The sequence below is a fragment of the Paenibacillus sp. PAMC21692 genome (assembly GCF_014303795.1).
GTDB classification, from domain to species: Bacteria; Bacillota; Bacilli; order Paenibacillales; family Paenibacillaceae; genus Pristimantibacillus; species Pristimantibacillus agaridevorans.
In genome coordinates, this window is the sequence record NZ_CP060293.1 from 686,714 (window position 1) to 744,384 (window position 57,671).

Consider the following 57,671-nt stretch of genomic DNA (forward strand, 5'->3'; position numbering starts at 1 on the left):
CTGGGATCGAAATTCGCGGGAGATTTGGACATCGATCAATTCGCCATCAGCGTTAACTCCAAATATCCCGAAGCGATTGTACGGATGTACGAGTATATCAATTCGGACTTCGAGCGAATGATGACGATGGCTTTTGGCCGCAAAGATGTAATCTGGAAAGAAAACGCGGACGGAAAATGGGAAAAAATTACGACCCTTCCGGAAGGAATCAACAACTTCGCGGAATTCCGCCATACCGAATCGCCAGGCATGAAAGGCTTCTATCTACTCAAGGACGAGGATATCGAAAATCAAAACGTTACAGATCCGCGGGACCTTAGAGAGCAAGACAAAAACATATTTTATAAGTCCTATTTGAAAGAAGAAGTCATTCCTAAAGGGATGGATACCATCGAAGCGGAGCAGGAAAAAAATAATATGTTTACGGAAATCGACACCTATATTCAAAATTTCCTTGCTCAGTCCGTACTGAAAGGCGTAGATGACAAGCAATGGGCCGCACATCTCGACAAGCTTGAAAAGCTGAACATTAAACGATATGTGGAGCTATACCAATCGTTCTACGACCGTTCCCAATCGTTCAAATAAGCATGATACAGATAACGTTCCTGTATCGGCACTATTGAACATAGCAAAAAAGGCCCCGCAAACCTTGCCTGGATCCTTGATCCAGGCAAGGTGCGGAAGCCTGACAGCTCTTGAAAACGCTACTGTGGATTCTCGTTGGCTTAACGCTGCCTCTAGCCAGAGACTCTAAACTCTTCATTGAATACGAAACGATGGAGCACCCACTCCGCTACGCCGATCAGGAACGCGATAAACGCCGTTTCGCCCCAAGACAAGTCCCAACTGAAGCCGTAGGACAACACGGCCAGATAGATCGCGGCCAGCACGATATCGCACAAGGCGGCAAAAAAGTTGTTCGTCGTCCGGAGCAGGAATTGATCGCCGATCAAATAGGACACCACTGTTAAACCGGTGGCGGCGAGCGCGGCATTCCAGAATCCGATCTCCGTATAGTACAAGAGGAGCGCGACAACGATGGCTCCGTTGACAAGCCACTTCAATATAAACTTCAACATCCGGGTAAGTCGACCTCCTTAAAACTGCCGGTTACGCTGATTTATCCGCGTATAGGTATAGAATTCCACACCGGGCAGACTTTATTCGGCGACTCGTATCCGAGGAGATTGAACGAAAGCTACTTAATAACGACGTACTCCAAGTTAACCAGCTTCGCGTAGGTCACGATTTGGTCCGTCGTTAGATTTAAGGAAACAACGGTATGGTGTCCGCCGCCATTTTCGATCCAGGCCCTGACCCCGTCCTGGAAGTTTGGCTTCACGGTCCACAACACGCGGGCGACGGGCAGCTTGGGAGCGGGGATCGTCGGCTCGAACGCGGATACCTCGTTGATGAGCAACTTATAATGCGTGCCGAAGTCCGCCATGGAGACAACGACGCCTTCGCCGGCTTTGCCGTCGAATACGAGGCGCGCCGGATCCTCGCGATCGCCGATCCCAAGCGGAGACACGATGATCCTTGGCTGGCTGCTCGCCAGGGTTGGATCGACCTCGAGCATATGGGATTGCAGGATCGCTTCCTGACCGGCCGCCATCTCGTATGTGTAATCCTCCATAAAGCCCGTGTTTTGATTGCGGCTCATGACCTTTAGCAGGCGGTCAAGCGCGGCCGTCTTCCAGTCGCCCTCGCCGGCGAAGCCGTAGCCTTGCGCCATCAGGCGCTGCACCGCAAGACCCGGAAGCTGCTTCATGCCATGCAGATCTTCGAAATTCGTCGTAAAGGCATTGTAACCTTTCTCGTCCAGGAACCGTTTGATAGCGATCTCGTAGCTCGCTTGGATTCTGACGCTGGCTTCCCAGGCTTCCTTGCCGTTCTCGCCGTATTCGAACACGTAAAGCTCGGCGTATTGCGCCATCAGGTCGTCGATCTCCTGCTCGCTGACGGCGTTTACGTATTGCACGAGGTCGCCGATGCCATAGTAGTCCACCGTCCATCCGAATTGGATCTGGGCTTCGACTTTGTCTCCATCCGTTACGCCGACGTTGCGCATATTGTCGCCGAACCGGGCGACTTTAATGTTAAAGCTTTCGTTGTACGCAACTGCTACGTCCATCCAATCGGCAATCTGCTGCTGTACTTCCTGACGCTCCCAGTAGCCGACGACGATTTTATTTTGTTTCTGCAGACGGGCGTTGATGAAGCCGTATTCGCGATCGCCGTGAGCAGCCTGGTTGAGGTTCATAAAGTCCATGTCGATCGTAGCCCAAGGAATGCTTTCGTTGTATTGCGTGGCCAGGTGCAGAAGAGGCTTCTGGAGCAGCTTCGTGCCGCGAATCCACATCTTTGCGGGCGAGAACGTGTGCATCCACGTCATGACGCCGGCCACCTCGTCGCGATAGTTAACTTCCTTCATGATGCTAGTAATCTTATCCGCGCTGACAGCCAAATCCTGCAACACAAGCGGGTATGGCAGCAGGCCGCTGTTATTCAAGGCATCCGTCATCGTCTGCGCGTGCGCCTTCACTTCGGCCAGCGCCTCTTCCCCATACAGATGCTGCGAACCTACGACGAACCAAAATTGTTTATCTGCTGCTGACAACCTGATCATCCTCTTTTCTATATGATATGTGGAATAAGTCCCTTACTTCTGCCCGTAGTAGGCGTCCTTGCCGTGCTTCCGGAGGTAATGCTTATCCAGAATGCCCTGCGGCAGCTCCTTGGCAAAATGGTTCAATTGCCGAGCATACAGATTCATCTTGCACACTTCCTCCAGCACGACGCTGTTCACGACCGCCGACTTCACATCCTTGCCCCAAGTGAACGGCGCATGGCCTTGCAGCAGGACGGCCGGAATCGCCATGACATCCAGCCCGCGCTGCTCGAACGTCTCGATAATGACATGCCCCGTCTCCGCCTCGTATCCCCGGTCAACCTCTTCCTGGTTCAAAAAGCGGGCACAAGGAACCGCGCCATAAAAGGTATCCGCATGCGTCGTGCCCATGACGGGCACATCCAGTCCCGCTTGCGCCCAGATGGTCGCCCAGGTGGAGTGGGTGTGCACGATACCGCCGATAGTCGAGTAATGCTTGTACAGGACGGCATGCGTAGCGGTATCGGAGGATGGCCTTAGTTCGCCTTCGACCACGTTGCCATCGAGATCCACCACCACCATGTCGCTCGGCTTCATCTTCTCGTAGCTCACTCCGCTTGGCTTGATGACGAACAGGCCGCTCTCCCGATCGATCGCGCTCGCATTGCCCCAAGTAAATTTCACGAGACCGTGCTTCGGCAGGTCCAGATTGGCTTGATATACTTCTTCCTTCAACTGCTCCAACAACGTTAGCGCCCCCCGTTCTCTAGCAGATGCTCGACGGCAGCCTGCTCGATGGCCAGCCCTGCCTTGTAGCGTTTGACGAAGGCCCCAAACCCTTCGACATCCTTGGCATCCGGAGCGATCTCCGTTCCTTCGACATCCTTGAACACTTTGCCCTCGAGGAAGTCGGCCAGGCTCTCTCCCGAAGCCTTGCCCGTCAAGTAGGAGGCCAGCAGCGCCATGCCCCATGCCCCGCCTTCTCCGGCCGTGGACATCACCGAAACAGGGACGTTTAGCGCGGCGGCTACGATCCGTTGTCCCACGACCGGCGTTTTAAACAGACCTCCATGGGCCAGAATGCTATCGATCGCGACCTGCTCGTTCTCGGTCAGAATATCCATCCCAAGCTTCAGCGCCCCGAAAGCGCTAAACAGATGCGTCCGCATGAAATTAGCCAGATTGAAATTGCTCTCCGGCGACCGGACGAACAATGGACGGCCTTTCTCGATGCCCGTAATATTTTCGCCGGACAGATAGCCGTAGCTGAGCAGCCCGCCGCCATCCGGGTCGGCCTCGAGCGCCTTGTTCAGCAGCACGCTGAACAACTTGCCGGAATCGATATCGATGCCCATCGCCTCGGAAAATTCGCGAAATAATCCCATCCAGGCGTTGAGATCGCTGGAGCAGTTGTTGGCATGCGCCATGGCGACCGGACTGCCGTCCGGCGTCGTGACCATATCGATCTCCGGATATACCTTGGACAATTCCTTCTCCAGCACGATCATGGCGAATACGGATGTGCCCACGGAGACGTTGCCCGTTCGCTTCTTTACGCTATTGGTCGCCACCATGCCCGTCCCGGCGTCGCCTTCCGGCGGACAAAGCGGAATGCCTGACTGCAGATCGCCCGCAGGGTCCAGCAAAAGCGCCCCCGCTTCCGTAAGCTCGCCGGCCTGCTCGCCGGAGACATACACCTTGGGCAGGAGCTCCTCCAGCTTCCATGCGTAGCCTTTGGACGCAATCCGATCGTCGAATTGACTTACCATCGTTGCGTTGTAATTATGACTGGCATCATCAATAGGGAACATGCCGGAGGCGTCCCCGATGCCGATGGCTTTGTTGCCGGTCAGCAGCCAGTGGATGTAACCCGACAGCGTCGTTATGAAATCAATGCGAGGGACATGCTCCTCCTCGTTTAAAATCGCTTGATATAGGTGCGCGATGCTCCATCGCTCGGGAATATTGAATTGGAATAAGTTCGTGAGCTCCCTGGCCGCCTGCCCCGTCGTTGCGTTGCGCCACGTCCGGAACGGAACTAGCAGCTCGCCCTTGCCGTCGAATGCCAGATAGCCATGCATCATCGCGGAGAAGCCTATGGAACCTGCGGTCCGAAGAGTCACCCCATAATTCCGGTCTACTTCCTGCTTTAATTCGCGGTAAGCGGTCTGGAGACCCTTAAGGATATCCTCCTGGCTGTACGTCCAATAACCGCCCTTTAGCTGATTCTCCCACTCGAAGCTCCCCGATGCGATCGTCTCGAAGCTTTGATCGATCAGTACCGCCTTGATCCGCGTCGACCCCAATTCTATCCCTAGCGATGTTTCGCCCTTGGTTATTGCTTCCTTTAAGTTCACTTGACCCCTGGTCACGTTTATCCTCTCCCCTTCGCGGTTGCAAGTCCAGACGATTGTTAATGCTATAATAGCCGCTCCCGTCTGTCCGACAGATTCCATAATAAACCAGTCGCTTGACATATGGAAGAAGGCGCTTTCCCTAACTGACAGCCTTAGTATATTTTTTGTACGTACATTTGTCAATGAAATTGAATAGTTATACCCACAATGTCCCCGTCACTACCTTTTGTTGCATTTTCATTCTGAAATAATCGTGTTAGAATATGTACGTACAACTTTCCGAACACTAATGAAAGAAGTGGATATCGTGAAGCCCAAGTATCAGATCATTATAGATGATATTAAAAGCAACATCCTGTCGGGGACCTACAAGGCCGGCGAACAAATCCCTACGGAGCTGGCTCTTCAGGAAAGCTACGGGGTCAGCCGGCAGACTGTCAGGAAGGCCATTCTTGAGCTCTCGAACGTGGGGTTTCTGCGGAGCGAGAAAGGCTCCGGCACGTATGTCAGCAGCCAATATCGTTCCAAAACGGGCGGAGTCGCTGCAAAAAAAACGATCGGCGTCATTACGACCTATATCTCCGACTATATCTTCCCTTCCATTATCCGCGGCATCGAGAGCCGTCTGAACGAGGATAACTACTCCCTGCTGCTCGCGAGTACGAACAACGACATCATGCAGGAGAAGAAGGCGCTCGAGATGATGTTGTCCTACGGCGTGGACGGACTCATAATCGAGCCTACACGAAGCAACGTCTACAACCCTAACATTGCGTACTACTTGTCGTTTAAGGAACGGGAGGTTCCTTTTACGATGATTAATGCCTATTACGAAGAGCTGGAGGTTCCATTTTTTTGCCTCGACGATGTGCAGTCCAGCTATCTCGCCACTCGGGAGCTGATCGCCAAGGGCCATACCCGGATCGGGATAATCGCGAAGATGGATGATTTGCAAGGGAAATATCGCATGAAAGGTTACATCAAGGCGCTTGGGGAAGCCAAGCTTCGATTCCACCCCGAGCAGGTGCTGTCCTTCGACACGGAGACGAAGCCGGATCTGTCCGTCAATCTGGAGGAATTCCTGGTCGATAATCGGGAAACATTGACCGCGCTGGTATGCTATAACGACGAGGTGGGTCTGGAAGTGGTGCATGCGTGCCGAAGGCTTGGGATCGGCATTCCGGACGAGCTGTCCATCATAGGCCAGGACAATTCGTATATCGCCAAAAACGCGAATATCAAGCTAACGACGCTGACCCACCCCCAAGAACAGATGGGGCGCGATGCGGCCGATTGGGTCATCAAATATTTGCAGGGCAAACGGGACTTGCCGGCGAGCATCTACTATCAGCCCGAGTTGATCGAGGGCGAGACGGTAAAGGCGATTTAGAGAGCATGGTTCTGGTTGCCAAGGATGCAAATAAGGCACTCGGGTTAGAGTGCCTTATTTATATAGGACAAAAAATTACGTATTAATTTTATTATTTGTACGAGCTCAAATCTTTTCTAATGCATCCGTTTCCACGGCTAACTTATCTTTTAATTGTTCAATCTCGGATTTTGTAATACTAGTAACCAGCGCTAACGTTCTTTCGGACGCCAACCCGGCTTGTTCTGCCGCTTCCTCGTTCCGCCCCAGCCCTTCAAGCGTTTTCGCATAATAGTAATACGAATCCGCATACCTAGGCGATTTGGCCATCACCTTTTCATACATCCTTGCCGCCTCGTCCAACCTGCCCAACATGTAGTAATTCTGCGCCAAGTTATCCGTAATGGTCAGATCATTGTCGTCGTACTCATAGGCTTCCTCATTAAACGCAAGCGCAGACTCCAGATCGCCTTTCAGCAGCTTGAAATACCCCAGGTTTCCGACCACCGTCACCGTTTTATAATCCTGACAGATTTCCTCCAGTAGCCCAATCGCCTCGTCCTGCCTGTTCAGCAGCCAGTACGCGGTCGCCAGATTGGACTTAGCCTGCATGCGAACATCCGTTGAGGTAGCGACCAGCAGGAGCTTCTGCAGCACTTTCTCCGCCTTCTCCTGCTCCCCGACCTTCATAAGCAAAAATGCATATTGAATATGATGCTGAGGGTTGGCGTTTTTCGATTTATACGCCTTCTCCATAAACGCCAGCGCTTTATCCAGGTCCCCCTGCGCATAAACCGCATTGCCCCTCAAAACATACCACGTCGAAAGATTGGCGTAGATCACATAAATCAACAGTCCGGCAATTAACCCGATTCCGAGCAACCAGTGCACCTGAAATCCAATAACAATTACAATGAATACCCCAGCCAGAATAAGCAGTACTTTCACGATTTGCGGCACTGTCCTTCACCTTCTCCCTCAAGTCTAAATCAGCCACAATAAGTATTTCTACATAAGTCATTCTAACTCTTTTCAAAAATAATAAATAATTTATTTATGTGGACGATTCTCCATATAAGTTGTTCTTTTCTCTAATATCCGGATTGTCATCGTTAAATCTATAATAAACACAGGAATGAAAGCGATTCATAAGTACGTTGCAGAGGTGAGGGAATCGGGATGAAACTAAATTTGCTCCCTGTCCGGGCTATTAAGGCAGGAGAAATCCGGAGAGAAAGCTTCCTTAAGTACATGGTAAAGAATAAAGCCCTATACATCATGTTGCTGCCAGGGTTGCTTTATTTATTAATCTTTAAGTACATTCCAATGCTGGGAATCGTGCTTGCCTTCCAAGACTATGACATCTTCGAGGGCATACGGCGGAGCCCATGGGTCGGCTTGCAGTGGTTCGAAGAATTGTTTAAATACGAACGATTTACCAGATTGATCTGGAATACGCTCATTATTAGCTTGTACCAGCTTATCTTCTCGTTTCCGGCACCGATTATACTCGCCTGTCTTTTAAATGAGCTGCGGCTAAGATCATACAAGCGGGTTGTGCAAACGATTCTTTATTTGCCTCATTTCTTGTCCTGGACGATTATATTCGGGTTAACCTATATGCTGTTATCGACAAGAATAGGGCTAGTCAACCAGATTGTCGACTACCTCGGCTATGAGAAGATCCAATTTTTACTTGAACCCGGCTACTTCCGGACGCTAATCGTATCTACAGGCATATGGAAGGACATGGGCTGGAGTTCCATTATATTCCTTGCCGCACTTGCCGGCATCAATCTATCGTTGTATGAAGCGGCCAAGATTGATGGGGCGGGTCGCTGGAAGCAATTTCTTCATGTTACTCTCCCCGGAATCATGCCGGCGATTGTTATCTTGCTGCTGCTGCGGATTGGTAACATCCTTGATCTTGGTTTCGAGCATATCTACGTATTTTTGACCCCCATCACTTACCAGGTAGGCGATGTTCTGGATACCTTCCAGTATAGAGCCGGGGTTGTCGAAGGGCAATACAGCTTTACGACGGCAATCGGAGTATTTAAGTCGGTAATCGGCTTTATATTATTGGTCGTCGCCAACAAAGCCAGCAAAAAAATAACGGGAGAGAGTCTTTATTAAGGCACGGGAGGAGAGCACCATGAAAATCAAACAATCATTAGGAGAAAAAACGTTCGACATCGGCAATATTTTGTTCCTGGCCCTCATGTGCATCATCGTCCTTATCCCGCTGCTTCATATTATTGCAGGTTCATTCAGCTCTACTAACGCACTCATTCATTCGCAGGTCAAGCTATGGCCGGTAGAGTTCAATTTCGATAATTATGGGCAGGTTCTAAATAACTCGTTTTTTTGGAACTCGTTCCGGGTTACGATCTTCATTACCGTCGTAGGCACGATTATTAATCTTCTTCTTACTGTCCTGATGGCGTACCCTTTGTCCAAGTCGGGCCTGCGCGGCCGCAAGATTGTTGTTTTGATTATCGTATTTACGATGATCTTCAGCGCGCCTCTTATTCCGACTTATCTCGTTGTGAAGTCGCTTGGTCTTATCAATACCCTTTGGGCGCTGATTATCCCCTCCGCAATCAGCATGTTTAATGTCATCCTTTGTCTTACCTTCTTCAAGAGCTTGCCTGAGGAGTTGTTCGAAGCGGCTCGCGTAGACGGCATGTCCGAGTATGGTATCTTATTCAAGATCGTGGTCCCGTTGTCGGTTCCCATTCTTGTCACGCTGACGCTTTATTATGCCGTTCACCATTGGAATAGTTACTTCTCGGCGATGATCTACATTACGAAGCCGGATCTGAGACCTTTGCAGCTATACTTATACTCCATGATCGCGCAGGGGAACACCAATGATGTGTCCTCCAACATCATGGAAGAGCTCGATACGTCTCCGGAAGGACTAAAAATGGCGACAATTATTGTCGCGACCGTGCCAATCATGTTTATCTACCCGTTTATACAGAAACATTTCATTAAGGGGACTATGCTTGGTTCGTTAAAAGAGTAAGCTTGATGTCCGCGCCTATGATGCGTTGATATATGAACAAATACATTGTAAAAATGGGAGGTTCGTTTTGGATGCTTAGAAAAAAAATGTTGTTAGGTATTACTGCAGCATTAATGGTAGTTTCAGCTTGTTCTGGCGGGTCAAATGCACCAACGAGTACGAATAAGGGAGAAGCAGGAGGTGCTCAAACGACGGCAAAACCGACGGATTCGGTTAAAGAGGTCGAAAATACCGACCCCGTAAAAATCAAATATTTCGTTTCGGATAATAACTTCGTACTTCCTGATGGTCCGATGTCGGAGCAGAACTATGTCAAATATCTGGAGGAAAAAACAAATACGAAGCTCGATATCGAGCTGATTGCTCACGGAAAATACGAAGAAACCTTGCGACTGAAGTTCGCTTCCGGCGATACTCCGGATTTATTCACGGGATATTCTTTGAATTATGCAGGAGCGCAGGAGCGCGTACTGCCGCTTAATGATTTGATTGATCAATATGGTCCAAACTTGAAGAAGGCTATTCCTCAGGAAACCTGGGATTCCGTTACGATTAAAGGACAAATTATTGCGTTGCCCAATGTGCTGCTGACCTCCAACAATACGGCATTATATGTACGTAAGGATTGGATGGAAACGGTCGGGGCCTCCGTGCCAACTACATCTGATGAGTACCTGGATCTGTTGCGGGCATTTCGCGATAAAGACCCTAACGGAAACAAGCTGAAGGACGAAATTCCTTTCTCTATGAGGGAAAAGTTCACTTGGTGGGCACCCATCAAAGGGATGTGGGGCTTGGCAGGGAATTACGTGGAACACGAAGGCCAGATTATTCCGTCTGTTATTCATCCCAATATGAAGCAGGTTCTTGCTTACCTGAAACAAATGTATGATGAGAAGCTGGTAGATCCTGAATTTTTGAACAATACGGGCCCTGTACAGGAGAAAAAAATTCTATCCGATCTGGTAGGTTCCTTTAATCATGAAACCTTATCGGCAAGCAATTGGAATTTCAAGCTTACAACGTCACTAAAAGACACGAAGCACGAGCTCATTACCATTCCGACACCGCGAGGTACCGACTATGAGGGTGCTCTAGGGGGGAATCTGGCCCCTAGCAGCCGTTATTGGTTTATTATGAAGACTGCGCAAAATCCGGAAGCGATCATTAAGATGTTCGATTGGCTCGCTACGCAAGATGGAGCCGTTTTCGCGCAATTCGGTCTTGAGGGCGACACCTATGTAAAAGAAGGCGACAAAATTATTTATGATACCGCCAAAAACAAAGAGAAAAAGCTGGATCTGCGAGCCGCATTACTCCGCGGGGTTGGCGCAGGGTTAGATCCGGAAGCCTTGCTGGTGCGCAATGAGGAAGAAACAAGATTGTATCAATTCTCGAAGGATGCCATCGCTTTATCCAAACAAGAAGGGGTGGCCGACGTCATGACAGGGCTTCAAGATCCTAAAATCCTGTCGCGATTCCCGGATCTGAAACCGGATACGGGCGCCTTGTTCCAAGAAGCGGCCGCCAAAATCATTTTGGGCGATGTATCGATCGATTACTTTGATACCTTCGTAAAAGAGTACCGCGAGCAAGGCGGGGATGACCTTATTAAGGAGCTTACAGAGAGCTATAACGAACTACATGGCAAATAACATGAAGTAAGCGCAGGTGCCGGCATGTACGATTACCGCTACATATCGGCGCCTGTTTCTTATAACTTTTATAATCGAAAGGGGAATCATTAATGAAAAGAAGTAAGCGCTTTATCGTATCCAGGCTGATGTTGTTTATTTCTTGTATCTGTTTGTTGTCTCCCGTTCTTGGCCCTAATCAAGCCGAGGCTTTTTTCGGGGAAAAATTCGAGCCGGCGGATGGGAAGATCCTGTCCTCGGCTGGTCAACGGCCTTATAATATTGCTCCCATGATGATGACGGCTGATCCCGACCGCAAGCCTGCAATCGTAACCATGTATGATCCATTGCTGAATACGAATTTATCGGCTCCCGTTCTGGAAGCCCCCGCCCTTTATCCTGGCGCCTATCTTCAATTCGGTCAGTCTCTAGGAAGTGAAGACTCGGAATTAGACGTCATCAATGCCGGTACGGTAGACGAGAAAATCCATGCGCTTGCCAGAAGGTACAAGGAGGTTCCGGCTAATCTCTTTATCCGCATCGGGACGGAATTTAACTGCCGGAATTTTACGGCCGCCAAATATGTAGCCGCTTACCAAAGAATCTGGCATATTTTCGAGGATGAAGGGGTCACGAATGTAGCCTGGGTATGGACCGCTTGCGGACGGCCTATGTGGTCGGAAATCTCCGCCTTTTATCCTGGCGATCAGTATGTGGATTGGTTCGGATACGATCATTGGACCAAAAATAAAATTACGATTGAACCAAGACCTTCGTACGTTTCCGCCGCTGTCAGCCGCAGCAAACCTATTATGTTAGGAGAAACGGGCGCCAATTATATGGAAAGCAATAGCGAAAATTGGGCGGATCTTGGACTTAAATTTTTTAACGAGCTGAAGGCATCCGGCGTCAAAGCATACAATTATATTAATTTTGATTGGGAGACGAAGTACGGTGTAGGAACAACCTGGGGTAAGGGCATGTATACGGAAGATCCCGCCTGGATCTCTATATACAATACAGAGATGGAAGACAGTATCTACATTCACCGTGATTCATCCTATTATCAGCCTATCGCCTTGAACATGCAGATCGCGGCAAGAATTCCTAACCTGGACTACAGTGCAACCGGGCTGCCTTGGAGCAAGTCGGCGGATGAGTACAGCATGCTCACAGGGTACGATTACACCATTGCCACGCCCGGAACTATGATCTATAGCGACAGCAGTCCGACCAGCAAAGCCTATTGGCTGCAAAGCTCGACTGGAGAGCTGTCCATCGATATCACCGTTCCGACAGGATCGTCCGGCTACATTCAATTGGATGCTTCCGACCCGAACTTTGGTCATGACATCTTTGTCGGAACCCGCCAAGTATACAATGAGATCACTCAAACCAATAGGGTAAAGTTCAAATATGAAGCTTCGGATATTGTTAGCGGCAAGGTGACTGTCACGATAAGCAAACCAGGTTCAACAGATATTAGATTACGTGCCCTTACCGTACAGATGATTTCACCTTCAGCCCCGACTGCGCCTTCCAATGTAAGGATTGCAAAACAAACGGAAAATACCCTGAAGCTAGCCTGGTCGGCAGTGCCTGGAGCAGAAGCGTATGCCATCTACCGCGATGGACAGATTATTGGCTACAGCAAGACAACCACCTTCAACGATAATTCGGATTCTAATTACGCAGGGATTGATTCCGTTTATTTCGTAACGGCGTTCGATGATCGCCAAGGGGAAAGCAATATGTCCGCGCTTGTCATCTCTGAGCGGATTCAACAGACGGTTAGCCCTGCTGCCGATTCTTATGTGGATGGCGAGCCTTCGAAGATTAACGTAAATTACGGGAATCGAACGGAAATGATTGTAAAGAACGGTACGGGCGACAGCTTTGATCGGATGTCCTTCTTAAAATTTAATCTTGCAGACGTTGATTTGTCCACGATCGGCAGCGCCAAGTTGAAGGTGTATGTGAATTCAACAACGGCTGAGGATGTGTTGACCGTCTATGAGACAAGCGACGATTGGGTTGAAACGGACCTTACATGGAATAATCAGCCTGCTCTAGGCAGTGCAATCTCCAATGTCAGCGTTGCTGCAGCGGGTCAATATTATGAGTGGGATGTCACTTCATATGTTAACGCCCAGATTGCTGGAGATCGGATTCTTAGCGTTGCTCTTTCGTATGAGGCCATTCCATCGAGTTATGCAAGTCTCTCCAGCCGGGAAGGGGCGAATCCGCCGGAGCTTATTCTAAGCACGCGCGAATATTTGCTGGACGAAAGCTTCGATAATGGATCGACTGGCATAGCGCCGTCATCTTGGGATGTGACAACTGCCGGCGGTACGGTTACCGTTGACAATTCCCCAGGCGGGACGAATAAAAGTCTGAAGCTGCTTGACAACAGCTCCGCCGCCGCAGTGTCCGCCGCAACAAACTTTACGGCATACGCCGGAGATGTAACTTATGAATTTGATATGCTAAGCGCACAGACAAACGGGAGCCTGGGCATAAGCGGAAGAAGCCTGGCGGGGACCAATGCATTTACGTTAGCCTTTAGTCCCAGCGGCAATATCTATACCTTTGATGGAGCCAATCAATACCCTGTTGAAACCTACGCGGTCAACACCTGGTACCACGTTAAGATCGTTGCAAGAACATCCGCGAATACATTTGATCTCTATATCAATGGCGAATTGAAGGCAAGCAACCTTCAATTCCGAAACTCCGCCTCAAGCTTGAAGGGGATTTATCTTAATACCGGAGCATCCGTACCTGGCACCTTTTATGTAGATCATATTCAAATTTACAAGTAAGGGGTGTATGATGATGATAAAACGTTTTCAAGTACTCGTTATTATTATCATGACATGGACGGGTTTACTGGGGGTTGTCTTATTGAATAAGGATTTGGCTCATGCCAATAGTAATCTGGCACTCGGAAAATCGGCGATTATTAACCAAGGCGGAACGCTGGGGACAACTGATGCAGCCTATATAACGGACGGCAATCCCTCCACCATGTGGAGATCCTATGCTCCCGGAACGCCCTCGGTATTAGCGGCATCCGTAACTTTGGACTTAGGCTCGATGCAGCTGTTTAATAAGATTGTCCTTACCGAATACAGGCAGAAGGCTAATCAATTAATTGTAAGCATCTCTGATGACAATATCGGTTGGAGCGAGGTCTATAATCAAGTACTCCCGGCCACTAGCGAGACCAATCGGACAACAACGATTGCCGTTGACAATCTTGCGGCCAGGTATATTAAAATTTCAGCTCCGGACGCGACCTACGCATTCGGCATCCATGAGCTCGAGGTCTATAACATATCCAGCTTTTCCAGCATGATTGTTCGTACGGACCTCTACGGCAGCCCAGGCGTAACCATCGGCTACCCGGAAGAAGATTTCCATTTGTACCTGCTGATCGGACAGTCCAATATGGCCTCGAGAGCTCCTATCGAGCCGCAAGATATTGCCGCAGTTCATAGAACCTATCTGTTTAACGGACTCAATCAATGGGAGACGGCAGGGGCTGGCCTGGTAACCAATTATCCGGCTATCACTACCCTTCAAGGCTTGAACAGGTACTCTTCCGTAGAGGTTAATACGAAGATCAATGGATATAGCTTAGGCAGTTCCTTTGCCCAGGCGATTACCGAGGAATTTCCTCACATCGGGGTCGGCATCATCTCCAATGCAAGAGGCGGCACCACGATGGCCCAATGGCAGAAGGGAAGCGGTACAAATCTTTACGAGGAGGCGGTCAGAAGAACGCTTGCGGCCATGGAGTCCGGTACGCTTAAGGGCATATTGTGGCATCAAGGAGAATCCGATGTCGGTCATGTCGGTACGTATATGAGCAGTCTCAATATGCTTGTCACGAATCTGAGGGAGGATCTCGGCATGCCGGATGTGCCCCTAATCGTGGGCCAAATCTTGCCTGGCAAGAGCGCCTCCTTCAACAATCTGCTTACAACCATAGATCAGCATATTGACGAATCGGACTGGGTTTCCAGCAGCGGGACCTCTTCTGTAGGAGACGGGACGCACTTTAATAATGCGAGCCAGAAGCTGCTCGGTCTGCGGTATGCGGATAAGATGATTCCTCGGTTATATAATGAGATTCCGCTTGTGGATCTGATCCGTGAGAACTTTAATGATAAACCCGTCGATACCGCGCCATCGAATTGGACCGTGACAACGGCGGGAGGAACAGTCACGGTTACAGATGCGGCGAGTACTGGCGATAAACACCTTAGACTGCATGACAACAGCTCGGTTGAAGCCGTCTCCGCCGCCTTGAACTTCACCCCGTACGCCGGTGATTTGACTTACGAATTCGACATGATGAGCAGTAATACGAGCGGAAGCATGGGCATAAGCGGAAGAAGTCTGGCGGGGACCAACGCATTTACGTTAGCCTTTAGTCCCGTCGGCAATATCTATACCTTTGATGGCATCAGTCAGATCAATATCGTTTCCTACTCTGCCAACACCTGGTACCATGTTAAAATTGTTGCGAAGACGTCTACCAATACGTTTGACCTCTTCATTGACAACGAAATAAAGGCAAGCAATCTTTCATTCCGTAATTCGGCGGCTAGTCTGAAAGGAATTTACTTAAATACGGGAGCATCCGTACCGGGTACCTTCTATGTTGATAATGTGCGCGTGTATCACTTCTAAAACCGATTTCACGAATGGAGGTTCCTGGTTATGAACTGCTCGGAGCTGCGACTGAAGTGGAAGGACATGCTTATAGCTAGCCCTGTGAGCAGCCGTGATGAAGCGGACGCCGATCTCGAATTAGCGTTGCAAAGGATCTCGGATGAGGCGAGATCCTATGCGGATACCATCCATCTACACGCTGATCGCAGCTGCCTGTGGCAGGATTTGTCGGGGACGCAATATGATCTCGCCATATTTACAAGCTATCGGCGTATTAAAGCATTGGCACTGGCGTACGCGACAGCAGGATGTCAGCAATACCATGAGACTGTTATATTCAATCATATTACGGATGCGCTGGAGTGGCTTCATCTTCATCACTACAATGCGGACAACTACGGTCGATTTCGGCTTTGGTGGCATGTTGAGATCGGCATTCCACTCGAGATCAATGATTGCCTTGTCCTGCTATATGATAAGCTCTCTCCTGCGTTCATTCGCAAACATGCGGAGGCTATCCTCCGCTTTTCGCCAGACCCGGTCTTCTACAATTACTCAAGCACGGCTCATTATGGTACCAAACCTTCAACCGGGGCTAATCGCTTGTGGAAGTGCTCGGTACACGCGATACTAGGATCCGTGCTTGGGAAACCATCCATGCTTGCCGCCGCGACAAGCGCAGTATTGCCCGTGTTGGATTATTCCGCTCAAGGAGATGGCTTTCATCGGGACGGCTCCTTTGTTCAGCACGATTGTTATGCGTATAATGGCGGTTACGGGAAAGCCTTCCTTAGTCATCTGGTACGACTGTTAAATTGGCTGAAAGGCTCCGAGTGGGAAATAACGGATGACCGGACGGGCCATTTGTTTCATTGGATAGAGGAAGGTTTCCTCCCTCTTGTCTACAAGGGCGCTCTTATGGACATGAGCAGAGGCCGTGAAATTGCCAGGTCCTACTCGCAAGACCATGAGGCCGGCCATCAATTAATAGATGCGATTGTGGAGGCTATTCCATTATTCCCGCATAGGGAAGTCGAACGTTGGAAGGTACTTGTCGCCTATTGGATACGGTCGGATACTTATCGAAGGTATTATTCGTACGCGACGCCCAGAATGATTCGGCTGGCCAAGCAAGTGGAGCAAGAGGCCGGGCAGTTGCCCCCGAATAGCCCTTCCAGCGCCAAAGTTTATGCCGCAATGGATCGGGTTGCTTATGTGCAGCCCGATTACGGCTTCTCGGTCAGCATGTACTCGTCTCGAACGGCTGCTTACGAATGTATCTCGAGAGTCAATCGCAAAGGCTGGCATACTACGCACGGGATGACTCAATTGTATACCCAAGATCTGGATCAATTTAGTGAGGGATTCTGGCCGACGGTTGATATGCAACGACTGCCTGGTACGACAGTGGATAGAAGTCTCAAGCCGGAGGAATACGGTGCCGGCAAGCTGAGTTCAAAAAGCTGGGTGGGCGGGGTTGAGCTTGAAGGGAAATTTGCGGCTGCCGGTATGGAGTTGGAGGGTTTGCCAGACTTGCATGGCGAACATCCGGGCCGCTCGCTAAACGCGCGGAAATCATGGTTCCTATTGGGTGAAATCATTGTATGTCTAGGCTCGGATATCCGCATGGATGGAGATCATCCCGTTGAAACCATTGTAGATAACCGCAGGTTGCATACGGACGGCGGCGGGCAGACCACGGTTAATGGCAGGGTCAACACACCGGAGGAAGAGGGGGCGCACAGATGGCAGTCTGTCCGCTCCATCCATCTGACGGGCTTCCATAACGGCGCCGATATAGGCTATTATTTTCCAGAGCAAACACCCGTTATGGTCATACGCGAGACGCGGACCGGCAGCTGGAGCGATATCGGCATTGAACAGAGGGATCAAATAAGCAACGGTTATTTGACTCTAGTCCTGGAGCATGGGATACGCCCCGTTGATGGCCAATATTGTTATGCGATTCTGCCGGGGGCGAGCCAAGAGCGGCTCCTGCGCATGGAGGAGCATCCCGCTTTCGAAGTGCTGGAGAATAGCTCGCAAGCGCATGCAGTAAGGCATAGCGCCTTGGGGTTAACCGGCGTTAATTTCTGGGGAGATGCGCAAAAGACGGTGGGCAGCCTGACGGTAAACGCTAAATCATCCGTCATGCTGCAAGAAAGCGATACGGATTTAATTTTTTCCGTAGCTGACCCCACGCAATTAAATAAAGGCATCATTGAAGTTATCATCGATAGTACGGCCACGGGCATTGTCGCAATAGATCCGGTCGTCAAGGTCCATGAGTTATCGCCGCGGATTCGGTTATCCGTTGATGTACGAGGCTCGTGCGGTAGAAGCGCTCGAATTAAACTTCAAAAATAGGACGGATAGCTATGAGATGGATACTCGCAATACGCCGTTCGTTGAAGTGGAAATTTATCGTACTGGTGCTCCTGCTTGTTATCGGATTGGTATGCTCGATTGGATATTTCAGCTATTATGAGAGCTCGAAGACGATCCGGCAGGATGTTGGTTTGTTCAGCGATCAGATTTTAAAGCAAGCTAACCTGAATCTTGATCAATTTTTTCTGGATTATGAATACGGCTTTTTGTTGTTTGGTTTAAGCTATGAATTCGAGCAGTGGCTCCGTGCAGACAAGGACGATCTATCCGAGCAGCTAATTATGGAGAATCGGCTGGAGACGAAGTTCGTCCTTCCTTTTAAATCGCAGTATCCGGATTTGCTTTCCGTGTCCCTCTATAATGATAACGGAGTCGAGAAGCTGTTCCGGGAAGACCGCAACATTTTTCCGGATTTGGATTATTCGGTCAAGCAGGAGAGCTGGTTTTCGGAGGTTCGATTAACGAAGAGACTTCAAATGTTCGTACATCAGCCCGTGCTGTATAAAGCTACAGGCGCGACCCAAGTACTAACGATGACCAAGAAGTTCGATTACGGGAATAGCAGCGGCTTCATCAAGATCGATATTAATCCGTCTCGTATCCTGCAAATACTGAGCCAGATCCATTTGGGTCGCAACAGCATTGCGCTAATAAGCGGTCCGGACGGCGGGACTCTACTTCAATCAGGCAGTGAACGTACTACTCTTGACCCGACGATCTGGGCATCTGTATCCGCGAGCGACTCGGGCTCCTTCTACTCGAAAGCAACCAATGAAATGATTATGTTCCAGACCCTGCCCTATACCGGCTGGAAAACGATTGTTATCGTGCCCTACGAGAATGTAGCGGAAGGCGTTTATCGAGTAAGGGATTTCACTATTATTGTTGCAGTCATCAATATCATTATTGCAATAGGTCTGATTTGGATGATATCTTCTTCGCTCACATCCCGATTACTGAGACTCAAATCGTGGATCAAGGAGACGCAAATGGGTAATCTGAGCAAAAGAATTTCCATTGGCGGTATTGATGAGGCGGCAGAGCTTGGATTAGCCTATAATCGAATGCTGGATGAATTGGAGGGATCGATGAACAATCTGACGGAGTCGCGATTGCTTCAGCAGCAGGCCGTATTCTCGGCGCTGCAATCTCAAATTCATTCGCACTTCTTGTACAATGCTTTGGAATCGATTAATTCGATGGCTAATCTGGATGGAAACCAGGGCATCATGGACACGACAGTGGCGCTGTCGAATATGCTTCGTTATACATCCAACTACCAGCAGGAGCTGGTTACACTGCAAGAGGAGATCCAGCATGCCGGCGATTTCATCAAAATTATGAACATTATGTACGGCGATCGGATCGAGCTGATTTATTCGCTAGAAGATCCCATGCAGCGGATTTATTGCTTAAAGGCCGTTATTCAGCCCATTATTGAGAATAGTATCAAACATGGCTTCGAGAGAACAGGGGCGCCCATGAAAATACAGATCCGTGTCGAGCTTGAAGAAACATACGCGACAATCATGATTCATGATAGCGGAGAAGGCTTTGCTCCGGGCAAGCTGGAAGACATCCAGTCTATACTTGGGAGACCGGGCACTCCAACGGATTATCGAACGATGCAGCGAGTAGGTCTATTGAATGTACATTATCGCATTCGAGTCTATTATAAAGACGCCGATGCGGGTATACGTATCTCCAATCATCCGGATGATGGCGGGGCCCTCGTACAAATAAAATTCCCAATAGCATCGGCATCAGGGAAACCGTAGGAGAAAAGGGGAGACTTATCATGCTGCGAGTTCTAGTCGTAGAGGACGCTCCAATTATTAGAAGCAGTATTATCAAGTCCGTCGAACGCTTTGATCCTACCGTCATTGTCAGCGGCGAAGCAGCCAATGGAGTTGAAGCGCTGGAATGGTTGGAGGACTACCATGCCGATCTATGTATAACCGATGTAAAGATGCCGCATATGGATGGCTTGGAGCTCATTTTTCAATTAGGCAATCGTTATCCGGAGATGGTAGCGATTGTTGTATCGAGCTACGATGAGTTTGATTATGCAAAACAAAGCATTGAGCTTGATGCCATCGATTACATCCTAAAGCCTGTTGACCAGAGCAAGCTCAATCGAGCCTTAAGCAAGTCTATCGAGAAACTTACGGCATCCCGATTACAGCATGCCAGCGCTATATTCATCAAGCGATTGCCGCATCACCGCCCCATCATGAATCAATGGCTGGAGCATATCCGCACCCTTCGCGTTGAGACCATGCCAATGCTGATCGTAGAGACACTTGCCTTGCTGAGAGACTGGGTAGGCGAGCAATATTTTCTGCTCAATGCCTTGTCCATGTGTTGGCTTCAAACGGTCATAGAGGAGCTGCATGATCCCAAGCTGTCCCTTTCCTTTGATTTGGACGAAGGCCAAGACCTGGGCTTGGGGGAAGATGTCTTGGAGAAGTTGAATTTGCGTTTTTATTTTTCATTATGCGCGGTGAGACGTCTCGAGGAGGGGGCCCATTGCCTGATGCGCAGCATGAGAGAGGTCCGCGTCGGCCAAGGCTCGAGATTGATTGAGAATACGAAGCAGTATATTTCCGAACATTTGGCTGAGAAAATAAGCATTCAGGAATTGGCCGATCTAGCTTCAATAAGCCGCAGTACAATTGCGGCGATGTTCAAGCAAGAGACGGGCTCTACCATTAATCAGTACGTCGTGGAGGAGCGTATGCGCAGGGCAAGGGATATGCTTCTGAACACGGGCCTGCGAAGTTATGAGGTTGCCAATAAGGTTGGGTACGAGGATGTCATCTACTTCGCGCAATTATTTAAAAAACATTATGGGTTCTCCCCAATTGAGTATAAAAAAAGAATGGAGTCCTAGCACGAAAATGAGTAAACGAGAACAACAAAAACAACAACGCCGCCAAAAAATGATCCAGACTGCAAAGGATTTATTTTTGGAGCAAGGCGTGCAAAATATACAAATGCAGGATGTTGCGACTGCTGCCGACGTTGGAATAGCAACCTTATTTCGCTATTTCCCTAAAAAGGAGTATTTGGTTATTGCCGCTACGAATGCGATTACGGATGAAATGGCCGCGAATGTAGGACGGATTGTCGAGAAAACAATTTCCGCATACGAAAAAATCGAACAAATTCTGGATTATTATATAGATGGATCCAAGGATCCCCAGCTTCGTTTGGCAAAGTTTTTCGAGTCCTATCATTTATACGAAAAAATAGCGGCAGAATCGCCCGAGCAATATGCGGAATATTTATTCGCACGAAGTAAACTAGCCCAAATTTTATTAACATTGGCCGAGCAGGGCAAGCAGGACGGCTCATTGAGACCGGATGTTGATTTGGATGTGTTTATCATGACGATGGTGCAGAATTTCAGCATATTCACATTCAAATCAAGCCTGGCCAACCATGATGCCACTCTTTCGACGTTGCTTTCGGCGGACAAGCAGCTTGCGATGATGAAGGATGTATTTTTACGCTATATTCGGGCATCCCAATAACGGGCGTATAGATTGACATTCCAACGGGAAAGTTGTTTACTAGTAAGTGTGAATAGTGATAGTCGACTATCACTTTAAGCGAATCTATTTTAGGAGGGCTTATTATGAGTCGCTTATCAGGCAAGGTAGCCATTATTACAGGAGCAGCGCAAGGTATGGGCGCGGCACATGCAAAATTATTTGTAGAGCACGGCGCAAAGGTTGTTTTAACCGATCTAAATGAGGAAAAGGGGCATGCATTTGCATCCGAGTTAGGCGAGAATGCTCTATTCGTTAAACAAAACGTAGCCTCTCAAGAAGATTGGACAAAAGTCGTCGCGAAAGCCGAAGAAGCTTTCGGTCCAGTAAACGTATTAGTAAACAACGCCGGCATTACGATGGCTAAAAATATGCTTGATCTTACAGAAGAAGAATACCGTCGCATCGTAGACATTAATCAGGTGTCTGTATTCTTGGGCATGAAAACCGTGGCAGCTTCGATGATGAAAGCTGGCGGCGGTTCGATCATCAACATCTCTTCGATGAACGGCCTGGTTGCCGGTGCCGTAGGTTACACGGATACTAAATTCGCAGTGCGCGGCATGACAAAAGCAGCTGCGATCAACCTGGCGCCGATGGGCATTCGCGTAAACTCCGTACATCCAGGCGTTATTGCAACGCCAATGGTTGTACAAGAAGATACAAAAGCGGCTGTAGAAGCCTTCTCTCAACACATTCCATTAAAGCGCGTAGCCCAACCGGAAGAAGTATCGAATATGGTATTGTTCTTGGCTTCCGACGAGGCTAGCTACTCTACAGGTTCGGAATTCATTATCGATGGCGGACTAACTGCACAGTAATATGTTCGCGGAACTTAAAGAGGCCGATTTTCTACCAGGGTAGAAAATCGGCCTCTTTAGGAGCATGTTGAGAACTGCTTTTTACACTCAGTAAGGATTCGTAGCAATAAAACTCGCCGTCTTCACGTAGATGCGCGGATTTAGCTTCAATTGATTGACGATTACTTCCGCGATGTCCTCCGCTTGCATGAACTTCGAATCGTTGTTTTCCTTGATCAGATTGAGATCAAGCGCCAGATCCGTGGCGACCGTACTAGGGTTCAGAGCCGTTACGCGAATATTATTGCGACGAACCTCTTGCGCTAACGATTCCGTGAAACCGATCACCGCGAATTTCGATGCGCTGTAAGCGCTGGAGGTAGCCGCTCCGCTTAATCCGCTGGTAGAGGAAATATTAATAATATCCCCGCCTGACTTCTCGATCAATTGAGGCAGCACCGCACGCGTGACATAATAGGTGCCTAGCAGATTCGTATCGATGATCCGTTTCCACTCTTCGGGGTCCATATCCAATACGGTGCCGAATGTCGCGATTCCCGCATTATTGATTAGAATGTCGGCGGAGCCCAGCTCGCTTCTCAGAGCTTCCACCGCGGCTTCCACTTGCTCTTTGGAGGAGATATCGGCGGTAGCATAAGCTGCTTTAACGCCCAGCCCTTTCAATTCGTCGGCCACTTCCTTTAAGGAAGCCTCGCTCCTGGCAACCAGGCCAACGTTTACGCCTTCTTTCGCTAATGCGACAGCCGTCGCTTTGCCGATCCCTCTTGCCGCTCCTGTTACGATTGCTACTTTTCCTTCCAACGATTGCGCCATTGTGCAGCTCCTCTCCATTCTGTACCCACATTATATCAAAGAAACAATTTCATCCATAAAGCATTGTAGCGTGCTCGATATATAGGAGTCTTTGCGCCAAATAAAAATGGTCGTAATTTCATGATAAGGCTCAGGTACGCTATGACCAAACACGGTGCCCTTGACAATCAGATCGGTAATGGATGATTCCGGAATAATCGTCATTCCTATTCCTGCGGCGACGCTGCCTATAATCGTTCCGAACGTTCCGAATTCCATGATCTGCTTCGGGATAATCCCCTCCGCCTTCATCCAGCTTTCAAGCCGTTCCCGATATCCGCAACCTTTATTGTATAGCAAAAGAGGCTTTTCCGTTATTTCCTCGATACGAAAGCTTTCTCCTTTGGTTACGAGCACCAGCTTTTCTTGAAAAACCTCAAGCTGTTCGATAAAAGGATGCCTGATGGGGCCTGTAACAAAAGCTCCATCCAGCTTCATATCAAGTACTTGTTGGACCAAGTCATCGGTAACTCCGGTTTTTAATGATAATTCAACATTGGGATACTTTCCATAATAAGAGGATAGGATGTCCGGCAGTGCATTCACCGTCTCCACGATCCCGATTTCCAGGACACCGGAGGGGTATGACTTATCCTCGAATAGATGTGCCATCTCCTCCATCCTCGACAAGATCTCCCTCGAATGCTCCAACAACCGCTTTCCTTCCGGGTTAAGGATCATCCCGCGTTTATGCCGATAGAACAATGGCGTCCGAAGCTCTTTTTCCAGCAGCTTTATTCTTGCTGTGACATTGGATTGCACGTAGTTTAGCTCCAATGCGGCTTTACTGACACTGCCATGCGTTGCAACCGCCTGGAATATTCTCAAATCATTAAACTCCAATGCAACCTCGCCTCTGCTCTCCAATGGAAACATGTTTTTCAAGTATCATTATAAATGATGATGAAAGTGATTTTCAATCATTTTACTATATCCATTCTCCTTCCTATAATGAGTGATGTACAAAGAATTGGGCAGATTTTCTATAGGGAGAGACTACACATGCTAAACAAACAAGTCATCATAGGTTCCATTCTCTGTCTCATTGCCAGTATGTCATGGGGAGCGATGTTTCCTGTTGCACACATTGCTTTGCAGCAAATTGATCCATTTTATTTTTCATTTATCCGATATTTTGCCGTGGCCGTCATTCTTAGCGTGATGCTTTGGATAAAAGAAGGGAAAGCGGCATTCCGTCTGGAAGGAAAGGGCAAGACTCTATTGTTTTTTGGAACGATGGCATTTGTGGTCTATAACATGGCCATTTTCTTCGGGCAGCAGCTCATGGGGGAATCCGGGACAATCGCCGCCTCCATTATGGAAGTGCTCATGCCGATGATTTCCGTTATGCTCTTGTGGATCACAACCAAAAAAGCACCGAATACATACACGCTCACAAGTGTAGGTATCGCGCTCGCCGGCGCTTTGCTCGTTACTACCAATGGGAAATTTACATTTTTTACGATGGCTGGGCAACATCTTGTTCCTTTGCTTCTGATTTTCACGGGAGTTGTGGGATGGGTCGTGTATTCGATGGGGGAGAGCCGATTTAGAGATTGGTCGATCCTGCGCTATTCCACACTCACATGTTTGCTAGGAACCGCAGTGTCTTTCATCATCGTTATGCTTGCTTCCGCCTTTGGGTTGGTTCCCGTTCCCGGCTGGCACACGATACTTTCGATTAAATACGAAATGTCCTTTATGATACTACTGCCAGGGCTTGTAGCCCTGCTGTGCTGGAATTCAGGGATCAAACGGCTATCGCCGCTTAACGGCATCTTATTTATTAATTTTGTTCCAATTACCACTTTCGTCATTATGGCCTTTCAAGGCTATCAGATTAGCAACTATGAATTTTACGGTACGCTGCTCATTATCTTTGCCTTAATACGGAACAATATGCACCAGAGGAAAGCACAGCGGTTAGAAGACAACAAAGCCTATTCCGCTAGCCCTGTACTTACTCAAATCAATAAGCAAAAAGAACGATCAGAGGCAGCGCTCTGATCGTCCTTTTTTTCGATGAAGTTTTTCGGTATTGGTTTATTTAACTAACAGTCCCGCATCTGTTGTCGGATTTTTGGGTTTGCGATGGAAGAGACGATCAAGTCCTTTGTGCATAAGCGGAAGGACGTAACGATCTAATCCAAAGCGGCCAGCGTTCGTGCCGGCGAAGATGACCATCAATCCAAGAAGCAGAAGCCACGGGTTCGTGCTTACGGTACCTGCGAACATAAACATGAAGTTCATTAAGGCTCCGAAGAATGCGGCGGTAAGCGTTAGTGTACCAAGGATGAGTCCAAGTCCTACCAGAAATTCTCCCCATGGTATAGCGACGTTAATAAATCCAACGTTCGGTAATGCAAAGTGTTCTACAAATGCAGTGTAGGTCGGGTAAACCGCTTCACCTGTAGCTTTATCAAGCACCGGGTTGTTTACGGCCGCGTTGAGGAAACCCGTTGCATCGAAAGGCGTTGCTCCCGTAATTTTATGCCATCCAGCGTCTAACCATGCGAACCCAACCACGAAGCGAACAATAGTGACTAGAATACCGGCGATTTTATGCTCTTTCCAAAATTTTAACATGAAACTCACTCCCGTTCTTCATTATTAGTAGCGGTATGGCGTTAGATTAGCTTCAATCTCGCTGATGGTTGAGATCGTTGTATATGATTCATCAGGATCACCGTCCTCGTTGGTTTCGATTGATGATTGCTTCTTGTTGATGTCTTTATTATAGAATGTAAAAACGATTGACATTGTGATTTAAATCATAAAGTTGAGGGGTAACATTTGATCAATTTGTGAATAAATTCACAATAGTTGGCGTGTAACGAAGCCGAAACCAATCGTCACGTTCAGCACGTTGCTCAAGAAAGCAGCAGTGGATGCCAAAAACCAAGGAGCTAAGCGAGAACAAGCCGCTTAGCTCCTTGGTTTCTTTCACTTAGCATCCAAGCATTAAGGCTTCAATACGGATACGAGAGTTTCGTTATCCCCGGATATGACCGTCACTTCGGGCGGTAATTTCAGGTCTTTTACGAACAACGTTTCTCCGATTTCCATCGCGCTGATGTCGAGCTCGACCACGGACGGCAAGTTCTTAGGCAAAGCCTCCACTTCCACATACGGGTCCTCGACCTGCACGACTCCCCCCGACTTTGTTCCAATAGGGCTACCCAATAGCTTTACCGGAAGCTTCGTACGAATAACTTCGCCCGACTGAACAAGCTGGAAATCGACATGCAACAGCTCGCCGGTCACCGGGTTGCGATGAAGGTCCTCCAGCAATACCGTCAGGGAATAGTCATCTGCCAGCTTAAGCTCGATAAAGCCGGAGCCGCCTTTCTTTAACCATTTTTCAAATTGCTTGGTGGATATATGAATGATTTCGTTATCTGCGTTTTTTCCGAATACAACCCCGGGTAAACGTCCCTCCCGACGTAAATTCCGCAGTCCGGAAGATTTCAATCTCGGACGTCTTTCTGTATGAATGCATGCAGCCATGCTCTACCTCTCCTTTACATGAGTGATTTTAGCGCTGTAATAGCAGCGGTTGAACCTCCCCGGCACGGGGATAAATAGAGAAACATAGCATCACAACCTCCATGTCCTTTCGGATAGATAGACATACATTAAATGTAAAAACCCGTAAATACAGACCAAGGCACCCCACTCCGAAGAGTGGAATGCCTATGGGTTTCATTCACCATATCATAGATTGTCGGCCGTGTCGATACGCGCTGGCAAAGGATTGTTATCCGAAAATAAATCCGGATTATCCTTGAGCATGTCCGTAATGACCTCAGCCACCAAAGCTGCATTGCATACTCTAACGACGGCATCGCCCAACAGCCCTTTATACATCGCTCCCTTGCGTTCAAGCACTTCGTCCACTTTCCAAAAATGCTCGGACCACGATAACCCGCAATGTCTGCGGGAAGGCACAGGGATTTCGGTTCCGTCGGACAAAACCGTATACAGCATCTGGTGGTCATCCGTTAGTCTTCCGGATATATCCACCCATTCCTCGACCCCATGAATAAAGGTGTTGCGCTTTAAATCGACTCCGACCAACATAATCGTTGCTTGCCGGTCAAGCAGCTTCCCCCAACTGGAGCCTCTGGCGCATGGAGTATCGAAATGATGGTCGCTGTTTGTAAATGCATGTGCATCTCTCCCCAGCGCCGCCACGGAATGAGTGGGATGCCATGAACGCGCCACGCCCGGCCTTTTGCGAAAAAGTTCGGGCAAAATGCCGACGCAAACCGGCGACTCCTCCACGTAGAACCTCGGATTCTCTGCATTTATATGCGACCATGTATGAGTGGGCAACACTAACAGACCATCCTTCATATAGTCGGACAACACGTCCAGGACCGTGTCCGCGCCACCATCGACTTGTCCCAAACTTTTCATCGACGAGTGAATCAATAACGTGCCAGTTGCATCAATACCTAGCTGATCTAATTGCTTCTGCAGGCTCTCTTTCGTGTGCAACCTTTTCCCCTCCAATCGTAATATCCTAACAGTTACCATCCTGATTCCCAATTCAACTCAATTAACGTCAAGTATATTTCTCAGTCCATCCAGGTTGCACACAATTATTTTTTTCTGATCATTGCGTATCAATTGCTCGTTTTGTAATTCCAATAACAATTTTGTCACGGTTTCGCGTGCCGTTCCTGTCATATCCGCCAATTGCTGATGCGTTAGCTTCAAATCAATTAAAATACCATCCGCTGAGGGTACTCCATGTTGTTCTGTTAGTCGCAGCAACATGCGGGCAATACGCGTGCGTACGTCGTGAATGGTCAAGTCCATGATTAATTTATTGGCATCGCGCAGACGATCCAAAGCCGTTCCCAATATACCGATAAGGATTTCAGGCTTGCTATTGACTAAAGGAATGAAATGGCGTTTTTTCAAAATGCATAAAGTAGACTTCTCGATTGTCCTCGCCGAAGCAGAGCGTACTCTTTCATTCTGCAGCAAAGCCATCTCTCCAAAGAAATCTCCTTCTCTAAAAATAGAAAGAACCACATCCCTGGAGTGATTATCTTGATAAATTTGAATAACTCCGGATATAACCAGATAAAGTTCATCTCCTTCATCGCCTTCTAAGAAAATGGACTCGCCTTTTGTATATACGCGTTTGCTGCATAACTTGGAAATTTCAGTTAAATATTCATCATCAAGTTGCTCGAAGAGCGGGAAATTTCGTAATAGCTGCAGATTCATCTTCAAAGCCTCCAGTACGAGCCATAATTTGAAAGGGCCATCCTCCGGCAGCCTGTTCAGCCACGCCAGATATGACCCTTTCTTAAAATATAGGGAAGTATAAGTTCTTCTATACTTGGCCTCTATTTCTTGGAATGAAACTTACTGCGCCGCCAAAGAACGGCGACAGCCGTTTCACCTTGATCGTGTTTTAAATAGCTTTTCACCTTTCAACCAGCTTGCTTCGTATTATCGTTAACGCTTCCCGCGCTGCCTTTTCGCCCATGGCCATGTTATGGTTAGACAATTTAAACGATACCTGATTTGTCGTAATTTCGGGCCTAAGCACGACATCCGCGATTTGCGCTTCTTCCGAAATAATTTTTCGGCTCATAATTTCAATCGTGTTGAGGATCGCCACTAAAAAGCTTTTCGGTTCCCCTAACACCGGCGTACTCAAATCAACGGCGATCACCACGTCGGCCCCCATGCTTTTGGTTAGCGCAACAGGCACAGGATGGACCACCGCACCATCCACCAGGTAGCGTTGCTGATACTGAACCGGCTTGATGAAACCGGGAATCGCCGTCGAAGCGCAGATCGCATGGGAGACTCTGCCTTTATTGAAAATGTGCGCTTCGCCGCTCACCGCATCCGCAGCTACTGCGGCAAACGGAATCGGCAAGTCCTCAAAGTTGACAGGGCCGATATATTTTTCAACAAAACGGGCCATTGGATGATTGCTTACTAACGCCTTCGGAGGCATCACAAAGTTAACAAGCTGCCCCCAACGAACGGTTGGCAGCACCTTCTCGAACGCGGAAACAGGCTGCCCCCCTGCGTATAACGCCCCAATAAATGCCCCAACGCTTGTTCCTGCAATGATGTCGATGGGAATGCCCTCTTGCTCCAACAGCTTAATAACGCCAACATGCGCGGCTCCCCGCGCGGCGCCACTGCCCAGCGCAAGCCCGATCCTCGGTCTTGTTCCCGGCTCGCGGTTCCTTCCGAATCGCAGATGACGCTTAAGGATCATTCGATTGCCGCTGACAACATGCGCTTCTTGCACGACCGTTTTCAGTTCCTGGACATTGCCGTCAAGATACGGATAGACCGTCATCATATTCATCGCGTCATGGGAGATCAATTCCTGCGGATCATCAGAGCCCGCGGCCAATAAAAACGCATGGACGAGCTCGGGGATGTCCTCCTTTCGCTCCCTGAGCGGAATCATCTTTACCTCTAGTGCACGGGTATCCGGTTTGTCGCAGGCTGTCATGAGAATGCGCATATCTCCTGAGGATTGGAGCAATCGACTTAACAATTCCAGCGGCATCGAATCCACATTTTCCAGTACGATGGTTCCTTCTCTTGCCGCCCGCGCTTTCATATCCCAATCCTCTTGAAGGAAGTTTGTCCCGTCCATGCTTACGATTGGATATTCGGCGCGCCGGGACAATCGATGAATTTCGTATGCGACATGCGACTTGCCGACGCCTTTTTCGCCCACGATACATACCGGGTCTTCCCGCCGAGCACATTCTGTAATGTCTCTGCGGAGCCCATGCATAAATTTGCTGCTGCCAACCAACGGTCCATATTGCGCCTGCCGCTCCAGCTCCAGCTCCCGCATGACGGCGAGGCTTCTCGTATATTCCTCCGCCACCCGGTCGTTGGACTCCTGAATGCGCTTGATCATCGCTTCGGTCATATGCTGTCGGAACGTAGTGCTCCGGTCCATCAATAACAGCAACCCTTGCCGCGGCATTGCTACCGTCACTACCGTGCCGACAGCCATTACGGTAGCACTTACCGTTTTCCCCGTCAGACAGGACATTTCCCCAACGAAATGTCCTCGCTCCAAATTCGCTACGAGAATCTTTTTTTCATTCTCCAGGTACACATCCAATTTGCCGGACAACACGATATGGAATACTTCGCTCGATTGCCCCTGCTTCAGAATAATCATGCCGTCAGTAAACGTATGTTTCGTTAAATAGGGATAGATCGATTGCAAATCTCCTTGCTCTAATTCTATCAATAGCGGGTATTCCCGTATTTCGTCGAATTTCAACGGATACACCTCCCCCTGAGTCAGCGTAGCCTTCGCTCCTTTCATTTTATGGCATCCCTCCCGCCTTTACAACGTTAAAGAAAAAGGGCGCCCAGATGGGCGCCCCGACTTATGCCTCGGATGCTTCGGTATATCGCTTGAAACTGTCCATAATCGCTTGCCAGCCCGCCTGTTGGAACTCAACGGGGTGAGTGCTCTCAGGGTCGAAGATTTCAACGACCTTCGTTGTCTCGCCTTGATCAACGAACGTAATATCCACCTTCCGCCCGTCTCCCATCGTGTAGGAAATCGCCTCATGCAGCTTCACTTCGTCGTAAGTTCCGCCGAAATCAAAGCCCATGCTGCCGTCTCGCGCTTCCATCCGTGTAGTGAACGTGCCGCCGACCCGCAAATCATTTTCCGCTTTTGGCGCATGCCAATCCTCCGAAGGTTGATTCCACTTCGTGATGTGGTCCGGCTCGGTCCAATAACTCCATACTTTTGCCACAGGGGCTTGAACGACGGTCTCTACGGTTACTTTCGTCTGATTGCTTGTTTCCATTGAAAAGGACACCTCTTTACGGGAATTTTTGCTTCTCCCTTATATAGACGAATGCAGATCGCCATATTCATCGGTCTATTTGTTCCGGAAGTCCTAATCGGGTAAATAATTTTGCATTAATGAAATTTTGAACATGGAGGATTCGACGATCCCTCATTTCAATTACATGGATGCCCCAAGGAACCAGCACGGATGCCTCCTTGCTCGGTACGTACTGCGCCAAAGCGGGATAACCTCCATTGACTGTAGTCCGCAAAAATTTGGACCCCTCGCAATGCCAGCGCGTAAGCGCAAAAAACTTGGACAAATCGTTCTGACCGCTTATCCACATGGCGAAAGGCGGCATGGACATGCATCCTTCCTCCTGAAACAGCGACACCAGCGCATGGATATCGAATTGTTCGAAGGCCTCCACATACCTGGAGAGGAGATCAGGATCGGGATGGACATCCATCTTGCTGTATTCTTCGGAACGAAGCTGCGTTCGGTCCATCGTCTCTCTGGCTCGTTGCAAGGCGCTGTTGACCGCTGCCGACGACATTCCCAACGTTTCCGCAATTTGTTTGGAAGACCATTCGAATACGTCCTTTAGAATAAGAACCGCACGTTGACGAGGCGGCAATGTTTGCAAGAGCGCGATAAAGCAGAGCTGGAGGGTATCCTTGCGAACGAGAATATCCTCCGGATTTTCTCCAAAATCGGGCGAAGGCCAAATCCAAGACGAGTCTGGCAGCATTTCGACAGGTTCGACAATGGCAACCGCCGGGCCGGATCGGTCAACGGAAAGAGATCGGCGTTTGGCTTGCCTCAGCTTGTCCAGGCATAAGTTCGACGCTATGCGGTAGATCCATGTTTTAATGGAGGAATCCTGCCTAAACGTGCTCCAGCTTTGCCAGGCCCGAATGCTGGTTTCCTGAACGGCATCGTCCGCATCATCCATGGATCCCAACATTCGGTAACAGAACGATGTTAACCCCGGCTTAAAGCTCTCAAATAACTTCATATCAAAAGCTGCTTCGTTCATCTTGGCCTCCTTGGGGCGATAACCCTAAAACATTCTCCTTTCATCATATTCGAATCGCCCGGCCGCCTCAATCAAATATCGCAATTTCGACTGACGCCGCAACCAATGCTCGCCTACTGTTTCACAAAATAGAGTTTATCTACATATACCGCGTACACGTTTGAGGAATTATCCGCCGGCCAGATATAAGCGTATTGATTGTTGGTTTGAGAAGGAACAAACGATCCGATCTTGATCGTATGCCATAACATATTTTCCATTGCGGCAGCCGGCATTGTCTGTGTTCCGAATGGATACGACGTTGTAGTTGCATCATATACTCCGTAGGAGAACGCGTTTCCTGACGGAGTTACAAATTGGGGTTTTCCGTTTGCGTCGTAGTTCAAGTCGTCGGCATATTTGATCTTAACTACCGCATAGAGATCGTATGTTGCACCCGGAACAAGCTGGTTTTTATTCCAAAACCATTGCATATCCCATCCGTTTGCAGCTCCGACTACCTTAACGGCTGTTTTTCCATCCGATGCCGATACGTCAACATTATTTTTAGTAGCCCCTCCGAACATGCTCAAATCGATGTCTTGCCCAACGTAAACCGTTTGGGTTGTATCTTTCTTCAATTTGAGTATCTTTCCGTCCCCGGCCGCAAAAGGCAGGCTGCTTATTTCATAACGGTCCGGATAAGTCGTAAACGGGATGACGGCGTTGGTGAGCGAATCTCTTATTTCAGTAATATTCATGCCAAGCTTTGCCCGATCGATTTTGATCGTGACATTAGCAATGTTTAAACAATCATGATTGACAACGACCAAGTACTTATCTCCCGTAGCAAGATTTTCGTGAGTGGTTACATCTGCATGGGGATGTGCCGAACTGGTGGTATTGCCGCCTCCGATCGTTGTGGCGACATTCGCAATTTTGGTCATGGATAAGATAGTAGGCTCCAGCGTTTTTATTTCATCAAATAAAGTTTGAACGGTAGTGAACTTCGGCCCCCTGTTATAATGCTCGTCGACCATCCCTTCCCACAAGCTTTCCGTTTGATAAATAAAGTAAAGAAATCCCTTGGATCCGTGTCCAATGTTGAGATAGGTCATTGCCCTTGTTTCGGCCGCAATGGGGTCTCGCAACCCCGTCGGCTCATGCCCGAAATTCTGTATGACCGTCCACCATGGAGCACGGTTTTGAATATCTTTTTTGGTCAGCATGTGAAGAAAGTCCAGATAGGGTTTATAATCAATGTTCGAATAATAGGGGTGGTTCATGTAATGGGTGAAATCCCCGACCGGATACCCCAAAGCCGCCCCGTATGGATCGGTTAATAACGTCTGCGTTTGTTGGACTCCGTAGTGGAATTCCGTATACTCCGGAGCCACATAGTCTATTAAGGCTTGATGGTTGGGGTCAATCGATTCCGTTATTCTTTTGGCGTTTTTCAATAAATTCGCATGATCCATATCCAGGTCCATCGGCTCGTCTTTCAGTACGTACGCGTATAATGCAGAGTGATTTTTAATGGGAGAAATTCGATTGTTTATCTCGTTATACAAAGCGACTTCATCATTCGCCAGCGTCGGATTGTATAACGTGCTGTATGCCATCGGAAAGGCCATCACCTTAATATCATAAGCGGCTGCCCTATCTAAAGTATCTGTATAAAGCGCGGCGGGTCCATTCCAGTTGGCGATACTGACAACATTCATATTGGCATCCTTCAGATCCTGAAAGCTGTTGTTTAAATAGGAGATTCTGGCGGAAGATTGATACGGAATTTCTCCTCCCTCGAACCATGTTCCCCGAGCTACAAAAGGCTCTGGCGCATTAGGAGCATTTAAGGATAATCCGGTAATGACCTGAATATTTTTTTTATACAAATCCCCGCTGGCATTGCTGACAACGACTGTATACATCCCATTGGGCACGATTGCATTTGCGTTATTTCTGCCGTTCCACGAAAGTTTTACCGTACCGCTCTGGTTAGCGCCGCTGACCAATGTTTTAACCAGACTGCCGCTGCTATCGACGATCTTTGCGCTTATGTTTTGAGGTGCAGAAAGCGTATACGTTATTCCCGCGGAATCGTTAAGATCGTCCTGGTTTCCCGGGGAGATCTTATACGGCTTCGCTTTTATGAGCTGGTCTGGATTATCATTGATTTGCGATTCGTTTATCGAAATCAGATCTACCTTAATGGAAGGAAACTGGGAAGCGTTGTTTACTTGATAGAAGCTGACATGGTAAATATGGGTTGGATCAAGAGATAATGGCGCGGCGTTAATTTTGATTCCGTAATAAAATTTAAACTTATCTTGCGTCTCCAAGCTAGCCGTACTGTACACCTTTGGTGGCACAATATAGGTAGCAGTCGTCGAGTCATACAAAACAACGCCAAAAATATCGCCTGTCGAAGAATGCCAGTCCGTTCGATCGATCTGTACAATTGCAGTAATATCATAGGTTTCATCATTCCGAAGCTTAGAGCCGTCAATCGGCGCTTGAATATTCCAGTTGCCCCCGGCTCCATTGTATAGAATAGCCGCGCTATTATCGGAAGCCAGCGCGCTTGAAGTCAACACTGATGTGTTATGGAGAATAAAGCTGCTGTCCTGAATTACAATGGAATCGTGCGGTCTCAGGATGATTTCGTCAACGTAGATTTCCGAGGCCTGGCTCGCGTTATTGGTTCCTGCCACAAAAAAAACAAGTTGATTTACGCTTAAATTCGGCACGAATGTCCCCGCACGATATTCTTTCCATACCATGTCTTGCGTTTGGCTTAAAGGCACGGACTTTTGCGGAATGATAAAATTGCCGTAAGTGTTATCCCAGACTCCGAACGAAAATGCATCCCCTGCGGGATTTGCCGGCACATGATTCACTTTGACCCGAAAAAAGACATCGTAGGATTTCCCGGGCTCCAATTCACTAAAATCCATGCGATTATGCGAGATATTCCAATTATTGCTTGTGTTTATCATTTTACCCGCAAAACCATTTCGCGCGGTTGTGTCCGTCACGGTTAAACCATCATTGTAATAAGTAAATTGATTCTCTTCTATTACAAAATCCGCGCCGGATGCCGTGGTTTTTTCGAAACTCCACAATAGAGAGACAGCCAAAAAAATCGTCAGGAATAGAGTTGATTTCTTTATCTGGTTCATATTCAACAACTCCTTATTCGTTATTTGATTTTCCGATTTAGATCAGTTCCGATTTTTGCAGCAGCTTTTGAATGATCGTGGCAACCTCCGCCCTTGTCATTGCTGCTTTAGGGCCGAGGAAGTGGCTGCTTCTGCCGGATACGATACCTGCTTCGATACATTCGGCGATGCTGATTCTCGCCCATTGGGCGACGGTGGCAGCATCTTGATAAGGCTTGAGCTTCTCCTCCGGAGTCTCGGACTGGAGCTTTGCCCTCAAGTTGGTGATCGACATCGCTCTGGCGATGACCGTCATGGCTTGTTCGCGAGTGATGCTGTCATTCGGCCGGAAAGTTCCGTCTTCGAGTCCATTGATCAAGCCGTAAGAGACAGCCGCACGAACGTCGCTTGCATACCAATCCGTCGATTTGACGTCGGAGAATGTCGATGCCCCGTTACCCGGCTTGATTCCCAAACCGCGAACCATGATTGCGACAAACTCGGCGCGCGTAATAGCCCGATCGGGATCGAACAGCTGATTGCCGACTCCGTTAATAATCATGCGCGAGCCGATGTCTTGAATCGCCGCTTTCGCCCAATGACTCTGCGTATCGCGGAAGTTGATCGAATGTTTGATTAGTGCGTACGTGCTGTTGGTCAAACTGCTTATTTTTGCATGATACTTGCCGTCAATCCGCACGATTGCGGTCGGCACATGACGCGCTTCTCCGTCTAAATCGACGACGACGGCCGTCGTGACATCGTCGGGGTCGACCTGTTCCGGGATGGCAATCATACGTTCCACATACGATTCGAAGGACGCAACATCATACGTCGTATCCCCATAGCTATATTTGACGGTGAAATCGATCGGCGGCACGACGATTTCGAACATGCCCCGGCTCGCTGCGCTTTCGACCAGTCGGATCATATCGGCTGTTGAAGAAGCGATTTCGATCTGAATCCGGATGTCGTTTAGTGAAACCGATTTGCCTAGCTTGGCCGCTATCGCATCAATGTCGATTTGTTGCGCAGGCAACGTATACGTTCCACGTCCGGTTTGGATTTCTATAACCGCTTGTTTGTTCTCCAGATGCTTAATCGATTGACCATTGAGTACAGCGATCACCGCGTCGGCATCGGCTTGAGCCGGAATCGTCACTTTGACCGGTTGATCTTGCAAAGCAAGGTTGCTTTCCAGCTTGTCCCGATCGACAACGATAGTGACGACGGCCTGACCATTCCGGTTTGAGGTCGTTACCGTTCCCAATTTTTCCGGCTTGCCGTTAATGATGATCTCTGCATTGGCGATAGACGTTTCCGGTTTCCTCGGCCCTGTCGTTGTCGGATCTCCGGAGCCGGGTTCGTGAGGCGAGCCTTTTGGCTGCAAGTAAATCGGATGGAACTGATCGCTGCGCCACGGCTGACTTCCCGCCCAACCGATAAACACCGAATGACCGTGATAATTCCGGAAGAAATGACCGAGCAGGCTTTCGGTTTCATTGGGATCGACGCCGATCATGTCGAAAGGAATGGCCTGCACCACGTTCCAGCCGTTTTGATTAATGGCGGCATTGCTCTCGATTCGCAGCTCCGATTGAAACGCTGGACTGGATTTCGGCTCCAAGTGATAGATCAAATTTTTGGCGAGCGGATTTGTCATATAGCCGTAATAAGAGCTTGCATTATCTTTCGCGATAAAGGTTTCGACCGAATCGTCTCCCCCGCTCTTCCACCAGCCGTTGACAATTTCATTGCTGATCTTCGCTTTATCGGTCATGATTTCGCTATCGATATTCTCGTAACCGACATACAGGTAATCCTCGTCCCACAGTAAATACGCACGGGTGTCAACCGGAGGAGGCGTACGTTGGCTCATCACCAGGAAATCGGAGAACGGCTTGGCATCCGTCCAAGGACCGGAAGCAAAGTCGAGCGAGTTCAGGATATCCTGCTTGCTTGCCGAAGTTTCGACTGCCGTCGCACTGTATTCCTTATGGCCGATTTGTTCCAGGAAGGAACGCAGTTCTTCAGCTACGTCTGCAACCTCGGGGTTGTTTTTCACATACCGCAGCAAAGCGTCGATCATCTTGAATTGAATGCCATCCCACTTCGCCGCGTCCAGATAATCCGACATTTCCAAGATGGGATCGCCTCTGAAAGACTCGCGAAGGTCCACGCGTTTTTGGGCATACGCGTAGCTGTTCTTGATGAACGCAAGATCCTGCCTGGCCTCATCTTCGTCGGCCGGTACTTCAGCCGAAGTTCTCGGAAAGGAAAGCGCTGTTGCTTCATAATATTCGAACGACTGCATCATCAGCTCCGCCCGAACCTTTTGCTTGCCTGCCGTTGCCTTCTCGACCGCCTGTTCCATCAATGCGCGCGCGGTTGCCAATTCTTCCTCCGTTACGTCTTCCAGATAACGATAGTCGAGAAACGGCAAGAAGTTTGTTTTGACATCCTGATTCGCCCAGTTCAAATACCAATCCGTCTCGAAAATGCGATGGGTCCAGAAGTTTTCCCAGATAGCGTAGTAGTCGGCCATATAAGGAGCGGCATCCTCGCCCACGGCTCTCACGAACCATTCGTGCATCAACTCGTCTACGTCTTGATCGGGATCCCACTGCAGCTTAGCCATAACCCATGGTTTCGGACCTTCTCCCCCGAAGTTGGGGAACAATTCTCCGACGTGTCCGATTACCTTGTTATCACTCGCATATTGATAGACTTCCGCCATTGTCTGCATATAGAGACGAGGCACATGGTATAACGAGCCATAAATATAATCATAGAATCCGATATTGGATGCGACTGCCGTCCAGGCTTCGGTTAAAGCATGATCAACCGCTTTCGCATCATCATCTCCCCATATCATGCGATCAACCGTAATATACGGCACGACATTCTCGTGCAGGGTAAACCCTGTCGGAGGATCAATAACGTTTAAATAGGCGAGCAGCCCGAAATATTTATCCGCAAACTTCCCGTTGTCGTATTCCGTAACGCCTTCCGCCACTTTGTTGACCCAGGCGTAGTAAATATTGGACATATCGACTCGGCCCATGGAGTTGGTCTTATTGGGATAATTGGGGTGATTCGGATTTGCCTCGCAATAATGAATGCTGTCGTTCGTCCCGAGCGAATAGGAAATCGCTTTGGGATTAGCCTCGAAGTATTGTACGATGCGGCCCACCGCTGCCGATGCAGTATCATCGTTGAAGCAGGGCTGCCATTCATACGGATGCGTTGGCAGTACGCCGCCCGGATAATATTCGGGATGGTCGCTGAATACGCTAGGATCGAATAACGTGCTTAAATTATGATGAAAGCTCAAGCTGTCATGCATGCCATTGCGTCGTGCCCATTCGGCATAAATATGTAGGCCGTATGATTCGTCCGTGCCGAAGAAATGACGCGCGATGACGGCAGGCTCGTCTTGAATAAGTCCCGCTGGCACATCAATCGTGCTTTGCCGAACTACATCATCGCCATCGGGACCCGGCAGCAGCCAAACCGCGCCTGCAAACTGTTCCAGGAAACGATAGACGCCGAATTCCGTGCCCCACTCCGTAGGCCCGATAATCGTAATGGAGGAGCCTTGCGCATCAATGATGTAACCATCATCCTTCATCGGGTCAAGCAAATCCCGATGACGGGCCTCCATGCTGTATCCTACATGGATGCGAGAGGCGCCACTCGGGTCTGTCAAAGCCCAATCGCGGGACATCACGGGCAGTTTGACCCCTGTCGATTGCTCGATATAGTTCTGCAAGGTATGCGCTGCCTTAACGATTTGCTGCTCCGCTTGTTCGGGATAAACAATGACGGCATGAGCCGTGCCGCTATCCACGATCGTTACGGGCTCCGTTTCGTTTTCTTCGTATTTCACGGCGATAACCCGGTCCACGTACAAGTTTTCGATGAGGGCGTCCCCCGTATGGATATACAGATAAGGCTCATCTTGCGGATCGGCTTCATAAATCCAGGGCACTTCGACGTAATGATATTCGCCGTCCGCCAGGGGCGCTCGGCTGATCGGCGTTTCGTTTGGCTTGGACGAGGAGATGCCGACCTGGAATGCGTTTGTCCCCGATGCCAATCCCGTTTCCATGCGAACATTGGCATACAGCTTCCATTTGCCCGTGGAAGGCATTGCTTGCGCATGCAGCCGAATCGCCTGGATGCTCGTATTTCCGGGCAGCTTAACCGCTTTTTGATTCCATACTTTCGCGTCTCCGACGACTTCAGCCGGAGCGGTGAGCTGGAATTGATCCTCCTCCATGCTTACCCAATCACTCTCGGGCACGCCGCTCAGAAAATCCGGTTTTTCTACCGGCATGACAGGCTCGTATTTGACAGCGATAATCCGGTCCACATACAGATTGGCAATTGTGCTATCCTGGGTAGAAAACCAAATCGCCTGGGACTCCTCATTGGGATCATATTCATATAACCAGGGGAACTGGATGTAATGATACTCCTCGTCCGTAGAGCCCGTAAGACTTATTTGTCCCGACTGTGGATTTGACGAAGATATGCCGTAGCTTAATAACGGATCCCCCATTTGCGCCGTTCCGCGTTCAATCCGTATATGGGCATAAACTTTCCACTGACCCTCGGCAGGCAACGCCAATCCCGGCACCTGTATGACCGGCCCTTCGGCATTGCCGGCTAGCCGTGCAGACTTTTGATTTGCGGCCCCCTGATCCGCGACAACTTCCGCCGGGTTATTCAGAGCGAATTGATCCTCCTCTATTTTTAGCCAATCGCTTTTCGGCACGCCGGTCAAAAAATCCGGAAGCTGTTCGTCGGGCGTATACTTGACTGCAATGATATGATCCACATACAAGTTTTCAATGGAAGTGTTGGCCGTAGAAAAATACAAATATTGATAAGCCAAATTGGAATCATATTCGTATAGCCATGGGAATTCAACATAATGATATTCCTCATCCGCGTAGGATGAAAATTTCATCGTCGCCGAATTCTCATAGGGCGGATAAATACCGTAGCTAAACGCATTTCCCGCGTTTGCCGATCCACGATCAATCCGCGCATGCGCATAAATCTTCCACTGACCCTCTTGAGGGAGGCTCGCTCTATGCAGCTGTATCGCCCAATCTATTTTATTGCCGGCTAATTGCGCGGCCTTCTGATTTGTTGCCTTGCTGTCATCGACGCTTACCGCCGGATCATAAAGAATGAACTCATCCTCCTCGAACTTCACCCAATCACTATCAGGCACGTCTACAAGGAAATCCGGCAGCTCCTCGGACCCTTCCGGGCTTTCAGCCCCGGAGGCGGCTGCGAAAGCAAGGTTTTGACACAGGGATAATACGAGAATAAAACAGCAAATCAATGAAATCGGCTTTTTCAACAAATCGTTCATCTCCTCGTTCTCGGATTTATTGCAGCTTGAATTCAAAATGAAACCGCTGTCATATTTTTATAAGCGCCCTCGATATAAACTCACCCCTCCTGTTCTTACCATTGTTTTTATTAATTCGTTTATATACTACCAGATAGATTAAATATGATGCAATATATATTTTATGTAATATATTATATATAATATAGATTGGGTCTTTATTCAGCCCTTTCTCCTAGCGGGGATACTGTTTGTTATATTGAACGCGATAAGACTAGTAAAGTATACTAAACAGGAGGTCAAGCGGTTTTACGGAGAGGATTGGGGTAATTGCTTAATCGAAAGTTGTTTACCTTGATTATGGCTGGCGTTCTATTGACAACGTATTTTTTATTACGTTCCCTTCACGTATTCGACACGGGTTCATTCCAAGCAGAGAATGGCGTTCTTTCTTTGCAGCAATGGAATCCTCAGGATAAACGGATTATTCCGCTTGACGGCGAATGGGACTTCTATCCCAATGAGTTAATCGTGCCCAAGCCTGGCGAGGATGTGTTTGGGACGTATCAGGGCATACATCGATCTATCTCTGTGCCTGGAGCCTGGGACGGTTATATAGCAGAAAAAGCAACGCCTTTCGGTACCGGCACGTATCGTTTGCTCATACATGTTCCAGAGGACGATCGTTACGGGGTCAAGCTAAATACGATTCGAAATGCAAACAAGGTGTATATCAACGGAGAAGAGCTTGGTTCCGCGGGCGTTCCTTCCAAAAGCAGTTTGGACTATCGCTTCGACTTTAAAAAGTATGTCGTCCTGGAGCAGAGCAGCAATAAACAGCTGGAGCTTGTTATACAGGTTGCCAATCACGATTATGCCGTTGGAGGGATCGTCAGCTCGCTCGATTTCGGTCTGGCCGATCAAATATTAGCGTTGCAGGGCCGAGAAAAATTTATTGAAGCTTTCCTTATTGCGGGCTATTTGCTATTTGCATTTATTTATTTCACATCGTATTTGCAGCATAAACGAAAATTCAGGTATGAGCTGTTTTTTAGTCTGTTCTGTCTGGCGCAGGCTGTACATATTTCGACAATTAATGAACGATGGATCTACTTACTATTTCCCGAGCTCGGTCCATTGGCCCAAATCAACATACAGGCTGTTGCGCTTACCCTGTTCGTGCTCTTTTTTCTCCAATTTGTGTATCATTTTTTCAATATGATTGCCAGCAAAAAAGTCGTGACGGCATTAAGCTGGTTGCTCGGAATTCAAGCCTTGGCCGTAACGGTGTTCTTTGCAGCAACGAATCTACTGGAATATGTTCCTTTTTCGGTTATCCAATTCATTGTCTCGTTGACTACGGGTATTGGTTTTGTATACATCCTGATCATGTTGATTAAAGCCTATAAACAAAAAACCGATGAGTCCCATTATGTGCTGACGGTCGTTTTTACCTTTGCGGCCTACGGCTGTCTGCTCGTAGCCGTCCTCTTGTTTGAGGTCGACATCGAAACGCCTACTCTGCTTTTATTCCTGATTATGGTTATTAGCTTGGCGCTATTAATGAGCCATCGTTCCCAACAGGCTTTTAAACGGGTTGAGGAGTTATCCAGCGAGTTGCTCGTATTCGACCGCATGAAGGATGAATTCCTTGTCAAAACCTCGCATGAGCTTGGAACGCCGCTCCACGGCATTATTAATCTATCCCGATCGCTGATGGAGGGCGTAGAAGGGCCATTAAAAAAGCAGCAGCAAGAAAGCGTTATTTTAATAAATTCGGTTGGCAGAAGATTGGCGGGTTTGGTTGAGGATCTTTCATTTGTATCCCGAATCAAGCAAGGAGAAGTATCGATTGTATCCAGACCGATCCAGATTCGCGTTGTCGAGGAAGTGCTTGATGAGATTGCATATGTCATGCAGCCCACTCAGCAGGTACAAATCATCAATAAAATCCCGAATGATATGCCGCTGGTCTATATGGAAGAGCAAAAGCTGAAGCAGATTTTTTTCAATCTGATCTATAATGCGATTAAGTTTACAAAGCAGGGAACGATCACGATTTCTGCTTGGGTCAATGAAGAGCACATGCACATATCGGTGCAGGATACCGGGCTGGGTATTGCGAAGGAGAATTTAGAACATATTTTCACAACCTTCTACCAAGTAGAGAGCACCAGGCTGCGCGAATCGGAAGGGCTTGGTCTAGGTTTAAGTATTACGAAACAGATTGTAGAGGCTGCAGGAGGGCATATTGAGGTAACCTCCGAACTAGGTCAAGGCTCATGCTTCACCTTCACGATTCCACTGGCAACCGAGGAGCAGCTGCTAGAGTATTCGGATAACGACGCCGATCGGGATGAGCAAGCGATGACGGCGAGGTTGAACGTGCAGGACCTGCAACAACCTATTCCTCAGACAAGAGTAAAGGGCTCAAAGCCTTATACCATACTGGTCGTAGACGATGAGCTTACCAATCTAAAGGTGCTTATTAATTGGCTTCATTCTTTGGATTATAGCGTAATTGCGGTAGGCAGCGGGCAGGAAGCGCTGGACATCATTGAGAAAGAAAAGGTGGATCTCTTACTATTGGATTTAATGATGCCGCAGATGACGGGGTATGAGGTTTGCAAAACGATCAGGCAAAAGCAGGATTGGGTAGAGCTGCCGGTCATTATGTTAACAGCAGCAGGACAATTGTCCGATTTTGTTGTTTCTTTTCAATTAGGGGCTAATGATTACTTGCAAAAGCCGGTAAACTTGGCTGAACTAGAGGTGCGAATCGAGTCCTTGCTCCTTATGCAAAAGTCAGCCCATGAAGCGGTGGAGAATGAGCTTCGCTCCTTTTACGCGCAAATTACGCCGCATTTTTTGTATAATACGATCAATTCGATTATTTCGCTCAGCTACTTTGATCAGGAAAAAACAAGATTGGCATTGGATCATCTTGCTACCTATTTCCGTGCAAAGCTGGATTTCCAGAAACAGCGTTCGCTCATCCCCTTAAGGGAGGAGCTTCAGCTTGTAAAGGCCTACTTGGCGATCGAACAAATGCGTTTCGACGACAGGCTGCATATCGAATACGATATTGACGAGACCATTCACATCGATATCCCGGCGATGACGCTCCAACCATTGGTAGAAAATGCCGTCCATCACGGCATATCCAATAATAAAGCCGGCGGAACGCTGCGGCTAGCGATCGAACGAGAACAATTCGAACGCGGGCAGCAGCGAATCAAAATTACGATTGCGGATAACGGCGCAGGTATCCCTCATGAGAAGCAGCAGGAGCTCATGCACGGCAAAAGCGAGCGGCTCGGCTTTATGAATCCGTTTCGTAAGCTTTCGCTTATTAAAGGAGCAAGCCTTGACATACACAGCGAAGAGGGCAAGGGAACGACAATTATTATTCGTATGATGGAAGTTAGGTAACAGAAAGGAAATAACGCAGCCGGATGGCTGCGTTATTTCGTCTCCCTCTACAATGGCGGGAGCCTGTCACAAACCTCTGACCATAACGTTGGTTACATTCTGACTACCATACTGTCTGCAAACGCAAGTTATTCCCTTATTCCACATAAACTAACTGCTTTCTCTCAGAGTCCCAGCGCCATGTTAAATCGCCATGCAGCCGTAGACCGCCATACCACTCATTTATTCCCTTCATCTCTACCCAATCCTTTACTCCCGCGGCTACTGTCATCCCTACCTCGGTTAATGCAACTTCGCATTTTTCAAAGGATGCGGTTGTTTTTTTGCGATAATCAGGAAATGTATGAGGGCCCCGTATCTCCAAAAGTGCATGCGGCCGTTCCGACATACAACGCAGTCGATACCAAAATTCTAAATCACCCATTCCCAGCCCACTCAATCGGTTCCCGATTTCTTTAAATAGCTCGCGCGAGTTATTGACCCCATGCCGGATCAACTCCAAAGTTGATTGCTCTACGATTCCCAGTCCATTCTTTACGGAAGGCAGGCGGGATACGTGCAGTTCAAGCGCCGCGTGGGCGAAAGGCAGGGCCGATGTATCCTCATGCAAAATTTCAACATGCCTTTCTACATCCGGGGAAACGTATGCCTCCCAGATCCTGCTTCCCGTCTCAAGTTCCTTCTGCCCGATCCTCTGCCACGTACCAGTTAATGTTTCCAACTGCTTTGCTGAAAGTTGGCCCAGTCCTCGAAACAGATCAATACCCGGATAGTCGCCAATACACAATAAATTTAGTTTTGTATGCCCAAGCGTCTGCTTTGAAAACCAATGCAACAAATAGCTTAACATGAGCTGATCAAACAAATCATGTTCGAACCATAATACGATCTCGTTGTATTTGTGGAAGTTCTGCAAAACCTGTTCTTGCGACTTATAATGGGTCACATAGTCATCTGCCGAAATACCCAACGTTCTCTCCAGATATTCCACTCTTGGCGACCTCTGATGGGGTTCGTCCATTTCAACGAAGACCGGACCTACCGGATACACTTCTCTCCAGACCAGGATATCTCCGCGGATATTCCCCGCCCTTAACTTATCGCCGACGGTATCTCCGTTTACGATATGGAGCATCGACAAACCTCCTTCGTAAAGACTCAGTACACCTTGTGAAAATAGTATACATTAAATCGGAGCTACCCATCGGATCATTTATTCAACCTCTACCCACGCTCTCTTCTTCTTAATAACCACAAAGCGACGACAATAAATACCGCTCCTACAACATAAAATACAACTTTACTTGCCTCACCTGTTTTAGGAAGGACGTTTATTTCTACTGTTTTGATTGTCGGTTCAAATGGTGTTGGCGTTGGCTCTTCTGCCGGTTCCGGTTCTTCTGTTGGCGTTGGTGTTGGCTCTTCTGCCGGTTCCGGTTCTTCTGTTGGCGTTGGCGTCGGCTCTTCTGTCAGTTCTGGTTCTTCTGTTGGCGTTGGTGTTGGTGTTGGTGTTGGTGTTGGCATTGGTGTTGGTGTTGGTGTTGGTGTTGGTGTTGGTGCTGGCGTTGGTGGCACGGGAATATTAAATTTCAATAGCACATTTCTTTGCACATCCAATACAGTGGCTGCGACCGCGCCTAAATCTTGAATATCATCGACATATCCCACTGACGAAGTGATGAACACATCGTTGACAGATTGCCCCATCATAAATTGGAGACCAATATCTACATCCAAAGCCTTATCATCATAATCGCCTTTAGCGATTGTAATCGTAATCGTCCTACTGTCAAGACTTGCATTGTCGTATGTTGATTCCACTACGGTCGCATTTGGATATCTAGCCTCCGTAGCACTATCAAGCTGGACTGATGGTAAAATGACCGTTCCATCATCGTTCTTTTCCGTTGCTTTATAGGATGCCGATACAACCAGGTTATCATTTGCATCAAGTGATAATTCCTGCTCAAATACATCCACATCCGCTTCTGTATAGGTTGGCCCTATCGGATCTAAACTGATGTAGTAATTAAACAAATCCTCTCCCGCTGGTGTTGGCGGATAATGCTGCCCGCGCCAGTTATCCAAATCCGCTCCATTCGTGTAATGCCAAATGGCAAATTGCGTAGCCCAAAGAGTCATGGTTTCGTCCAAACCTGTAATACCAGCGGCCGCTTGTATGTCTGCAACACTTTTCGTCGGAAAACCATTGAGCAGAATCGCTCTTATCGCATCCCCATCAATTGCCCTTCCTTTAATGGAGTAGTTGTTAATATCTTTAAGTGGTGAGAAAAATTCTTCACCGGCACGATAACCGTGAAGATCATTCGTACGTGGATACTCTCTCGACCTATCAAAGCAATAAGCTAAAATGCCGGCAGGAAGACCTGCACCGTTCGGCCTTCGTTCATAAACTCCGTTATTATATTCAGCTAAAACAATGATAGGGTAATTTCGCACATCAGGAAACCAATGCTCTACGACTTCAAACTTCTCGACAACTGCAGGAGCTGCTTGGATAAATTGAAATGAAGTTGAACCTAGCAGAATAATTAGAAATATGGTTAGTTTCACTTTTAGCTTATTCATTGACATCTCCCCTTCTCACTTCTGACTTTTTTTCTAACATCTATCCTCCTAATCATCGCGGTTATTCTAGAAACACCTCTCGGAGATGTTCCTTTCCTACCGATATCGGTCTTTGCTGTCATTTATTGAATATTTTTATCGAATACGATTAACAATCAATGGAACTCAAAGAAACCACTCCTGAAAAATAGAGTGGTTCTTTGAATTATCTAGTTAAGACTTCTAAACTGCCGGCTTTACAATTCCCGGGCTTCCGATTCGGCGACCGTCTTTACTTTCTCCAAAAATTTAACAACGACCTTTTCGTTTGCAAAAATCATAAATAACTTAATGAACCACCTCAAAGCTTTATTAGTTGCCGTATATCTAAACCTTGTTTTATGATGATCTAATCTAAATAGCTCATAGTAGGCTGTAATCTCAAAATAGTTTGCTAACGTAAAACCGATTTTCACTTTCTTTTCATTCGGAGTATTCAAATATTCCAACGTGTGGACATCATACTCTTCCGTTCGTTTGCCTTCTTTGTACTTTTGACGGTAAATGCTCCCGACAAACTCTTCTGTAATCTTGACCGGTTTATTTTCAACCACCTGCGGCATAATCTTCTGCATTTGTTCTAATGAACCGTCAAAGTATGACCAAACTTGTTCTATCGGTGCATCGATCTCAATTTCACTAGTCCATTGTTTCATCTATACACCCCCTGTTAGGATTCAATCAAAATTTAACGGCGGTTCCTTGCGTAAAACTGACTATGGAGTTGACGAACTTGCTCTGCCAATTCAGGAACAGGTCCATCTATTGGGGTATCCCGAATAACATCTTGAATGGGAAGATTTCGAACGCGCGATGGAGCTACCCCCATTTCACTCAACCATTGTACCAGCTGTTCGGACGAACATACATAAACGATACGACCTAAACCAACCCAACCGTGAGCCGCCGCACACATAGGGCAATGTTCGCCAGAGGTATATACTGTCGCCTTGCTTCTTTCTTCAGGCGTCAGGTTAGCGGCTGCCCATCGCGCCAAAGCAAATTCCGGGTGTTGGGTATGGTCGCCGCTTGCAACGTGGTTATGATCTTCTGCAAGCACTTCTCCCTCGGCGGAAACAAGGACTGAACCAAATGGCTCGTCCCCTTTCTCCAGCGAAATTGCTGCCAATTCAATCGAACGTCGCAGGTGCTTTAAATCCAAATCGCTTATCATAACTGATTCCTCCTCGTCTTTCGAAGATTAATATTTTTCCTACTAAAAAACCGTTCGTTCCAGAAACATACTGGAAAAAGAACGATTTTTAAGTAGGTCGCTTACGATGACTTAAGTTAATATGCGATCGGTTTATTCGCCCGCCAGCATGAGCTTCTCCAGCTCAAGCGGTTCAACGTACACTCCGTCCTTGAATGCTCTCATGTTTCCGCCAGATATTTCATCAATAAGAACAACTTGCCCGTCCTTTTTCAATCGGCCAAATTCCAACTTAATATCATACAGCTCGATGCCCTTCAAGCTTAGCTCGTCCTTCACGACTTGACTGATTTGCTTCGTCAGTTTTTCCAGCGCCTCGTACTCTTCGGCTGACAAAATACGCAGCATTTCAAGAGCAGACTTGCTGATCGGAGGATCTTGACGCGCATCATCCTTTAACGTCACTTCCACAAATGCATCCAGTGTTTGCCCTTCTTGCGCATACAAGCCATAACGACGTAGAAAACTTCCTACCGCGCGATAGCGACATATGACCTCAAGCCCTTGGCCGAACACAGAGGCGGGAGCTACGGTCATCGTTGCTCTCTCGATATCCGCATCAATGTAATGCGTCGGAATGTTCGCTGCATTTAATTTCTCGAAAAAGAACTTCGTCAAGCGGAGTCCTGCCCGCCCGGCACCTTCCATAACTAACCCGACTGTATTGGCGCCAGGATCGAATACACCATTCTCCCCTGTTACATCATCCTTAAACTTCAACAGATAATCCCCGTTTTCCAGCTCATATACATCTTTTGTTTTCCCTGTGTACAACCGATTCACAATGTGTATCCCCCTTCTGCAACAGTTAGATCCAGTAAATATTTTATATTATAGCATAAGCGCTGAAAGGTTAAGTTCATTTTGGCTCCAAACCCTGTGATTCGGCTAATTAATTCGGATAACCAAACCACAACTTAATAAAATTTCCATCCGGGTCGAAAACATCAAAGGACTTTCCGCATCCGCCACTATCTTTAATCGGGCTCGTCCTTATACCCGCTTCAACTAATCTGCTATGGCATTTTTCAATGTCCTCGCTAATTTCCAATAAGAGAACATGATTAGGTCTTCCTTTATGATTAAAAGCTAATCGTTCTTCTCCATCAGTTTGTACAAGCATGATTTCAACGCCTGATGCAGGATAGATAAATACCTCTGTGTTGTCTGTTTCAATAGGAAGACGATTTTTAGTGGTGTTAAGATAGAAACCCAATTGAAACACATAGAAGTCGACTGCACGTTGCATATTTGTAACTGGCACTTCGATACAAGCAACTGATTTTACTGTTGCTTCTTCTTTCACGCTTGGCAGCATCTTCTCATGTTTATTGATTACTTGGTCCCCCATAATCCATCACACCACCTAAATAAATTAGACTAATCACCATTCATAAAAATTTTCCTCGATCAGCTCCTCAAATGAATCCGCTAATAACTTGATCTCCCCGGTATCGTGATAACAGATGAAAACCTTTCCTGCCTGATCGATGATGATCGGATCGCCGGACCCATCCATGGAAATGACATAACCGGTTTGCAAAACTTCTGCAATGGGAAGCTCCTTAAATTGCTCTCGAAACTCCAGCGTCAAATCGACAACCGTTTCATTTCCGAGACTAGAGCCATTAGAGAAGGCATGTACCGCTAGACCGGCATATGCTCCCCCAAACGTTCTGATAAAGTGTACGTAGTCCTCGTGAAAGTTTACTTCCAACCGCTGCTCGGCCTTAACAATCTCCTCTTGGCTCGCCGGAAGGCCTACTAGCGTGCGATTATCTTCCCGATGAAGAAAAGCCATTAATCTCTTCATTAACACATCATTCATGAGAAAAACCCCTCCGCTCCCCATACTATTTCCCAGCATGATGCTGTTAGTCTAATCATCAGTATGATGGAATGTAAGCACCGTTTCAACCTTGGTGTGATCGATAAGATAAGATATGTTCCTAACGAAAGAAGAACCCCCCATCCTTGATAATGGATGAAAGGTTCTTGCATTTATCCGCACGACAAGCGCCTTCTGCAACTTACGGCGGAGCTATGATTTACAGATCGATCAGATGGTTCTCCTTCAACATTCTTGCGACCAGCGTCGTCACCTCGGCGCGCGTCATCTCCGATTTCGGATTGAGCAGCTTGCCTCCGTTCCCTTGCACCAATCCCGCTTCAATCAGCAGCGCGACATCTTCCCTGGCCCAGGCCGACACGCTCTCACCATCCTTGAAATTCGCCAGCGAGGCGTCAATCTGATCCCGATGGTTCGCAACCTGTGGATCAATCAGACGATATGCGCGAGCCAGTATGCTCATCCCTTGCTCTCGTGTAAGGACCCCGTTTCCGTTAAACCGGCCATCCGGGTAACCATGGACAAGGTCATAAATATCTGCTAACGCCACAGCGTCGCGGTACCAGGCGTTATCCTCCACATCCGCGTAGCGACTGGCCGGCACATTCTGATCCATCAGCCCCATGCCGAGCATTACAATGCTCACGAACTCTGCACGTGTCACATTGCGATCCGGGGAGAAATAATTGCCGCCGGTTCCTTCCAGATTAAGCCGTGCAGACATATCGAGGATCTCTGCGCGCGCCCAATGACGATCCAAATCTGCAAATTCCTTCGGATTCCGAATGACGGCGTAAGTTCCGAAGCCGCGCATGTCATGAATACGAGCTACGTAACGGTTATTGACTTTCGTTACCTCAGTCGGCACATGAAACATACTTCCGTCCGCATGGATGACAACGCCAGTCATAACACCGTCTAACCCCACCCCTTCAGGCAATACAATCTCCTTCACAACATAACCGTTCAAGCGCCCTGGGTGAACCGTTTGACCGTTAAACGAGAAGACCAGATCAAGTGTAACTGGCGACACGATCCATTCATTTCCTTGGGCAACCGCTTGCCTTTGAGCGCCTGTCGCCTGCTTTTGCGGGGAGCGCTTGATCGTAATGTTCAAAGCAATATCCTCAAGCTTCGCTTGATCCCACTTGCCAGCGATCGCATCCAGATCCAGAAGCTTGGCTGACAGCGAATAGTTAGCCAGCAGATTACCGATGTCCAGCGTCGCGCCAGCATCGGATAGTTTCCGAATCGATGCCGCAGTTAAACCCTGTACAATGATTTCTCCCTCTTCCGGCACCTGTATCGCCAGTTGCTGTCCGTAGCCCTGCGATAGAATATCGTACAGCTTGTCAAGATCGACTTGAACCGTTGTATGCGTTCCTTCCTCGTCCGTTCTGACGGTTCCGACAGCGAATAAAGCGGGCTTGCCATTCGCTGTTACAGCCATGCGGGAACTCTCCGTACCCGCTCCAGGAGACGTGATTCCGCCGCCGTTTCCATTCCCGTTGCCGTCTCCGCCCCCATTCCCGTCATCGTCATTCACCGGTTCGCCATATATAGATACTTCAGCAATACGCGGATTATTTGATTCCGCACCGCCAAATAACAGACGAACTTTGGATGTCGACTTGTTGGATAGATGGATGTCCTCCGTCGGAATCCTGGTATCCGAGTACATATCCAACCAAACGTTATTGTTCCAATATTGCAATTTAAATGAGGTTAACTCATTGTCCGCTCCGTCCGCTTCAACGATGGTTATTCGGGAAAGGCTAAGTTTATTCGGGAACGAATATTCCAGCCACGCCTCCCCATCGGCCATATCTACCGGCCCGCGAGAAGGATCGGCGTTCGGCGACCAATAGGTGTCTGCCACGCCATCAGCAGTAAATCCTGCGACAATAGGCATCTCATACCTGATGGTGCCTTCACTGTCAATCATAACACCGGGAGTCATCTTCTTAAGCACAGTGGTCCAATCGTTATCAGGAGCCGATTCATTCGTAATGTATCTGTACTCCATCCCGTTATACATATGAGTAGACGTGTTATACAATACATTTGAATTGGAGGATGCCGCAATGGTTGCTGTCAATGCCGCATTCACTTCGCTTACCGTGTCCAATTCATCCGACGTCAACACATAGGCGCGTAACGCATCCGTAGCAAGAGTAACATTACCGTCAACAACATGAACTGTACCCGCAAACTTTCTGCCATCTGCAGTCAGCTCATACAGCTTAAGCTGACTTTGATTTCTCCAGTTCGCAGGAAGCCTCCATGTATTCGTATTTCCTTCCACACTGTACACAAATATTCTGTTCGTTCCATCGATTGCAGGGATAAATCGATCTTGTCCCTTGGCGATTGTCACATCCCCATCCGTAACTGTGACTGCCTGCGTGCTCTTATCGATTTCATAGATAATATCTTCTCCCCAGCGTGTATAGGTTCTCGTGGCCTCATCTACATATTCCTCTAAACCGCTATTGGCAATATATCCATTCAATAGACTATAAAGAAATGTCGTTCTTGTGAGACCGACCGAACTTTGATTACTCGCTTCGGCGACATTCAAATTGCCATTACGAATATTATCGCTCACAAGCGTGCCCCAAATATAATCCGCCGGTTGTGTAGCGTACCATCGCGTAGCATGCATGATCGACATACCCGCATTCATAAAACTGTCAATTAGGGTCGGACTGACGTAATTCTTGAACATGAATAGTCCGTTCATTCTCGCTTCCGCAGCGTAGAACTCTGTAGCTGTATAGGTTCCCAGCGCCCTCCAATGATCAATCTCCCTGCTCTTGGCATAACGTTCTTCAGCTTTGCCATAACCGTTGTAGGGGTAATCCAGCATGACATCTTGATACATAATCAGAGGCGCCCAGTACTTCTGCACAAAATCATTCTGTCTGTTGAATGGATAACCATTCTTCACATCGGTATAATGACTGATCTGGTAAGCATCCCAACCAAATACACTGGATGAATACGAAATTTTCCCCGTACTGCTGCTTCGATCACCATATATACTCGGAGTCGTATCTCTTAAATAGGCATCGCTGATATCCGTCATGTCGCTCATGTTGATATGGAAGGATAAATCTCCCCCATAACCGGCCATGGCGTTCTTCGCTGCAAGCATCGATGCAGGCGTGCCAAGCGCAGGGTTGTAGTAGATCTCATTGATGCTAGGCCAGCCGTAATCATGTCCCCTGCCATTCCAACCCACATATTCATAGGACTGCCTGCCGACTCCATCTGTCATGTTATTCACTTGTCTTTGGATCTCCACCAATTGATCCAGCGTCGAATACACAACCGTAAATCCTTTAAAGTAGCTTGCATCCCCTGCATATCCAGGGAAGGCGCCATGTGTCTGACTCCAACCGCCGCCATTAAAAAACGTTTTCAGCTCAGCCGGCAATTGAGGGAGTTGGGCCTTCACCCATAAGGCGCCATCTTGCCAGTCTATTTTATCATTATGATTGGAATCCTTGCCGATATGGACTCTGCTCTCATAAACCAACGGCTTTAAAATATTCAATGAGGTTTCTTTGACGGGTCTGGAACCGTCTGAAAGTCTATGTTGATATTCTGTCTCGAATATGGTTGCTTCGCCGTCAGCATTCGCAACGCTTAGTGATTTGTCAAACGAACTTGGGATATATACCGTACCTACCGCTTGTTTGTTCCACACGAATCCAAATGACGCTTCTGGCATACTGAAAGCATCCAGATCCCCCAATAGACCAATATTCTCCGAATAATTAGAAGCCGCAACACCCGCTCCTGCCATATCTGTCGTGACCCTTAATACCGGGGAATTGAGAATCACTCTAAAGGGGGCGTCTTCCTCATCGCCCGTAATTCCTGTAAGCGTTTTAATCAACGTGGTGCCGACTACCTGGAAACGATAGTCCAGGGTCACCGTTCTCGGTGTTCCATTAATCGATACATCGGCAACGGTTACAGTGTATGTTGCCGTGTCTGCAGCCGCTTCGTTATAGACAACTGAAACGGGATAATCCGTTCCATTAATCGTAATGTCGGGGGCGCCGGAATTGGAGATGGAGGCCCCTTGGATCACGCCGCCACCGGTCAACTTGTAGTTTAGAACCTGCGGATAGGTTTTATCCAATGTAACCTGGATGTCCGGGGTCCCTATAACCGTTGCATGATTATCGGTGTCGATAGAAACACGCCAGACCGATTGGCGCGAACCGGCAGTCACCGTGTAGTTTACCGGTCCCGCTGTGAAATCCTGTGCCGTATCCGGTGTGATGACAGCTTCGTCATAAAGTGTAAAGAAAGGCTCAAGCGCTGATTGGTCCTCTTCCTCCGCTACGAACAAAGTAATGGTTTTGCCAACCTTATCGATTACGGCTGCCCTCGTCTCAATTTCCAAGGAGGCATTATGAATCATGGTCCGATCGTCAAGAACGACAGACACGCTCCATGCCGATTGCTCGGTGCCGTGAGTTACCGTATAGTTTATCGGTCCCGCTGTGAAGTCTTGTGGAGCCCCCGGTGTAATAACAGCTCCATTATGGAGTGTAAAGGAAGGCTCTAGTGCCGATAAATCCGAATCGACCGGTACAAATAGGGTTACGGTCCTGCCCACGTAATCGATCGCTGCCGGTTTCGTTTGGGGGGCCAAAGAGGCATCAAGGATATCCGTCACATTAATATCCTTGTTTATGACCTGCAAATTATCATAAGTGACGTCGGTTATCGCCCAAGCAACAAATCCTATTTGCCCCGGTACGGGAGATGTTCCCATATTATTGGCGCGATGCGGTCTAAACCCATCATAAACGACGGCATCCCCATATTCCACCTTCAGATTATCCCCAATATAGGTTACCTTCAACGTTGTGGGACCCTCTGCCAACGTCAGACCGTCATGTATGATATCAGACATAACGCCGCCAATCCGCTCGCGGATCCGCAATGCAGTTCCATTCTCGATCGCTACCCACGTATAAGTATCCGAATCTACAGCCCGGAAGACGAGACCCGTGCGCGCATCGTCGGTATCCGTGATGTTAATGTTCGCACTGACAATGCCATCCTTAATGACTGGACTCTTGGTGTCTATCTTTACCACGTTGCCCAGATCATTGCCTGAAATGCGAACATGCTGATTAAATACATTATAGGTTAATTCGCCTCTGTCATCGGCTGTAAGAGCAATGAAATCGCCCGTTGTATCTGTTGAGAAATCGTTTGTGTACGTTGTCGCAGGATTGTTGGCGCTTGCCTGACGGGAAAATAATAAAATAAGAATCAGCACCATCATACCCGTAATCATACTTTTGTAACGATGCGAGACTTGCATGAATACACACCCTTTCAATTGTTAGGATTCATATACCGATCATGTTGTCTCTGCCGCCCATATATCCAGTCTGACAGGCCCAAGCAGCCCTGAGGTTAAATCTCCTCGATAACGCGTCGGGATCGTAACGTAATGATTGGCCAACGTATTATAGACCCGAATCTCAATTTCGTTATCTCCTCTCCGTAGCCAACGGCTAATATCCTTCCTCCACGGAGGAGCCGTCAGCGTCCCCGCAATCCCGCCGTTCACCCGAATCTCGGCGGAGGAGGCGACATCCCCTAAATCCAACAGGACGCGGCAATCAACGGGATTCTCCGGAAGGCTCCAATTCACTCCTTTGCGATAAATCCCGCCGCCGGAATAACACATAAGTCCGTCAATATCGGACCAGTCTCCAAGCGCGAGGAGTCCCCTGCCGCAGTCTAGCCGAATGGGCTCCGGCAACGCAGCCCCGGCATATGCCGATTTGTCATAAACGACGCGGATGGCGACTGCGCTAGATTCCAGACAGCTGCTATCAGAGGCAAGCCGATAGACGGTTGCGCCATCCTCGCGAATCGTTGCGCTCAGGATCGGCCACTCGTTGCCGTCCACCCATGCCTTTATTTCACCGTGAGCCGTAACCTCCATCGCTTCCAGTGCCGGAGGCGCTGTGAATCGATACCAGCCTGCGGGATCCTCCCGCTCCGGAAATATGTCGTACGGCAGCAGGCCCGGCTTGTTATACCAACTCATCGCAAGCGGCAATGGCTCGCAACTTTCCGATAACGCCTCCGGCAAGGCCACGATGACATGCCCCCGACCGACCGCATCATATCGCAGCAGAAGCCGATTAACGCCGGCAACGGCCGGCCATTGCCCGGCCTCAGGCTCTATTAGACGCCCGTTCAGCCATATTCGGCTTGGAACCATTCCTCCGAGAAGCAATGTTATCTTCATATCCCTGTCACAATGGAAGGAAGACCATAAATAAGTGAGACGCCCCGTCTCTTCCGCTTCATATTCCGTCCCGGTCCAAGTGAACCGCTTGCGTCCAAGCGCGATGAAGTCGTCGGTGATCTCGCCCTTAAGCCCATGAAAACCTTGGTGACCGGGATCCTCCTCAATGCCGAATCTCATCGAGAATTCGTAGGTTTCCCATACGTTCTCATCGTTCCCGATCCTCACGGCATCCCCTTCCGCAATCGACTGTAATCCGGATAGATTCGCCTCCAGAACATCCGTATCTATGCGATCCGGCAACGGACCGAGCTTCCAGAAGAATGGTCCGTAACCATAGGTTACGAGAGGCCAGTCGGAGTCATCGCATTCGGGTCGACTCCAAGGGATCGCCACGTCCCCCCCATCCTGCTCCCATGCAAACTGGAAACGACGGGCTTCGGCGCCGATGCAGCCCTCTGTAGGAGGTAATCGAAAATCGCCGAAACGGTTGTTCATCGTCGGCAGCAATTCAAACGTCCATTTGCCGTCCAGTGTAATATCCGCGACTTGTCTTCCGGATTCGGACGAACGGACCGATTTCACCCCGGGATCATCGTCTAACGAAGGATTCGTTTCTTGATCCCGATGAAACACAATCAACTGAATTTCGTCCCGACCGAGCGGAAGTTGGACGAAGGTCCCTTCCGGCGTAATCTTATGCGCGACGATCCGCTCGGACGTGCCATCCCAGGGATTCCATAACTCGATGGATCCATGGCAGCGAAAAAAACATTCCGAATGAAGCTCTGCTCCATAAACCGCATATAACTCAAGGTCCCCCATCTTACGATGCATGACGTAGGGAAACTCGTCGCCCTCCGGCTCTCTCATGCAAACAAAATCCCGGGGAAATGCCCCCTGAATGAACGCCGCGGTTTCCTCATAGCTCCGAACGACCGCGGATGCGCCCCCCGCCGCGTTACGATTAATATGGACGCCTTCCAGTTTGGCGGCATGAGCGCCCGACAGTCCGAACAACGCTTGTACTTTGGCATCCACCTCCGCGTCTGCCGCTCCCATACGGTCGCTTGCTTCCGGCAACGGACCGACGGCAATCACGATTCCGCCCGCTTCATAGAAGGCTAATGCCTTTATAAGCGTCGAGTATCTCAACGCGCGCATAGCCGGAAGGATCAGGACGCGATACGCTTCGCCGGAAACCCTGATTTCCCGCCCTGTCAGATCGGCCTTGTCCAACGACTCAAAATCGATAAAATCAAAGTCGATGCCCCGACGATACAAATATTCGCCGACCCCGAAAGCCGTTTCCACGGAAGCCTCGCCGGATATTCCGGCTTCCATCGCGGCTACGGGGTACATAACCGCGACATCGCATGCATGCACGCCCTGGCTCAACAAATAACTAAGACGTTCCGTGCACGCCAGCCACGATTTCATATGTTGCCAATACGGCATTCGGAAATGGTTGCACGGGGGAGCCCACTCCCACCAGCCGCCATAAGTCGTATAATAAAGTCCGTGCAGGGATAGCAAGTTATGTCCCGACAAGAAATTCTTGAAAGTCGCATCCGCCAATTCGGCGGT

Annotated in this window: 39 protein-coding genes (2 of these 39 running past the window's edge); 14 read left to right on the top strand and 25 right to left on the bottom strand. The window is 48.4% G+C overall.

Annotation, left to right across the window (positions count from 1 at the left end; translation table 11 throughout):
* Window positions 1–588 carry the 3' portion of an extracellular solute-binding protein gene (locus tag H7F31_RS02755; RefSeq protein ID WP_187102934.1) on the top strand. 1,023 nt of this gene lie to the left of the window's left edge, so the window shows 588 of its 1,611 coding nt (coding positions 1,024–1,611); its start codon lies off the left edge, out of view; its stop codon occupies window positions 586–588.
* Between the two features lie 152 nt (window positions 589–740).
* Here the strand turns inward: H7F31_RS02755 and H7F31_RS02760 are convergent, their stop codons facing one another.
* From H7F31_RS02760 to H7F31_RS02775, 4 genes are all read right to left on the bottom strand, one after another.
* Window positions 741–1,082: a DUF2512 family protein gene (locus tag H7F31_RS02760; protein ID WP_087568342.1), complete on the bottom strand. Its 342-nt coding sequence runs from the start codon at window positions 1,080–1,082 to the stop codon at window positions 741–743.
* Between the two features lie 119 nt (window positions 1,083–1,201).
* Window positions 1,202–2,623, bottom strand: a complete 1,422-nt coding sequence (gene araA, locus H7F31_RS02765) for an L-arabinose isomerase (protein ID WP_261800282.1) — start codon at window positions 2,621–2,623, stop codon at window positions 1,202–1,204.
* 42 nt (window positions 2,624–2,665) lie between these two features.
* Window positions 2,666–3,361 carry an L-ribulose-5-phosphate 4-epimerase gene (locus tag H7F31_RS02770; RefSeq protein ID WP_187102937.1) on the bottom strand — a complete coding sequence of 232 codons (696 nt, stop codon included), beginning with the start codon at window positions 3,359–3,361 and terminating at the stop codon, window positions 2,666–2,668.
* 2 nt (window positions 3,362–3,363) lie between these two features.
* The gene (locus H7F31_RS02775; RefSeq protein WP_261800283.1) at window positions 3,364–4,986 is read right to left on the bottom strand and encodes a xylulokinase; all 1,623 of its coding nucleotides are present in this window, start codon (window positions 4,984–4,986) and stop codon (window positions 3,364–3,366) included.
* Between the two features lie 292 nt (window positions 4,987–5,278).
* Here H7F31_RS02775 and H7F31_RS02780 point away from each other — a divergent pair, with 292 nt between their 5' ends.
* Entirely contained in the window at window positions 5,279–6,361 is a 1,083-nt protein-coding gene (locus tag H7F31_RS02780) for a GntR family transcriptional regulator (RefSeq protein WP_187102939.1), read from the top strand.
* A 105-nt stretch (window positions 6,362–6,466) separates the two neighbouring features.
* On the opposite strand, the gene H7F31_RS02785 is transcribed toward H7F31_RS02780, so the two are convergent.
* A complete protein-coding gene (locus tag H7F31_RS02785) occupies window positions 6,467–7,300 on the bottom strand; it encodes a tetratricopeptide repeat protein (protein WP_187102941.1) in 834 nt (277 codons plus the stop codon).
* Window positions 7,301–7,519: 219 nt separating this feature from the next.
* Here H7F31_RS02785 and H7F31_RS02790 point away from each other — a divergent pair, with 219 nt between their 5' ends.
* From H7F31_RS02790 to H7F31_RS02835, 10 genes are all read left to right on the top strand, one after another.
* Window positions 7,520–8,476: an ABC transporter permease gene (locus H7F31_RS02790; RefSeq protein WP_187102942.1), complete on the top strand. Its 957-nt coding sequence runs from the start codon at window positions 7,520–7,522 to the stop codon at window positions 8,474–8,476.
* A gap of 19 nt (window positions 8,477–8,495) precedes the next feature.
* Window positions 8,496–9,371 carry a carbohydrate ABC transporter permease gene (locus H7F31_RS02795; RefSeq protein ID WP_187102944.1) on the top strand — a complete coding sequence of 292 codons (876 nt, stop codon included), beginning with the start codon at window positions 8,496–8,498 and terminating at the stop codon, window positions 9,369–9,371.
* Window positions 9,372–9,442: 71 nt separating this feature from the next.
* Window positions 9,443–11,026 carry an extracellular solute-binding protein gene (locus tag H7F31_RS02800; RefSeq protein WP_187102946.1) on the top strand — a complete coding sequence of 528 codons (1,584 nt, stop codon included), beginning with the start codon at window positions 9,443–9,445 and terminating at the stop codon, window positions 11,024–11,026.
* A gap of 92 nt (window positions 11,027–11,118) precedes the next feature.
* Complete coding sequence (locus H7F31_RS02805; RefSeq protein WP_187102948.1) at window positions 11,119–13,827, top strand: CBM96 family carbohydrate-binding protein; 2,709 nt, start codon at window positions 11,119–11,121, stop codon at window positions 13,825–13,827.
* A gap of 13 nt (window positions 13,828–13,840) precedes the next feature.
* Window positions 13,841–15,703, top strand: coding sequence for a sialate O-acetylesterase (locus H7F31_RS02810; protein WP_187102950.1), 1,863 nt, complete (start codon window positions 13,841–13,843; stop codon window positions 15,701–15,703).
* A 30-nt stretch (window positions 15,704–15,733) separates the two neighbouring features.
* On the top strand, window positions 15,734–18,052 hold the full coding sequence (locus tag H7F31_RS02815; RefSeq protein WP_187102952.1) for a polysaccharide lyase 8 family protein: 2,319 nt from the start codon (window positions 15,734–15,736) through the stop codon (window positions 18,050–18,052).
* 11 nt (window positions 18,053–18,063) lie between these two features.
* Entirely contained in the window at window positions 18,064–19,851 is a 1,788-nt protein-coding gene (locus H7F31_RS02820; RefSeq protein WP_187102954.1) for a cache domain-containing sensor histidine kinase, read from the top strand.
* Window positions 19,852–19,871: 20 nt separating this feature from the next.
* Window positions 19,872–20,966 (top strand): response regulator, encoded by a 1,095-nt coding sequence (locus tag H7F31_RS02825; protein ID WP_187102956.1) that lies wholly within the window; start codon window positions 19,872–19,874, stop codon window positions 20,964–20,966.
* Window positions 20,938–21,609, top strand: coding sequence for a TetR/AcrR family transcriptional regulator (locus H7F31_RS02830; protein WP_187102958.1), 672 nt, complete (start codon window positions 20,938–20,940; stop codon window positions 21,607–21,609). The genes H7F31_RS02825 and H7F31_RS02830 overlap by 29 nt, the downstream gene beginning before the upstream one ends.
* A gap of 104 nt (window positions 21,610–21,713) precedes the next feature.
* Window positions 21,714–22,448, top strand: a complete 735-nt coding sequence (locus H7F31_RS02835) for a glucose 1-dehydrogenase (protein WP_187102960.1) — start codon at window positions 21,714–21,716, stop codon at window positions 22,446–22,448.
* Between the two features lie 87 nt (window positions 22,449–22,535).
* Here H7F31_RS02835 and H7F31_RS02840 read toward each other — a convergent pair whose 3' ends face one another.
* Window positions 22,536–23,261 carry a 3-ketoacyl-ACP reductase gene (locus tag H7F31_RS02840; protein ID WP_187102962.1) on the bottom strand — a complete coding sequence of 242 codons (726 nt, stop codon included), beginning with the start codon at window positions 23,259–23,261 and terminating at the stop codon, window positions 22,536–22,538.
* A 30-nt stretch (window positions 23,262–23,291) separates the two neighbouring features.
* Window positions 23,292–24,143, bottom strand: coding sequence for a LysR family transcriptional regulator (locus H7F31_RS02845; RefSeq protein WP_187105184.1), 852 nt, complete (start codon window positions 24,141–24,143; stop codon window positions 23,292–23,294).
* 159 nt (window positions 24,144–24,302) lie between these two features.
* On the opposite strand from H7F31_RS02845, the gene H7F31_RS02850 reads away from it, so the two are divergent.
* Window positions 24,303–25,307 (top strand): DMT family transporter, encoded by a 1,005-nt coding sequence (locus H7F31_RS02850; RefSeq protein ID WP_187102963.1) that lies wholly within the window; start codon window positions 24,303–24,305, stop codon window positions 25,305–25,307.
* 36 nt (window positions 25,308–25,343) lie between these two features.
* Here H7F31_RS02850 and H7F31_RS02855 read toward each other — a convergent pair whose 3' ends face one another.
* From H7F31_RS02855 to H7F31_RS02895, 9 genes are all read right to left on the bottom strand, one after another.
* Window positions 25,344–25,886 carry a DoxX family membrane protein gene (locus H7F31_RS02855; protein WP_187102964.1) on the bottom strand — a complete coding sequence of 181 codons (543 nt, stop codon included), beginning with the start codon at window positions 25,884–25,886 and terminating at the stop codon, window positions 25,344–25,346.
* Between the two features lie 375 nt (window positions 25,887–26,261).
* On the bottom strand, window positions 26,262–26,807 hold the full coding sequence (locus H7F31_RS02860; protein WP_187102965.1) for a 50S ribosomal protein L25: 546 nt from the start codon (window positions 26,805–26,807) through the stop codon (window positions 26,262–26,264).
* 207 nt (window positions 26,808–27,014) lie between these two features.
* Window positions 27,015–27,800 (bottom strand): AAC(3) family N-acetyltransferase, encoded by a 786-nt coding sequence (locus H7F31_RS02865; protein ID WP_187102966.1) that lies wholly within the window; start codon window positions 27,798–27,800, stop codon window positions 27,015–27,017.
* A gap of 57 nt (window positions 27,801–27,857) precedes the next feature.
* The gene (locus tag H7F31_RS02870) at window positions 27,858–28,541 is read right to left on the bottom strand and encodes a Crp/Fnr family transcriptional regulator (protein WP_187102967.1); all 684 of its coding nucleotides are present in this window, start codon (window positions 28,539–28,541) and stop codon (window positions 27,858–27,860) included.
* A 202-nt stretch (window positions 28,542–28,743) separates the two neighbouring features.
* Entirely contained in the window at window positions 28,744–30,639 is a 1,896-nt protein-coding gene (locus H7F31_RS02875; RefSeq protein WP_187102968.1) for a patatin-like phospholipase family protein, read from the bottom strand.
* Window positions 30,640–30,703: 64 nt separating this feature from the next.
* Window positions 30,704–31,135 (bottom strand): SRPBCC family protein, encoded by a 432-nt coding sequence (locus tag H7F31_RS02880; protein WP_187102969.1) that lies wholly within the window; start codon window positions 31,133–31,135, stop codon window positions 30,704–30,706.
* A gap of 67 nt (window positions 31,136–31,202) precedes the next feature.
* Window positions 31,203–32,159: a sigma-70 family RNA polymerase sigma factor gene (locus H7F31_RS02885; RefSeq protein ID WP_187102970.1), complete on the bottom strand. Its 957-nt coding sequence runs from the start codon at window positions 32,157–32,159 to the stop codon at window positions 31,203–31,205.
* A gap of 113 nt (window positions 32,160–32,272) precedes the next feature.
* A complete protein-coding gene (locus tag H7F31_RS02890) occupies window positions 32,273–35,320 on the bottom strand; it encodes a FlgD immunoglobulin-like domain containing protein (protein WP_187102971.1) in 3,048 nt (1,015 codons plus the stop codon).
* Between the two features lie 37 nt (window positions 35,321–35,357).
* Window positions 35,358–40,679 (bottom strand): DUF4838 domain-containing protein, encoded by a 5,322-nt coding sequence (locus H7F31_RS02895; RefSeq protein WP_187102972.1) that lies wholly within the window; start codon window positions 40,677–40,679, stop codon window positions 35,358–35,360.
* Between the two features lie 318 nt (window positions 40,680–40,997).
* Between H7F31_RS02895 and H7F31_RS02900 the strand changes: the two genes are divergently transcribed.
* Window positions 40,998–44,099, top strand: a complete 3,102-nt coding sequence (locus tag H7F31_RS02900) for an ATP-binding protein (RefSeq protein ID WP_187102973.1) — start codon at window positions 40,998–41,000, stop codon at window positions 44,097–44,099.
* 136 nt (window positions 44,100–44,235) lie between these two features.
* Here the strand turns inward: H7F31_RS02900 and H7F31_RS02905 are convergent, their stop codons facing one another.
* From H7F31_RS02905 to H7F31_RS02945, 9 genes are all read right to left on the bottom strand, one after another.
* A complete protein-coding gene (locus H7F31_RS02905) occupies window positions 44,236–45,234 on the bottom strand; it encodes a DUF1835 domain-containing protein (protein ID WP_187102974.1) in 999 nt (332 codons plus the stop codon).
* Window positions 45,235–45,323: 89 nt separating this feature from the next.
* Entirely contained in the window at window positions 45,324–46,688 is a 1,365-nt protein-coding gene (locus tag H7F31_RS02910) for a Cys-Gln thioester bond-forming surface protein (protein WP_187102975.1), read from the bottom strand.
* Window positions 46,689–46,924: 236 nt separating this feature from the next.
* Entirely contained in the window at window positions 46,925–47,383 is a 459-nt protein-coding gene (locus H7F31_RS02915) for an SRPBCC family protein (RefSeq protein ID WP_187102976.1), read from the bottom strand.
* Between the two features lie 32 nt (window positions 47,384–47,415).
* Entirely contained in the window at window positions 47,416–47,901 is a 486-nt protein-coding gene (locus H7F31_RS02920) for a nucleoside deaminase (protein WP_087568379.1), read from the bottom strand.
* A 132-nt stretch (window positions 47,902–48,033) separates the two neighbouring features.
* Entirely contained in the window at window positions 48,034–48,723 is a 690-nt protein-coding gene (locus tag H7F31_RS02925; RefSeq protein WP_087568380.1) for a phosphoribosylaminoimidazolesuccinocarboxamide synthase, read from the bottom strand.
* Window positions 48,724–48,832: 109 nt separating this feature from the next.
* Window positions 48,833–49,291, bottom strand: a complete 459-nt coding sequence (locus tag H7F31_RS02930; RefSeq protein ID WP_187102977.1) for a VOC family protein — start codon at window positions 49,289–49,291, stop codon at window positions 48,833–48,835.
* A gap of 33 nt (window positions 49,292–49,324) precedes the next feature.
* Window positions 49,325–49,768 carry an SMI1/KNR4 family protein gene (locus H7F31_RS02935; RefSeq protein WP_187102978.1) on the bottom strand — a complete coding sequence of 148 codons (444 nt, stop codon included), beginning with the start codon at window positions 49,766–49,768 and terminating at the stop codon, window positions 49,325–49,327.
* A 220-nt stretch (window positions 49,769–49,988) separates the two neighbouring features.
* A complete protein-coding gene (locus H7F31_RS02940) occupies window positions 49,989–55,142 on the bottom strand; it encodes an S-layer homology domain-containing protein (RefSeq protein ID WP_187102979.1) in 5,154 nt (1,717 codons plus the stop codon).
* Window positions 55,143–55,181: 39 nt separating this feature from the next.
* Window positions 55,182–57,671 carry the 3' portion of a glycosyl hydrolase gene (locus H7F31_RS02945; protein ID WP_187102980.1) on the bottom strand. Its footprint extends 1,164 nt past the window's final position, so 2,490 of the gene's 3,654 nt are visible here — the last part of the coding sequence; its start codon lies off the right edge, out of view — the gene reads right to left on this strand; its stop codon occupies window positions 55,182–55,184.

Coding starts and splice junctions, on each gene's coding strand:
- H7F31_RS02760 (WP_087568342.1), bottom strand. CDS start 1,082: ATGTTGAAGTTTATATTGAAGTGGCTTGTCAACGGAGCCATCGTTGTC.
- H7F31_RS02790 (WP_187102942.1), top strand. CDS start 7,520: ATGAAACTAAATTTGCTCCCTGTCCGGGCTATTAAGGCAGGAGAAATC.
- H7F31_RS02795 (WP_187102944.1), top strand. CDS start 8,496: ATGAAAATCAAACAATCATTAGGAGAAAAAACGTTCGACATCGGCAAT.
- H7F31_RS02800 (WP_187102946.1), top strand. CDS start 9,443: ATGCTTAGAAAAAAAATGTTGTTAGGTATTACTGCAGCATTAATGGTA.
- H7F31_RS02805 (WP_187102948.1), top strand. CDS start 11,119: ATGAAAAGAAGTAAGCGCTTTATCGTATCCAGGCTGATGTTGTTTATT.
- H7F31_RS02810 (WP_187102950.1), top strand. CDS start 13,841: ATGATAAAACGTTTTCAAGTACTCGTTATTATTATCATGACATGGACG.
- H7F31_RS02815 (WP_187102952.1), top strand. CDS start 15,734: ATGAACTGCTCGGAGCTGCGACTGAAGTGGAAGGACATGCTTATAGCT.
- H7F31_RS02820 (WP_187102954.1), top strand. CDS start 18,064: ATGAGATGGATACTCGCAATACGCCGTTCGTTGAAGTGGAAATTTATC.
- H7F31_RS02825 (WP_187102956.1), top strand. CDS start 19,872: ATGCTGCGAGTTCTAGTCGTAGAGGACGCTCCAATTATTAGAAGCAGT.
- H7F31_RS02835 (WP_187102960.1), top strand. CDS start 21,714: ATGAGTCGCTTATCAGGCAAGGTAGCCATTATTACAGGAGCAGCGCAA.
- H7F31_RS02840 (WP_187102962.1), bottom strand. CDS start 23,261: ATGGCGCAATCGTTGGAAGGAAAAGTAGCAATCGTAACAGGAGCGGCA.
- H7F31_RS02850 (WP_187102963.1), top strand. CDS start 24,303: ATGCTAAACAAACAAGTCATCATAGGTTCCATTCTCTGTCTCATTGCC.
- H7F31_RS02855 (WP_187102964.1), bottom strand. CDS start 25,886: ATGTTAAAATTTTGGAAAGAGCATAAAATCGCCGGTATTCTAGTCACT.
- H7F31_RS02860 (WP_187102965.1), bottom strand. CDS start 26,807: ATGGCTGCATGCATTCATACAGAAAGACGTCCGAGATTGAAATCTTCC.
- H7F31_RS02870 (WP_187102967.1), bottom strand. CDS start 28,541: ATGAATCTGCAGCTATTACGAAATTTCCCGCTCTTCGAGCAACTTGAT.
- H7F31_RS02875 (WP_187102968.1), bottom strand. CDS start 30,639: ATGAAAGGAGCGAAGGCTACGCTGACTCAGGGGGAGGTGTATCCGTTG.
- H7F31_RS02880 (WP_187102969.1), bottom strand. CDS start 31,135: ATGGAAACAAGCAATCAGACGAAAGTAACCGTAGAGACCGTCGTTCAA.
- H7F31_RS02885 (WP_187102970.1), bottom strand. CDS start 32,159: ATGAACGAAGCAGCTTTTGATATGAAGTTATTTGAGAGCTTTAAGCCG.
- H7F31_RS02890 (WP_187102971.1), bottom strand. CDS start 35,320: ATGAACCAGATAAAGAAATCAACTCTATTCCTGACGATTTTTTTGGCT.
- H7F31_RS02905 (WP_187102974.1), bottom strand. CDS start 45,234: ATGCTCCATATCGTAAACGGAGATACCGTCGGCGATAAGTTAAGGGCG.
- H7F31_RS02910 (WP_187102975.1), bottom strand. CDS start 46,688: ATGAATAAGCTAAAAGTGAAACTAACCATATTTCTAATTATTCTGCTA.
- H7F31_RS02915 (WP_187102976.1), bottom strand. CDS start 47,383: ATGAAACAATGGACTAGTGAAATTGAGATCGATGCACCGATAGAACAA.
- H7F31_RS02920 (WP_087568379.1), bottom strand. CDS start 47,901: ATGATAAGCGATTTGGATTTAAAGCACCTGCGACGTTCGATTGAATTG.
- H7F31_RS02930 (WP_187102977.1), bottom strand. CDS start 49,291: ATGGGGGACCAAGTAATCAATAAACATGAGAAGATGCTGCCAAGCGTG.
- H7F31_RS02935 (WP_187102978.1), bottom strand. CDS start 49,768: ATGAATGATGTGTTAATGAAGAGATTAATGGCTTTTCTTCATCGGGAA.
- H7F31_RS02940 (WP_187102979.1), bottom strand. CDS start 55,142: ATGCAAGTCTCGCATCGTTACAAAAGTATGATTACGGGTATGATGGTG.